Origin of the sequence: Enterobacter asburiae (assembly GCF_007035645.1) — a bacterium.
In the GTDB taxonomy this organism is placed as follows: Bacteria; Pseudomonadota; Gammaproteobacteria; order Enterobacterales; family Enterobacteriaceae; genus Enterobacter; species Enterobacter asburiae_B.
Genome location: NZ_AP019632.1, coordinates 4,237,147 through 4,294,817, shown reverse-complemented (window position 1 = coordinate 4,294,817; position 57,671 = coordinate 4,237,147). Strand labels below are relative to the sequence as shown.

Annotated in this window: 51 protein-coding genes (2 of these 51 only partly in view); 17 read left to right on the top strand and 34 right to left on the bottom strand. The window is 58.0% G+C overall.

Annotated elements, in window-relative coordinates:
* The 16 genes from FOY96_RS20625 to FOY96_RS20550 all read right to left on the bottom strand — a co-directional run.
* On the bottom strand, positions 1 to 906 hold the 5' portion of the coding sequence (locus FOY96_RS20625; protein ID WP_143347666.1) for a beta-ketoacyl-[acyl-carrier-protein] synthase family protein. It extends 264 nt beyond the left edge of the window; the window shows 906 of its 1,170 coding nt (coding positions 1-906); it begins with the start codon at positions 904 to 906; its stop codon lies off the left edge, out of view.
* 1 nt (position 907) lies between these two features.
* A complete protein-coding gene (locus FOY96_RS20620) occupies positions 908 to 1,486 on the bottom strand; it encodes a DUF3261 domain-containing protein (protein WP_047059874.1) in 579 nt (192 codons plus the stop codon).
* Positions 1,483 to 3,807, bottom strand: coding sequence for an MMPL family transporter (locus FOY96_RS20615; protein WP_143347665.1), 2,325 nt, complete (start codon positions 3,805 to 3,807; stop codon positions 1,483 to 1,485). The genes FOY96_RS20620 and FOY96_RS20615 overlap by 4 nt, the downstream gene beginning before the upstream one ends.
* The gene (locus FOY96_RS20610; RefSeq protein ID WP_143347664.1) at positions 3,776 to 4,381 is read right to left on the bottom strand and encodes an outer membrane lipoprotein carrier protein LolA; all 606 of its coding nucleotides are present in this window, start codon (positions 4,379 to 4,381) and stop codon (positions 3,776 to 3,778) included. Before FOY96_RS20610 ends, FOY96_RS20615 begins: the two co-directional genes overlap by 32 nt.
* Complete coding sequence (locus FOY96_RS20605; RefSeq protein ID WP_023309526.1) at positions 4,378 to 4,800, bottom strand: acyl-CoA thioesterase; 423 nt, start codon at positions 4,798 to 4,800, stop codon at positions 4,378 to 4,380. The genes FOY96_RS20610 and FOY96_RS20605 overlap by 4 nt, the downstream gene beginning before the upstream one ends.
* Positions 4,801 to 4,803: 3 nt before the next feature.
* Entirely contained in the window at positions 4,804 to 6,495 is a 1,692-nt protein-coding gene (locus FOY96_RS20600; protein WP_143347663.1) for a glycosyltransferase family 2 protein, read from the bottom strand.
* Positions 6,486 to 6,839, bottom strand: coding sequence for an ApeI family dehydratase (locus tag FOY96_RS20595; protein WP_033146841.1), 354 nt, complete (start codon positions 6,837 to 6,839; stop codon positions 6,486 to 6,488). Before FOY96_RS20595 ends, FOY96_RS20600 begins: the two co-directional genes overlap by 10 nt.
* Positions 6,826 to 8,187 carry an AMP-binding protein gene (locus FOY96_RS20590; protein WP_143347662.1) on the bottom strand — a complete coding sequence of 454 codons (1,362 nt, stop codon included), beginning with the start codon at positions 8,185 to 8,187 and terminating at the stop codon, positions 6,826 to 6,828. Before FOY96_RS20590 ends, FOY96_RS20595 begins: the two co-directional genes overlap by 14 nt.
* Entirely contained in the window at positions 8,180 to 8,767 is a 588-nt protein-coding gene (locus FOY96_RS20585; RefSeq protein WP_143347661.1) for a COG4648 family protein, read from the bottom strand. Before FOY96_RS20585 ends, FOY96_RS20590 begins: the two co-directional genes overlap by 8 nt.
* 6 nt (positions 8,768 to 8,773) lie before the next feature.
* Positions 8,774 to 9,025 (bottom strand): acyl carrier protein, encoded by a 252-nt coding sequence (locus FOY96_RS20580; RefSeq protein WP_024908875.1) that lies wholly within the window; start codon positions 9,023 to 9,025, stop codon positions 8,774 to 8,776.
* A gap of 10 nt (positions 9,026 to 9,035) precedes the next feature.
* Positions 9,036 to 9,293 (bottom strand): phosphopantetheine-binding protein, encoded by a 258-nt coding sequence (locus FOY96_RS20575; protein ID WP_008503081.1) that lies wholly within the window; start codon positions 9,291 to 9,293, stop codon positions 9,036 to 9,038.
* On the bottom strand, positions 9,274 to 10,089 hold the full coding sequence (locus FOY96_RS20570; protein ID WP_033146839.1) for a lysophospholipid acyltransferase family protein: 816 nt from the start codon (positions 10,087 to 10,089) through the stop codon (positions 9,274 to 9,276). The genes FOY96_RS20575 and FOY96_RS20570 overlap by 20 nt, the downstream gene beginning before the upstream one ends.
* Complete coding sequence (locus FOY96_RS20565) at positions 10,086 to 10,808, bottom strand: beta-ketoacyl synthase chain length factor (RefSeq protein WP_143347660.1); 723 nt, start codon at positions 10,806 to 10,808, stop codon at positions 10,086 to 10,088. Before FOY96_RS20565 ends, FOY96_RS20570 begins: the two co-directional genes overlap by 4 nt.
* Before the next feature lie 66 nt (positions 10,809 to 10,874).
* The gene (locus tag FOY96_RS20560; RefSeq protein WP_143347659.1) at positions 10,875 to 11,939 is read right to left on the bottom strand and encodes a methyltransferase; all 1,065 of its coding nucleotides are present in this window, start codon (positions 11,937 to 11,939) and stop codon (positions 10,875 to 10,877) included.
* Between the two features lie 69 nt (positions 11,940 to 12,008).
* Complete coding sequence (locus FOY96_RS20555; RefSeq protein WP_023309518.1) at positions 12,009 to 12,398, bottom strand: lipoprotein; 390 nt, start codon at positions 12,396 to 12,398, stop codon at positions 12,009 to 12,011.
* A gap of 337 nt (positions 12,399 to 12,735) precedes the next feature.
* Positions 12,736 to 13,785 (bottom strand): AI-2E family transporter, encoded by a 1,050-nt coding sequence (locus FOY96_RS20550; protein ID WP_032662225.1) that lies wholly within the window; start codon positions 13,783 to 13,785, stop codon positions 12,736 to 12,738.
* Positions 13,786 to 13,930: 145 nt separating this feature from the next.
* On the opposite strand from FOY96_RS20550, the gene FOY96_RS20545 reads away from it, so the two are divergent.
* The gene (locus FOY96_RS20545) at positions 13,931 to 15,148 is read left to right on the top strand and encodes an MFS transporter (protein WP_143347658.1); all 1,218 of its coding nucleotides are present in this window, start codon (positions 13,931 to 13,933) and stop codon (positions 15,146 to 15,148) included.
* 4 nt (positions 15,149 to 15,152) lie between these two features.
* Here the strand turns inward: FOY96_RS20545 and FOY96_RS20540 are convergent, their stop codons facing one another.
* Both FOY96_RS20540 and FOY96_RS20535 read right to left on the bottom strand, forming a co-directional pair.
* Entirely contained in the window at positions 15,153 to 15,710 is a 558-nt protein-coding gene (locus tag FOY96_RS20540) for a DcrB family lipoprotein (protein WP_023309515.1), read from the bottom strand.
* A gap of 72 nt (positions 15,711 to 15,782) precedes the next feature.
* A complete protein-coding gene (locus tag FOY96_RS20535; protein WP_143347657.1) occupies positions 15,783 to 16,448 on the bottom strand; it encodes a 7-cyano-7-deazaguanine/7-aminomethyl-7-deazaguanine transporter in 666 nt (221 codons plus the stop codon).
* Between the two features lie 167 nt (positions 16,449 to 16,615).
* Between FOY96_RS20535 and tusA the strand changes: the two genes are divergently transcribed.
* The gene (gene tusA, locus FOY96_RS20530) at positions 16,616 to 16,858 is read left to right on the top strand and encodes a sulfurtransferase TusA (RefSeq protein ID WP_008503071.1); all 243 of its coding nucleotides are present in this window, start codon (positions 16,616 to 16,618) and stop codon (positions 16,856 to 16,858) included.
* 153 nt (positions 16,859 to 17,011) lie between these two features.
* Here tusA and yhgN read toward each other — a convergent pair whose 3' ends face one another.
* Positions 17,012 to 17,605, bottom strand: a complete 594-nt coding sequence (yhgN, locus tag FOY96_RS20525) for an NAAT family transporter YhgN (RefSeq protein WP_003861574.1) — start codon at positions 17,603 to 17,605, stop codon at positions 17,012 to 17,014.
* 179 nt (positions 17,606 to 17,784) lie between these two features.
* On the opposite strand from yhgN, the gene asd reads away from it, so the two are divergent.
* From asd to glgP, 6 genes are all read left to right on the top strand, one after another.
* On the top strand, positions 17,785 to 18,888 hold the full coding sequence (gene asd, locus FOY96_RS20520) for an aspartate-semialdehyde dehydrogenase (RefSeq protein ID WP_032662235.1): 1,104 nt from the start codon (positions 17,785 to 17,787) through the stop codon (positions 18,886 to 18,888).
* Positions 18,889 to 19,137: 249 nt separating this feature from the next.
* Positions 19,138 to 21,324 (top strand): 1,4-alpha-glucan branching enzyme, encoded by a 2,187-nt coding sequence (glgB, locus tag FOY96_RS20515; protein WP_045403403.1) that lies wholly within the window; start codon positions 19,138 to 19,140, stop codon positions 21,322 to 21,324.
* The gene (glgX, locus tag FOY96_RS20510; RefSeq protein WP_143347656.1) at positions 21,321 to 23,294 is read left to right on the top strand and encodes a glycogen debranching protein GlgX; all 1,974 of its coding nucleotides are present in this window, start codon (positions 21,321 to 21,323) and stop codon (positions 23,292 to 23,294) included. The genes glgB and glgX overlap by 4 nt, the downstream gene beginning before the upstream one ends.
* A gap of 17 nt (positions 23,295 to 23,311) precedes the next feature.
* On the top strand, positions 23,312 to 24,607 hold the full coding sequence (gene glgC, locus FOY96_RS20505; protein ID WP_023337914.1) for a glucose-1-phosphate adenylyltransferase: 1,296 nt from the start codon (positions 23,312 to 23,314) through the stop codon (positions 24,605 to 24,607).
* Positions 24,607 to 26,040: a glycogen synthase GlgA gene (gene glgA, locus FOY96_RS20500; RefSeq protein WP_023309509.1), complete on the top strand. Its 1,434-nt coding sequence runs from the start codon at positions 24,607 to 24,609 to the stop codon at positions 26,038 to 26,040. Before glgC ends, glgA begins: the two co-directional genes overlap by 1 nt.
* Before the next feature lie 18 nt (positions 26,041 to 26,058).
* Complete coding sequence (gene glgP / locus FOY96_RS20495; protein ID WP_045355952.1) at positions 26,059 to 28,506, top strand: glycogen phosphorylase; 2,448 nt, start codon at positions 26,059 to 26,061, stop codon at positions 28,504 to 28,506.
* 95 nt (positions 28,507 to 28,601) lie between these two features.
* On the opposite strand, the gene glpD is transcribed toward glgP, so the two are convergent.
* Entirely contained in the window at positions 28,602 to 30,110 is a 1,509-nt protein-coding gene (glpD, locus tag FOY96_RS20490) for a glycerol-3-phosphate dehydrogenase (RefSeq protein WP_047059847.1), read from the bottom strand.
* A gap of 250 nt (positions 30,111 to 30,360) precedes the next feature.
* Between glpD and glpE the strand changes: the two genes are divergently transcribed.
* The 3 genes from glpE to FOY96_RS20475 are packed head-to-tail and all read left to right on the top strand — an operon-like array spanning position 30,361 to position 32,346.
* Positions 30,361 to 30,693 (top strand): thiosulfate sulfurtransferase GlpE, encoded by a 333-nt coding sequence (gene glpE, locus FOY96_RS20485; protein WP_006177908.1) that lies wholly within the window; start codon positions 30,361 to 30,363, stop codon positions 30,691 to 30,693.
* Positions 30,694 to 30,740: 47 nt separating this feature from the next.
* Entirely contained in the window at positions 30,741 to 31,571 is an 831-nt protein-coding gene (glpG, locus tag FOY96_RS20480; protein ID WP_045888427.1) for a rhomboid family intramembrane serine protease GlpG, read from the top strand.
* A gap of 16 nt (positions 31,572 to 31,587) precedes the next feature.
* Positions 31,588 to 32,346, top strand: a complete 759-nt coding sequence (locus tag FOY96_RS20475) for a DeoR/GlpR family transcriptional regulator (RefSeq protein ID WP_008503060.1) — start codon at positions 31,588 to 31,590, stop codon at positions 32,344 to 32,346.
* A gap of 62 nt (positions 32,347 to 32,408) precedes the next feature.
* Here the strand turns inward: FOY96_RS20475 and malT are convergent, their stop codons facing one another.
* Positions 32,409 to 35,114, bottom strand: coding sequence for an HTH-type transcriptional regulator MalT (gene malT / locus FOY96_RS20470; protein WP_029742188.1), 2,706 nt, complete (start codon positions 35,112 to 35,114; stop codon positions 32,409 to 32,411).
* Between the two features lie 586 nt (positions 35,115 to 35,700).
* On the opposite strand from malT, the gene malP reads away from it, so the two are divergent.
* Complete coding sequence (gene malP / locus FOY96_RS20465) at positions 35,701 to 38,094, top strand: maltodextrin phosphorylase (RefSeq protein ID WP_039263068.1); 2,394 nt, start codon at positions 35,701 to 35,703, stop codon at positions 38,092 to 38,094.
* Between the two features lie 9 nt (positions 38,095 to 38,103).
* Positions 38,104 to 40,185 carry a 4-alpha-glucanotransferase gene (malQ, locus tag FOY96_RS20460; RefSeq protein ID WP_143347655.1) on the top strand — a complete coding sequence of 694 codons (2,082 nt, stop codon included), beginning with the start codon at positions 38,104 to 38,106 and terminating at the stop codon, positions 40,183 to 40,185.
* An 80-nt stretch (positions 40,186 to 40,265) separates the two neighbouring features.
* Here the strand turns inward: malQ and gntT are convergent, their stop codons facing one another.
* The 3 genes from gntT to gntX all read right to left on the bottom strand — a co-directional run bounded on the left by gntT (position 40,266) and on the right by gntX (position 43,294).
* A complete protein-coding gene (gntT, locus tag FOY96_RS20455; RefSeq protein ID WP_039263070.1) occupies positions 40,266 to 41,582 on the bottom strand; it encodes a gluconate transporter in 1,317 nt (438 codons plus the stop codon).
* Between the two features lie 391 nt (positions 41,583 to 41,973).
* Positions 41,974 to 42,549, bottom strand: coding sequence for a Fe-S biogenesis protein NfuA (nfuA, locus tag FOY96_RS20450; protein ID WP_008503055.1), 576 nt, complete (start codon positions 42,547 to 42,549; stop codon positions 41,974 to 41,976).
* A 61-nt stretch (positions 42,550 to 42,610) separates the two neighbouring features.
* Positions 42,611 to 43,294 carry a DNA utilization protein GntX gene (gene gntX, locus FOY96_RS20445; protein ID WP_064673699.1) on the bottom strand — a complete coding sequence of 228 codons (684 nt, stop codon included), beginning with the start codon at positions 43,292 to 43,294 and terminating at the stop codon, positions 42,611 to 42,613.
* Positions 43,295 to 43,330: 36 nt separating this feature from the next.
* Here gntX and bioH point away from each other — a divergent pair, with 36 nt between their 5' ends.
* Positions 43,331 to 44,104, top strand: coding sequence for a pimeloyl-ACP methyl ester esterase BioH (gene bioH, locus FOY96_RS20440; protein WP_045888430.1), 774 nt, complete (start codon positions 43,331 to 43,333; stop codon positions 44,102 to 44,104).
* A gap of 111 nt (positions 44,105 to 44,215) precedes the next feature.
* Positions 44,216 to 44,485, top strand: a complete 270-nt coding sequence (locus tag FOY96_RS20435) for a YdgH/BhsA/McbA-like domain containing protein (RefSeq protein ID WP_033146824.1) — start codon at positions 44,216 to 44,218, stop codon at positions 44,483 to 44,485.
* A gap of 33 nt (positions 44,486 to 44,518) precedes the next feature.
* Here the strand turns inward: FOY96_RS20435 and feoC are convergent, their stop codons facing one another.
* The 5 genes from feoC to greB form a co-directional block, all read right to left on the bottom strand.
* On the bottom strand, positions 44,519 to 44,755 hold the full coding sequence (gene feoC, locus FOY96_RS20430; protein WP_143347654.1) for a [Fe-S]-dependent transcriptional repressor FeoC: 237 nt from the start codon (positions 44,753 to 44,755) through the stop codon (positions 44,519 to 44,521).
* Positions 44,756 to 44,765: 10 nt separating this feature from the next.
* Positions 44,766 to 47,084 (bottom strand): Fe(2+) transporter permease subunit FeoB, encoded by a 2,319-nt coding sequence (gene feoB, locus FOY96_RS20425; RefSeq protein WP_143347653.1) that lies wholly within the window; start codon positions 47,082 to 47,084, stop codon positions 44,766 to 44,768.
* A 30-nt stretch (positions 47,085 to 47,114) separates the two neighbouring features.
* The gene (gene feoA / locus FOY96_RS20420) at positions 47,115 to 47,342 is read right to left on the bottom strand and encodes a ferrous iron transporter A (protein WP_008503050.1); all 228 of its coding nucleotides are present in this window, start codon (positions 47,340 to 47,342) and stop codon (positions 47,115 to 47,117) included.
* Between the two features lie 335 nt (positions 47,343 to 47,677).
* A complete protein-coding gene (locus FOY96_RS20415; protein ID WP_143347652.1) occupies positions 47,678 to 50,008 on the bottom strand; it encodes a Tex family protein in 2,331 nt (776 codons plus the stop codon).
* Positions 50,009 to 50,095: 87 nt separating this feature from the next.
* Positions 50,096 to 50,569 carry a transcription elongation factor GreB gene (gene greB / locus FOY96_RS20410; RefSeq protein ID WP_014885539.1) on the bottom strand — a complete coding sequence of 158 codons (474 nt, stop codon included), beginning with the start codon at positions 50,567 to 50,569 and terminating at the stop codon, positions 50,096 to 50,098.
* Between the two features lie 232 nt (positions 50,570 to 50,801).
* On the opposite strand from greB, the gene ompR reads away from it, so the two are divergent.
* Together ompR and envZ are read left to right on the top strand one after the other, a co-directional pair.
* Positions 50,802 to 51,521: an osmolarity response regulator transcription factor OmpR gene (gene ompR / locus FOY96_RS20405; RefSeq protein ID WP_001157751.1), complete on the top strand. Its 720-nt coding sequence runs from the start codon at positions 50,802 to 50,804 to the stop codon at positions 51,519 to 51,521.
* A complete protein-coding gene (gene envZ / locus FOY96_RS20400) occupies positions 51,518 to 52,864 on the top strand; it encodes a two-component system sensor histidine kinase EnvZ (protein ID WP_010436407.1) in 1,347 nt (448 codons plus the stop codon). The genes ompR and envZ overlap by 4 nt, the downstream gene beginning before the upstream one ends.
* A 125-nt stretch (positions 52,865 to 52,989) precedes the next feature.
* On the opposite strand, the gene pckA is transcribed toward envZ, so the two are convergent.
* The 5 genes from pckA to FOY96_RS20375 all read right to left on the bottom strand — a co-directional run.
* On the bottom strand, positions 52,990 to 54,609 hold the full coding sequence (gene pckA, locus FOY96_RS20395; protein ID WP_023309493.1) for a phosphoenolpyruvate carboxykinase (ATP): 1,620 nt from the start codon (positions 54,607 to 54,609) through the stop codon (positions 52,990 to 52,992).
* Positions 54,610 to 55,001: 392 nt separating this feature from the next.
* Positions 55,002 to 55,886: an Hsp33 family molecular chaperone HslO gene (hslO, locus tag FOY96_RS20390; RefSeq protein WP_172620529.1), complete on the bottom strand. Its 885-nt coding sequence runs from the start codon at positions 55,884 to 55,886 to the stop codon at positions 55,002 to 55,004.
* Positions 55,887 to 55,903: 17 nt separating this feature from the next.
* Positions 55,904 to 56,305, bottom strand: a complete 402-nt coding sequence (gene hslR, locus FOY96_RS20385; RefSeq protein ID WP_029740483.1) for a ribosome-associated heat shock protein Hsp15 — start codon at positions 56,303 to 56,305, stop codon at positions 55,904 to 55,906.
* A complete protein-coding gene (gene yrfG, locus FOY96_RS20380) occupies positions 56,302 to 56,985 on the bottom strand; it encodes a GMP/IMP nucleotidase (RefSeq protein WP_143347650.1) in 684 nt (227 codons plus the stop codon). The genes hslR and yrfG overlap by 4 nt, the downstream gene beginning before the upstream one ends.
* A 67-nt stretch (positions 56,986 to 57,052) precedes the next feature.
* A protein-coding gene (locus tag FOY96_RS20375; protein ID WP_033146817.1) for an intracellular growth attenuator family protein crosses the window boundary here: on the bottom strand, positions 57,053 to 57,671 show its final stretch. Its footprint extends 1,517 nt past the window's final position; the window shows 619 of its 2,136 coding nt (coding positions 1,518-2,136); its start codon lies off the right edge, out of view — the gene reads right to left on this strand; it ends in the stop codon at positions 57,053 to 57,055.

The following is a 57,671-nucleotide window of genomic DNA, read 5'->3' as shown; positions in this document are numbered from 1 at the left end:
TTCCCCGAAGAGATCGTGAATCACCTGCGATTCAATCTGATCGTTGAGCGGCGTGGCCGTGCCGTGCAGGTTGATGTAGCCGATATCCTGCGGCTGTATACCCGCTTCGTTAAGCGCCTGCGCGATAGCCCTTATCGCCCCTTCACCCTGCGGATGCGGGGCGGAAATATGGTACGCATCGCTGGATTCGCCCGTTCCGAGCAGCGCCACGTCCGCGGGCTCCCGGCTCAATACCATCAGCGCGGCGGCTTCACCAATGGTGATCCCCCGGCGGTCGCGACCAAACGGCTCGCAGAGCGTAGGGGAGAAAGATTCAAGGCTGTTAAAGCCGTTGACGGGCATCCGGCTCAGGGTATCGGCCCCGCCGACAATGGCGATGTCCACCAGCCCGGCTTCAATCAGACGTTTACCGCCGATCATCGCCCGCGCGCTGGAAGAGCAGGCCGTGGAGATCGTATAGGCCGGGCCTTCGAGCTGAAGCCAGTTGGCGAGGAAGCGGGACGGATCGCCAAGCTCCTGCTGCGGATACTGCCAGCGCGTACTGCTCTCGCCGTCGGTCATGTGGCGCACGTGCTCATCGCCTTCGTCCAGCCCGGAGGTGCTGGTTCCCAGCACCACGGCTACGCGGTCGCGACCGACGCGGGCGATGGCCTCGTCAACGGCGGGCTGAATCTGCGCCAGCGCGGCCAGCAGCAGCTGGTTATTGCGGGTGCGGTGTGCGGCGAAGGCGTCCGGGATGGGCGGAAGCTCGCCTTCCACGCCGCCCAGTACGGCTTCGGGTAAACCCTGCAACCAGCCGGTCCGGGCGTGCATCCCCGGCGCCACGCCTGCCGTCAGGTTCGCGGCAATCTCGTCAGGCGAGTTGCCCAGCGCGTTGACCATGCCAACAGCGGATATATAAATCATCTCAGTCACCCAGATATTGAATGGTGATGTGGTATTTAAAGACGTGTTGCTCGATGCTGATCGGCTCGCGCTTGCCTTTGCGCTGCAGGTAGACAATCTCCGTCACCAGCTTGCCGCTGGCGTTACGCAGCTCGCGCCGATCGCCATTGTCCGTTAACGTCCAGCCCTTCGGCAACTGCGGCTGCCAGACGCTAATCGGCCAGTGGCTGAGCATCACGTCGGCCAGCACCTGGCTGGCGGGCGGCAACTGCGGCACGACGATCGACTGCTCGGTATGAATACCGGTCTCATCGTACGTCGCCAGGAACAGGCGAATGCCCACGGAAGAGAGCCCGGCCAGCGTGACCTTATGCGCATCCGCGTTGAGCATCACCAGCAGGGACTGCGTTTGTCCGTTAAAGCTGCCGGTCAGCAGCTGCTGGGAGCTTACCGCCGGGCTGATGCCGGGCGGCGGCAGCGTCACTCTGGTGCCCGGCTGGAGCCAGGCCTGAGGCCGCGTCTCTTTGGTATCGGTCGAATGGCTGCAGCCTGCCAGCAGCAGCGCCGCGGCCAGCGCAACGGCGCGGTAAAAAGCGTTCATTTACGTTTTCTCTCTTTCTTATCCGGCATCGCCAGCGGAGCCAGCAGGAAGGCGGTAAAAATACCGCTCACCAGCACGATGCCAAAGCTGCTGATGGCCTGGGTGGCGCTGAAGACGAGCATGCCCAGCGTCAGCAGCGTGGTCATCATGGCCAGCGTAATCGCCAGCATCGAGGTCAGTGGCGTACCGCGCGGGTTGCTGAAAAACAGCGTGTAGTTAATGCCAATGCCGAGCACCAGTACCAGCGCCAGCAGTGAGAACAGATTCACCGGGTGGCCCGTTACGGCCAGCACCGCCAGGCCGCAGCTCAGCGACAGCACGGACGGCACCAGGCTTATCAGCCCTTTACGCAAGCCGAGGCGCAGCATCGCCCCGCAGGCAATCACTGCCAGCGCGGCAAACAGTAGCCCCGTCAGCAGCGTGCGGTAGAGGGCAAACAGGCTGTCAAAGCTGGCTTTGCGATCGACCCAGACGACGCCGTCATGGCGCGCGGCCAGTTCACCGAGGTAAGCGCTGTTTTTCGCGCCGTCCACCGGCACCAGCACGCCGCTTTCCCCGTTGGGCAGGGTCAGCCAGAGCAGACGCCAGCCTTCGCTGGCCGGGCTTTCAAGCCACGCGTCCACGCTGACCGGCATGGCGTCGAGATTCGGGGATACGGCGTTGAGCCCGGCGCTTTTCAGCACGTTAGTTACCGCAGGGGCAGCCTCGCGCAGCAGCTTCAGATCGCTTTTCTGGCGCGCCAGCGAGTTCAGCGGCAGCGTACGCCAGCGGGCGATCTCTCCGACTTTCTGCGCCTGTGCCAGCGCCGGGGTAAAGGCTTCCAGCCGTTCCAGCGTTTGCTGAGGCGAGGCGCCATGAACCACAAACCATTTCTGATCGACGCTCTGTCCGGTCAGGGCGGTAATGGCCTTCTCCTGCGCCAGAATATTTTTCGGCAGCGCCTGCAGCTGTGCGATGTCGTCGTCCACCCTCAGGGTGCTCATCCCCACGGCGGAGAGCAGCGCCAGCGCGACGGGCAAACCCACGGACAATTTTTTATTGCGTCGCCACGCGGCCAGCCAGCGCAGCATGATAACCATCAGCGGAACCGGGCGCACCGGTAAACCCCGGCACAGCCACGGATGCCAGAAAATCACCGTCAGGCAGGAGGCGCTCAGCCCCACGGCGGCGAACACCGCCATCTGGCGGATCCCGGGGAAGGGGGCCAGCATCATAATCAGGTAGGCGGCGACGGTCGTCAGCAGCGCCAGCAGCAGCGCATTGCGTACCTTGGCCAGGCTTTGCCAGGGGGAATATTCCGCGCCGTGCACCATCCGTTCGGTCAGGTAGTAGAGCGTGTAGTCGGCTGAAATACCGATGATGCTCATGCTCATCACCAGCGTCATCAGGTGCAGTTCGCCAAAGAGCAGCAGCGTCACCACCGTGCCCGCCAGCGCGCCGATGGCAATCGAGAGCACGCTCAGCAGCAGCGGGCGCAGAGAGCGGAACACCGCGACGATGAGCAGGAACACGCCAAGCAGGGTGGCGATGCCCAGCGTCGAGACGTCGCGTTTGGCCTGCTGGCTGGCGTAATCGCTGTAGAACACGGTCCCGCGCGAAAGCAGCTGCGCCTGGGGGTAACGCGCTTTTAGCCTCTCCTGCAGCGCGTTAAGCGTCGTCACCAGCCGGTGGGTCTGCTGCATATCAAATGACGAGCCCGCCAGCTCGCCGTGCAGCAGATACCAGTAGTTTCCCGCCTCATCCTGTGTGACCAGCCAGCCGTCCATCAGCCGCAGCTTCTGGCCGTTTTGCGCCAGAGCGAGCTGCGAGCCGCGCATCAGCATCAGGGGATCGTTTTGCAGCTCTTTGCCGCTGACGCCGGAAAAGGCCGAATAGAGCTGAGATAAAATCCACTGCGCCTGCGCTTCTCCGCCGTTTTGCAGGCGGGCGCGGGTGGCGGGATCGATCAGGCCATTTCGGTGCTGCCAGAAGAACTCTCCCCAGGCCTTTTGCCCGGCGGCGTCCATCGGGCCTTTGACCTCGCTGAGCGAATCGCTGCTTTGCAGCAGCGCCAGCCACTGCTGCGCCACGCGCGGATCGGGCTCTTTGCCGGGGCTGACCAGCCAGACCAGCTGGCGGTCGAGACGCTGCATAAACCCGTCGTTGAGCGCCGGCGGGATCGCCCCCAGCGTCTGCTTCGGCAGCATGGCCAGCACGCTGCTGTTCAGACGCGCGCCGGGCAGCAGCGACAGCAGCACGCCCAGCAGAATCAGGCATAGCGTGGCCCACAGCAGCGCCGGGCGCAGGGATTTACGGTGCGGCAAAGCGTTGGCGTTCGTCATCGGTCAGGCTGGCGGGCGTCAGTTGGTGGCGTGAAAGGGCGATATCGGTAAGGTCGCCCTGTTTATCGTTGAGGCGAATCGTCTCCAGATAGGTCGCGCCGCCCAGATCGAGGGTGGCGAAAATCTTGTCCAGCGGCGTCGTTTTTGGCGTAAGCACCAGCGACCAGCGGCCCGCGCCCAGGTCTTTAAAATCGATGCGGAAGTTCTCTTCAAGCACCCTGCGGTCGGCCTGGAACAGGGCCCGCAGAAGATGGTTGAACTGGAACATCTGCGGATTATTGTCGGCGGTGACGGTCTGCGGCGGCTGGCCGTTAATGGCCTGAACCATCCGCTTGTCATCGAGCAGGAGCGTCATCGGAAACGGCGCTTTTTGGTCCCACAGCAGGCCGCTGTCGCGGGCGATCAGCATCTCGCCCTGCGAGCGCAGCGGCTGCGGCATATCTTTTATGGTGCGAACCTGTTCGAAGTGCGCGCGCACGACGGGCTGCCCGGTGAAGCGCTGCTGCAGTTCATCCAGCGTCACGGCGCTGACCAGCGGGCTGACGATCAGCGCCAGCAAAGGCCACCATTTCATGGCGTCACTCCCATTCGTTCAAACAGTATTGCCGGGCTCACAAAGCACATCTCGCGGGTGGCTTCTTCCACCGCTACCTGGATGGTGTAACCGGTGGTGGTGCGTTTGCCGGTCTGCGCATCGAAAATTTGATAGGCAATGCGCAGGCGGTTTTCATACTCTTCAACGTGCGCGCGGACGCGAATACGTTGCTCAAAGGTCACCGCATCGCGGTATTTCACCCGGGTATCGACGACGGGCCAGACGTAGCCGGAGGCCTTCATCTGGCGATAGCCATAGTCAAACTGATTGAGCAGCGCCTCGCGGGCGATCTCAAAGTAGCGGAAATAGTTACCGTGCCAGACCACGCCCATCATATCGACGTCGTGGAACGGAACGGTGATCTCAACTTCAGTCGTAAAGCGGGGATCGGTCAGCACCCTTTACTCCTTCTCTCTGGACTCTGGCAGATGCCAGAAATCGAAAAAATTAAACCAGTCGAGCGGCGACATGAGGGCGTAATGCTCCAGCCGCTGCGCGTAGCGATCGACGGTCTCCTGCAACGCCTGCTGGCGTTCGCCGCGCGGCAGGCGCAGCGGGTCGGCAAACGGTTCGCTGTGCAGGACGAGCTTACCCTGCTGGCGCAGGGCAAAAATCAGCACCACCGGGCAGCGCAGGATGGAGGCCAGGATAAACGGCCCCTGTGGGAATGGCGCTGGCTGGCCCATGAACGGGCTCCAGATCACCCGCCACTCGCCGCCACGCTGCGGATTCACCGCGATGCGGTCGCCCACAATCGCGACCCATTCTCCCCGCTCAAGCTTCTCTTTGATGGCAATCGCGGTGTCCGGGCCGATGTCGGTAACCGACATCAAATTCACGCCCGCCTGGGGCGCCATTTCGCTCATGATTTGCTTAAAGCGCCGGGCGTTTTCGCTGAAGACCAGGGCGGTGATAGTTTTGCTGCCGTCCAGCTGGGCCAGCGCCCGGCAGGCCTCTACGTCGCCAAGATGCGAGGCCAGCAGCAGCTTGCCCTGCGGCGCCGCGATATTAAGCGTTTCGCTCGCGCCGGGGGCAAAGACCACGTCGCGATCAAACTGCAGCTCACCGCGCCAGCTGGCGACTTTATCCAGCATCGCGTTGCCGAAGCGCATGAAATGGAAAAAGCTGTTGAGCCGCGGGGGAACGGGTATGTTCCGCTGACGCAGTTCTTGCTTCACTCTCCCAATCCACTGCCGCGAGGCCTGCCGCGCCGGACGTGCGATAAGCCAGTACACGCCGATGACCGGCCACAGCAGCACGGTAAAGGCCCGCCGCCCCATCAGCTTCCAGACGCGCAGCATCAGGCGCATGCCCCACAGGCCTTTGACCTCGTCCTGCTGCGCCCAGTGCTGGCGGCGTCGACGGAAAAGCAGGCCGGGCATGCGGGGCAGCATGCCGAAGAACAGCCGGGTATGCATTAGGGAGATCCGCACGTTATCTTTTAACGCGTCGAAGTGGGACAACCCGTCCTGCGGGTAGGTGACGCGGGTCGGCAGAAAGACGCTGGTGTTACCCTGCCAGTAAAGACGGACCATCACTTCGGTGTCAAAGTCCATCCGTTTGCCGAGCGTTTCACGCGCTGCCAGGCGCAGCGTGGGCGAGACCGGGTAGACCCGAAAGCCGCACATGCTGTCTTTAAGCTGCAGGGATAAGGTCTCAATCCACACCCAGACGTGGGTTACCCAGCGTCCGTAGAGTCGCGAGCGCGGAATGGAATCATCGTAAATGGGCTGGCCGGAAATCAGCGCGTCCGGGTGGCGCTCCGCCAGCGCCAGCAGTTTGGGGATATCTTCGATGGCGTGTTGACCGTCCGCGTCCACCTGCACGGCATGGGTATAGCCCGCGCGCGCGCACTCCTCCAGCCCCCTGATGACCGCGGCACCTTTTCCGGCGTTTTGCGCCAGGCGGACCAGCGTTACCTGCGGCTGCTCCGCCGCCAGGCGCTCGAGCTCCTGACGGGTGCTCGCTTCGCTGCCGTCATCCACCACTAGGCACGGCAGGCCGAACGGTGCCAGACGCGACAGCACGCGGGCGATCATGGCGCCGTGGTTGTAGCACGGGATCAGCACGCAGGGGCGGAAGATTACTGACATAGCCGAATTTTCCCGCTGCTGGCGGTATGGCGCTCCGCCCCGGCGTGACGCTGGTAGCTGAAGGTCAGCATCTGACGTTCGGCATGCCACTCAAGCACCAGCGTCACCGTGGTTTCCGGCAGCAGAGGCGCCTGGAACTTCACGTTTTGTATGCTGTGAAAGCGGTAGCCCGGCGCCAGTAACGTCGTGGCGTAGTGCATCACCCAGTCAAGCTGCGCAACGCCGGGCAGCAGCGGTTGTACGGCAAAATGGCCCTGAAACCAGAACAGCGCCGCGTCGAGATGCAAAATGATTTCCAGCTTCTCCGGCTGTGTCTGGTGGCGCTCAATTTCATGAATTTTCATGAAATAACTCCTCTAGCTGCGCATAGACACGCTTGTTCATACTGTTTACCGGCATTTCATCGACAATGCGCCAGTAGCGCGGAACGGCGACCGGCTCAAGCCACGGCAGCAGGGCGCGACGCCAGGCGAACTCCTGCGCTTTTTTATCCTGCATATAGCCGCGCTGGCGAACCGCTTCATCCAGGACCAGCAGTGCGCCAATCCCCTGACGGCCTCCGCGCGTGACCGGTAGCGCAGCCGCTTCGCAAATGCCGTCGAGCTCCAGCAGGCGACGTTCGATCTCGTTAAGCGAGATGCGCTTTTCTTCAATTTTGACCACCCGCCCGCGACGACCGGCGATGCTGAATAGCCCCTCGCTGTCGAAGTGCAGGATATCGTCCAGCTGGAGTCCTTCAGCCTCGTGGATCAGTGGCGACGTGACGCGACAGGCGTCATCTTCCTGATGGAAGATAACGCCGGGGAAGGCCAGCCACGGGACGTTATCCTGCTGGCGATGGCGCCAGGCGAGGATGCCGGTTTCGGTGCTGCCATAAATTTCATCCGGGCAGATGTTAAGCCAGCCCGCGGTGGTGGAAACGTCACACCACGGCAGCATTCCGCCTGCTGAAATCAGCATTCTGACGGGCGGCGCGGGCAGCTCCGTATCCAGGCGCTTCAGGAACGCCGGGCTGCTGATGAACAGGTAATGCCGGTCATGAGGAAGGGCGGCCAGCTGCTCGGCGTAGTAGAGCATCGCGGCATGCAGCGGCAGGCCCAGCGCCATCGGCAAGACGATGCGGAATGTCAGGCCGTACAGATGTTGCGGTACGACCGAGGCGACAATGCTACAGCCGGTCAGCCGCTCGCCGAAGCGGTCAGCCAGCAGACGGGCTTCGCGATCCAGGCTGACGATGTGCTTAATCACCCGGCGCGGGGTACCCGTTGAGCCGGAGGTGAACAGTTCAACGAAGCGGCTTTCGTCAATGGCCGGCAGGGGCGCCCAGCGGCGAGCGGTCTGATGGCTGGAGGCCACCACAATCAGCTTGCCATGGAAATCGAGAGAGCGATCGCTCAGAACGCCGCTAAACAACGCCTGCTGTTCTTCAAGCTGCGAGACGCGGCTATGGCCGGGGATGACCGGCGTTTTACCGGCGTGCAGCGAGGCCAGCAGCGCAACGATAAACAGGTAGCTGTTTTCAAAGCACAGCGCCCAGCGCTCGCCTTCCTGCTGATGCAGAGTGTCGACCAGCAAGGTCACGTCGTGGCGCAGCTGGCCCAGCGTCCAGGTACGATCGTCAAGCCAGGCAACGGGCATGTCATCAGGGCGGGGCGCGTTTAACCACTGGCCCAGCGGAAGGGGATTAGTCATTGTGCATCTCTTTTTTTATCACCCGCTGGCGCACCAGCCACTCGGTCGCCATCAGCGTTCCCATCAGGATGTAGGCCACCATACCGTTCCACAGCGTCCACAGATGCATGTCGCCGTGGAGCACGGTGAACAGCGCCATCGCGCCGTTTCCGATGAAAAAGCCGCACCAGACGAGGGTCACCTTGCGGGTATAGCGCACGCCCTCCGGGGGCAGGTTTGGCTCGCGCAAGCGCGCCAGCCGTTCGACCAGCGGCATCGCGGTCCACAGTGAACCGCCGAACACGGCCAGCATCACAAGGTTGACGACCACCGGGTAGAACAGCAGCCACTGGTGGGTTTTCAGCAGGTAGCTTGCCGCGCAGAGCACGATGCCCGCGAGCGCGACGCACTGCACCACATACCGCATCGGGCCAGCGTTCCGCCGCGCCTGGCGCAGCCGCAGCAGCAATACCAGCGCCATCACCGGCAACAGCCACTGCAGGCTGTTGTGCGTCAGCCCAAATCCAATCAGGAAGGGCCACGCCAGCAGCATCAGCCCCGTCAGCAGTGGGATGACCGGGAACGTCCGTCCACCACGCACGACGTCTTACTCTTCGCGCAGAAGCTGTTCGACGGCGTCTACCACATCCTGAACGGTACGAACCGACTTGAAGGTTTCCGGCTTGATTTTCTTGCCCGTTTTCTTCTGCAGATGAACAATCATGTCCACCGCATCAATGCTGTCCAGCTCCAGGTCTTCGTAAAGACGGGCTTCGGGCGTAATGTCCTGCGGGTCGATTTCAAAGAGCTTGGTCAGAAGGCCGCAGACTTCCTGATAAATGGTTTCTTGTTCAGTCATCGTTTACATCTCAGGCGCGTTGAGCGTTGATAAAGGACGCCAGCGTGGCGACGGAAAAGAAGTGCTGGCGCATCTCTTCGCTTTCGGCAGAAAGCACCACGCCATACTGGTTTTTTACCGCCAGACCCAGTTCCAGCGCGTCAATGGAGTCCAGACCCAGCCCATCGCCAAACAGCGCGGCATCGGTATCAATATCCTCTGCGGTAAGCTCGTCCAGATTCAGCGTGGTGATAATGAGATTCTTAATTTCAAGATAAAGCGCTTGCATCATTAATTCCTGACAAAGATTGAAGGCCTGATGTTAATCGATGCTGCAGATGCCGGTTTAACTGCCTTGCCGCCAGCGCCGGTTCTTGTTCATTTGCATCGTAAAATTCGTCGATGTTCACGCGGTCGCGGACATCCACGGTGAAAACAGGTTTTTCTGGCGGTACATCATACCAGTGACTTTTTTTATCCAGCAGGTGTTCGCTACAGTGGATCAGCACCACCCGCAGATCGCTGTTACAGCGCACGGCGATATTTGCCGCGCCGCGCTGGAGGGAGATAGCCTCGCCAAACCGGGTACGCGTGCCTTCCGGGAAGATTAACAGCGTGTCGCCCTGAGCCAGACGCTGCTGGCTGGCCGCGAGCAGGGGCTCGGCTTCGCTGTTAATCAGATAATCCGCCGCGCGGATAACGCCGCTGACAAAGGGATTGCGCAGCAGCGCGCTTTTCACCAGACAGTCGGTTTCGGGCATCACCGACGCCAGAATCACGTAGTCAATTAACGTGGGGTGGTTAGCCACCACCAGACAACCCCGATCGCTGCGCAGCGCGTCAAGATTGTGAATGCGATAGTCCAGTACGCCGAGGCCGCGCGCAACGGTCAGGAAGAAGCGGAAGCTGGCCGCAATGCTGCGACGCGCCAGGCGGCGACGGCTGGCGCGGTCGCGCTGGACGATCAGCAGCAGGTTGAACCAGACCAGCGACAGCAGCAGCCCGCCCACGCCAAACAGCGCGAAGCAGAAGCCGGTCATCACCAGACGCCATAACCAGTTGATACGGGCAGCCAGGCGGTTCATGCGCGCGTCCATTGCCACAGCAAACGTTCGCCGGGCACCGCAAACTGACGTTCCTCGCTGAGATAGCGCTGCAGGAACATCAGGCTTTGCGGCAGGGCGGGTTCTTCACCCGTGCTGCCGCTGCGGGTTTCACACTGCATTCCGTTGCCGGATTCAATCACCAGCGCCAGCGCGTAGGGCCAGGTGGGCATCTGCGGCGGTAGCGCCGGATGGTAAAATTCCGGCAGCGCGCCGTCAAAATCGACCAGCAGGACGCGGGAATAGCCCGCATGCAGCAGGCTCAGCACTTCACATAGGGCCTGCTGGAAGGTGTCCAGCCCGGCAGAAATGGATGACGAGACGATGGCCTGGCGTGCGGTGATCGTGAGATTACCGACCGCGGAATTGTGCACGGACATCGCGAAGTCGGTGGGTGAAACGGACTGCCCGGTCGCCAGAGCATGCAGAATACGGTAGTTGCGCTCCAGCTCGCCGTGGCGGCTGGAATAGACGACGGCATCAATGGCGTGGTTTTGCAGCATGGCCAGACCAATATCCACCGCCAGCTTACTGCCTGAATTGAGGCGGCGCGCGGTCATCATGGGTAAAGCGGTCAGGCGGGGAAGCGGGGCCGCTGGGTCAACGGCCAGCTGCAGGCGCGACCATGCCTGCCAATCTGTGGCATCGCTGAGTCCTGGCGCTCTCGCCTGCCAGTCGATAATGTTCAGTGAAAATTTCATCTACGCGCGTCCGCGAAAAAAACCGTATTCAAAGGGCAGACTGGTCCACCCGGCAGCTAAGCTGCTCTATTGTTCACGTTTGGTGCATATCAGCAGGGTATGACCGACCCCAAGGTTGTCCAGCCGCTGTTCAACGCTGAAACCTGCGCTCTCCAGGTAGCGATAGAACTTCTCTACGCTGTAAAACCGGCTATTGCCATTCGCCATACAGGTGAAATAGAGCGAGGTGGCATTCAGGCTGAAAGAGGCTGCTTCAAATTTCTGAGCATCCCAGAAAAGCTCCATGATGCACAAACGTGCGCCTGGCTTCATGGCCTGTGCGACGCGCGTCAGCATGGCGACAATCTGATCCGGAGAGAAACAATCCAGGAACTGGCTCATCCACCAGACGTCGGCGTCACCCGGCAATGTTGCTGGGCTAAGCATATCGACAGCATGGAATGCAATACGATGAGAAAAACCTGCTTTTGCGATGTTTTCCTGCGCCAGCGCTATCTGCTGCGGCAGATCGAGGATCGTCACGGCAACATTTTTGTCATAGCGGCAGCAGCGTAACGACCATTTACCCGTATTTCCGCCCACATCGTACAATTTTGTCGGCGAGCTTGCGAATATATATGGCAACGCAGCGTCAAAAGCGGCGTCAGAATAGTAATGATCGAAGGCGAACCAGCTCTCTTTCGCCGGAGCAGGTAATTGGGATAACGCCGGGTAGATGGTTGGCCAGTTGCCAAACACGGCTAATCCGGCAGGTTTTTCCTCCTGCAGGGCGTCCGCCAGGTGAAATAGCCCCTGATAACAAACGTCCTGGGTGAAATCCATATTTACGCGGGTCATTTCGTCGTGCAGTAAAAAATGGCCCACTTTCGCCAGGAAATAACGTCCATTCTGTTGGGTAACAATTCGACCGCTTAATCCCATATCCAGCAGTACGCTGACGCCATAGCTGCCGAGCGTGCTGTGTTCGGTTATTTCGTCGAGGCTTGCCCCCGCTTTACCTTGTTTATCGAGCCAGGCGAGAACGCCTGAGTTACGCAGACAAAGCGCAGTCTGGAATAACATCGGGGCAAAGGCGATGCGTTGCGCTTCGGTAATGGCATCCAGTGCGCTGAGTGTGTCCTTTTCGTACATTCCTGCGTAACCTTTGAGGCTAATAAAAAGAGGTTATCGGGCCATACGCGGCCCGACTTTAGAAAAATATTACAGCGCGGCGCCAGCGGAGAGGTTCAGCTGAATATCGTGGTCGAGGTTATTTACCCAACGGTTATAATTTTTGTGAATTTTACCGTCTGCCGCTTTCAGGTTAAGGCTGTTTTCATAGTTGATTGAATAGCTTGTGGCCGTGTACGGAATACTTACCTGGACGGAGTGATCGCGTGACTGCAGACGCCCCTTAATCATTCCCGGGCCGGTTTCCGTCATGATCCAGTCGCGTTTTTGGCCTGCTTTCAAAATTGCCGTTTTTACCTGATCGGCAGTATGGCCCGCGCTTACAATAGAGTGAACCTGAGCAATTGGGGCGGTACGCGCACAGCCTGCCAGTGCGCCAACGAATACGGCAGCAGCACACCATTTAACGATCTTTTTCATCAACAACTCCATATCAATAATAACAATTAAAGGTAGTGTTTTTTACAAATAATATTCATCCGGCTTTTTGTTATCGCTGGGTGTATTTTTTAATCAATATTAATGTTTACATTACGTTGACGCGAAGACGGGCATAATAACATGGAAAATAAATAAGAATTTCATTTTTTATAATTTGCGTTAAATCATGAGTTGCGTTTCAACGTAATGCGCGCGGCGTAATTAAAAACAGAATGAGTATCGCCTTAACGCAAATAAAAATACCGCGACGGATTAGGGACGCGGTAATTTACGGTGTATTACTGACGGTTTAAACCTACCTGTACAGGTAGGTCGGTTAGCCGGGTAACCGGCTTTTCGGCCTCCCCGGCCCGAGCAGGATCGCCAGCTTGCTGCCGCCTTTGGTGGTTTCCATCCAGATTTTACATACGCTGGTCAGGGGGACCGACAGCAGCATACCGACCGGGCCCAGCAGCCATCCCCAAACCAGTAAGGATAAAAACACCACCAGCGTCGACATGCCCAGACGGTGTCCCATCATGCGCGGTTCAAGAATATTGCCCAGCACCATATGCACGACGAGGAACAGCGCGCCGACCAGCATGCATTCGTAGAAACCGTTAAACAGAAACGCCTGAATCATCGGCGGCACGGCGGAAAGCACCGCGCCAATATTGGGCACGTAGTTCAGCAGAAAGGCCAGCACGCCCCACATCAGCGCGAACTGCACGTCCATCAGCATCAGCCCCAGCCAGACAATCACCCCGGTCCAGACGCTCAGGAGCGTTTTCAGCGCCAGATATTTGGAGACGCCCTTCAGGGCCCGGTGTAACCCGGCAATGTGAATTTGCGGATTGTTCAGCGCAAAGCGCAGCTTATAGGGGACGTGGCGGACTTCGAACAGCATAAACACAACGGTCATGACCAGCAGCAGAATGCTGGCCATCGCGCCGGAAAGCCCCGTCATCAAGGTGGTGGCGTAGGTCATGACCTTCTCGGAGTCCATCCTGCGCAGCATCCGTTCGGGTGAGATATGCAGATTGAGGAATGGCACCATCTCCTGCAGCGCGACAATTTTACGCGTCAGCTCTTTGTTGTACTGCGGCAGCATGGTGGAGAATTCGCTCAGCGATGCCGCCAGCACGCCGAAGAGCGCCGTCAGTCCAATCAGCATGACAATAACCACGATGGTGATGGCTACCGGACGGCTGACGCCCCGGCGTAAAAACCAGGTGACCAGAGGATTAAGCACGATGGCAAAAAAGAGCGCCAGCAGGAGCTGAACAATAATGTCAGCGGCAGCATGGATACCCGCAAGGATAACCACCAGACAGGCGAGTTTTAATAAGATGTGGAGTCCTGCTTTGTCGGACGGGTTAGCGATCATGCGTGTTCCTTAATATGATGACCCGATAAGTGTAGTGCCCGGGCTTCGCTTCGTCTGGCACCGTTAATCTGAAAGTCGGGGCTGATTTTCTTATTGCGCCGTGGTAATAGTGAAACACTGTTGTAAAAAATCCAGGTAGAACCCCATGCCCGAACCTGCCGCTGAACCGGCACTGAGCGGACTGCGCCTCAATCTGCGCATCGTTTCCGTTGTTATTTTCAACTTTGCCAGCTATCTGACCATTGGCCTGCCGCTGGCGGTCCTGCCGGGCTATGTCCATGACGTGATGGGCTTCAGCGCCTTCTGGGCGGGGCTGGTGATTAGCCTGCAATATTTCGCCACGCTCCTCAGCCGCCCGCATGCCGGGCGCTACGCGGACGCGTTCGGTCCAAAAAGCATCGTGGTGGTGGGACTGTGCGGCTGTTTCCTCAGTGGCCTGAGCTACCTGCTGGCTGCCACCACCAGCCACTGGCCGCTGGTCAGCCTGGCGCTGCTCTGCCTGGGCCGCGTTATTCTTGGCATCGGGCAAAGTCTGGCGGGAACCGGCTCGACGCTGTGGGGCGTGGGTGTGGTAGGCGCGCCGCACATTGGCCGGGTGATCTCCTGGAACGGGATTGTCACCTACGGTGCGATGGCGCTCGGAGCGCCGCTCGGCGTGGCCTGCTATGCGCTTGGCGGGCTGTATGGGCTTTCCATCACCATTATGGCGGTCGCGCTGCTGGCAATCCTCTTTGCGCTGCCGCGTCCGAAAGTGAAGGCCAGCAAAGGCAAGCCGCTGCCGTTTCGGGCGGTGCTGGGGCGCGTCTGGCCGTACGGTATGGCCCTGGCGCTGGCGACCACCGGCTTCGGCGTGATTGCGACCTTCATTACCCTGTTCTACGACGCCAAAGGCTGGGACGGCGCAGCCTTTGCGTTAACCCTGTTCAGCTGTGCGTTTGTTGGCGCCCGCCTGCTTTTCCCTAACGGCATCAACCGTCTTGGCGGGCTGAATGTGGCGATGATCTGCTTTGCGATAGAGATTGTCGGGCTGCTGCTGACCGGAATTGCGATGGTGCCCTGGGTCGCGAAAGTGGGCGTGTTCCTCGCGGGGGCAGGCTTTTCCCTGGTCTTCCCGGCGCTGGGCGTGGTGGCGGTAAAAGCCGTGCCACAGCAGAATCAGGGGGCGGCGCTGGCGACCTATACGGTGTTTATGGATATGTCTTTAGGCATTACCGGCCCGCTGGCGGGGCTGGTGATGTCCTGGGCAGGGGTTCCGGTGATCTATCTCGCCGCGGCGGGTCTGGTGGTGATTGCCCTGCTGCTGACGTGGCGGCTAAAAAAATGGCCCCCGGTGCAGGCACCGGAGGCCACGTCATCGTCGTGAAGCGTTACTGGATCACGATGGTGTTAATGATGTTTTCAGCAGCCGTCTGCGCTTTCTGCTGATCTTCTGCTGGCAGGGTGATCTGCAGGGTCAGCAGTTTGTTATCAACCTTGCCCAGCACCACAGAAGAGTAGGCGGTCTGGCCTTTTGCGGAGATGATGCTGTCGAGCTGTTGCAGCGTGTGGCCTTTCAGCTCGATGGATTTATTGGTCACGACCTGCAGCTGCGGATCGCGGCCGCGCTGCTGATCTTCCAGACGTTTGGACAGGACGGCCAGGTCTTCGCTGGTGTCGTCGCCCACAATCACAATGACCGCTTTCTGCCCGGTTGCATCGGAGTAAACGTGCATGTTATTTGCCTGGGTGCCCAGCTTGCCGCTCTGATCGGTCATATCGGCTGGCAGAGAGAAGCTGAGTTTGCCATCCATCAGATTCACCGGCTGGCCGGTCGCGTTGCTCTCTGCGGATGCGCCCTGAGCAGGCGTTTTCGTGTCGCTGTTATCACAGGCTGCAAGACCCACAACCAGCAGGCCAATCCCGACATATTTAACCAGATTGCGCATTGACTTCTTCCTTTCGATAAACGGCCATAACGGCTCATTCGCTCATCTTATCACAACTGATAAAGCGAACCCTTAACCAGCCTGCAATGCCGTGATTTCAGATTTATCTGCCAGCCTTTTCAGCAGCATATTGAGCAGCACGCCGTACATCGGCAGGAAGAACACAATGCTGATAAGGACCTTGAAGCAGTAGTCCACCAGCGCGATTTCCATCCAGTGTTCGGCCATGAACGCATCCGGGCTGCACCAGAAGGCAATGAAGAAGAAGGCCAGCGTATCGCTCACGTTACCAAACAGCGTGGAGGCGGTTGGCGCCATCCACCAGCGATGATTCTGACGCAGGCGGTTAAACACATGCACGTCGAGGATCTGCCCCAGCGCGTAGGCCATAAAGCTTGCCGCGGCGATACGGGCAACAAACAGGTTGAAGTGGGTTAACGCCTCAAAGCCCTGCCAGCTTCCCATATAAAACAGTGACGAAACCACGTACGAGATGAACAGCGCCGGGAGCATGACCGAAAAAATAATACGGCGAGCCAGCGGTGCGCCAAAGATACGCACGGTCAAATCCGTCGCGAGGAAAATAAACGGGAAGCTGAATGCGCCCCAGGTGGTATGAAAACCAAAGATGGAGATCGGGAGCTGCACCAGATAGTTGCTGGAGGTGATCACCAGCAAATGGAAAAGCGAAAGCCAGAACAACGCTTTTACGCGCTGTGATTCAGAAAACGACGTCATATTGTGACCTTTTTATACGTTGGGGTGAGGGAACCCAATAAAAACCGCAGCATGATACTGCTTTGGCAGGACATTGCAATGGTTAGTTTTTACGCAATCGTTAACCTGGTTTGCATTGATCGCAACCGGGCGTAAACTACAGCCGTTTTTACCAGACCGAGAAGACCATGACCGACCTGTTTTCCAGCCCAGACCACACTCTTGATGCCCAGGGCCTTCGCTGCCCGGAACCGGTAATGATGGTACGTAAGACCGTGCGCAACATGCAGACCGGTGAAACGCTGCTGATTATTGCCGACGACCCGGCCACGACCCGCGATATTCCCGGCTTTTGTACCTTTATGGAGCATGAGCTGGTGGCACAGCAGACCGAGGCGCTGCCGTACCGGTATTTGATTCGTAAGGGTTAGATGGGCTGGCGTTGCTGTAGGTCGGGTAAGGCGAAGCCGCTACCCGACGAATATGTGTCCTCTGCGGCCTGATGCCCTCACCCCGCCCCTCTCCCACGGGGAGAGGGTGCAAACACTAAAAACGGCAATCTTTGATTGCCGTTTTGCATTTACCTAGCCTTTCATCCACGCGCGGATCCCGTCCAGGAACATCTGCGTTGCCATCATCACCAGAATCAGCCCCATCAGGCGTTCCAGCGCGTTCACCCCTTTCTCACCCAGCAGGCGCAGGAACAGCGACGACTGCAGCAGGATAATAAACGTCCCGCCCCAGGCGATCAGCAGGGCAATCACCAGATGGCTCATCTGGTTCGGATACTGATGCGACAGCAGCATCAGCGTGGCCAGAATGGTCGGCCCGGCGACGAGTGGAATCGCCAGCGGCACGATAAACGGCTCTTCACCCGCGGGCAGGCCGCTGCTGCTGCCTTCCGCGCTCGGGAAAATCATCTTAATGGCAATCAGGAACAGAATAATCCCGCCGGAAATCGAAACGGTTTCGGCGCGCAGGTTCAGGAACGCGAGAATTTTTTCACCGGCAAACAGGAAGATAAACATCACCAGCAGGGCGATGAGCAGCTCGCGGATCATGATCGCCCGGCGGCGCTTCGGCTCGGTGTGCTTCAGCACCGACATGAAGATAGGCAGGTTTCCCAGTGGATCCATAATCAGGATCAATAAAACCGCCGCGGAAATGATTTCACTCATCTTTAAATTATCCCTGATACTTAGTAGTGTTATTCCGATGATTAGCGCTTTTTCTGATTGCCGGGCAATCATCGATTAATTTCGCTTGCGACTTTGGCAGCATTTTGTAATGTGAAGCATATCCCAGTTCAATACTGGCTTGCACAATCAGCACACACCCTCAGCAGGAAAAAAATGCTATGAAAAACGTTGGTTTTATCGGCTGGCGCGGTATGGTCGGCTCTGTACTCATGCAACGCATGGTTGAAGAGCGCGATTTCGACGCTATCCGCCCGGTCTTCTTCTCCACTTCCCAGCTCGGCCAGGCTGCTCCGTCCTTTGGTGGTACCACAGGCACGTTGCAGGATGCTTACGATCTGGAAGCGCTGAAGGCACTCGACATTATTGTGACGTGCCAGGGCGGCGATTATACCAACGAAATCTATCCAAAGCTGCGTGAAAGCGGCTGGCAGGGCTACTGGATTGACGCGGCCTCTTCGCTGCGCATGAAAGACGATGCCATCATCATTCTCGACCCGGTGAACCAGGGCGTCATCACCGACGGCCTGAACAACGGCGTGAAAACCTTTGTCGGCGGTAACTGCACCGTCAGCCTGATGCTGATGTCCCTCGGCGGCCTGTTCGCGCAGGATCTGGTGGAGTGGGTCTCCGTGGCGACCTACCAGGCGGCGTCCGGCGGCGGCGCGCGTCATATGCGCGAGCTGCTGACCCAGATGGGCCAGCTGCACCACAGTGTCGCAACCGAGCTGGCAAACCCGGCGTCCGCGATCCTTGATATCGAACGTAAGGTCACTCAGCTGACCCGCAGCGGCGAGCTGCCGGTGGACAACTTCGGCGTACCGCTGGCCGGTGGTCTGATCCCATGGATCGACAAACAGCTGGATAACGGCCAGACCCGCGAAGAGTGGAAGGGCCAGGCTGAGACCAATAAAATCCTCGCGACCGCGAACACCATTCCGGTTGACGGTCTGTGCGTGCGTATCGGCGCGCTGCGCTGCCACAGCCAGGCCTTCACCATTAAACTGAAAAAAGATGTGTCTATTCCGACCGTGGAAGAGCTGCTGGCCGCGCACAACCCGTGGGCGAAAGTGGTGCCAAACGATCGCGATATCACCATGCGCGAGCTGACCCCGGCTGCCGTTACCGGCACGCTGACCACGCCGGTTGGCCGTCTGCGCAAGCTGAACATGGGGCCGGAGTACCTCTCCGCGTTCACCGTCGGCGACCAGCTCCTGTGGGGCGCCGCCGAGCCGCTGCGCCGCATGCTGCGCCAGCTGGCGTAATAATTTGTTAACTACCGGGGGTGATTTTCACCCCTTTTTTTTGCGTACTACATGGAGTAACACGCGTATGTCTTATTTTTTATCAGGAGTCATCTAGAGCGTTGGCTATGCTTTAAGGAAGAGTCATTTCTTACCTGAGGTTCGAACGGAGCAGAATGGATGCACATTTTTGTGCTGTCCCGTTCAGGTCACATTAAAAGTCGTCCCGGAGCGCTTAAAAAGGACGACATAAAAAACAGGATGAATACCATGTCCGATCGTGTGGATAGAGACGTGATTAATGCGCTTATTGCGGGTCATTTTGCTGACCCCTTTTCTGTGCTTGGGATGCATCAAACTGAGGATGGCCTTGAAGTTCGGGCATTGTTACCGGATGCCACAGAAGTCTGGGTGATTGAACCCAAAACCGGCCGCAAGGTCGGTAATCTTGAATGCCTCGATTCCCGTGGCTTTTTCTCGGGCGTGATGCCCCGCCGTAAAAACCCTTTTCGCTATCAGCTCGCCGTTCTCTGGCACGGTCAGCAAAACCTGATTGACGATCCTTACAGCTTTGGCCCTCTGCTTAAAGAGATGGACGCCTGGCTGCTCTCCGAAGGAACGCATCTTCGCCCTTATGAAACGCTGGGTGCCCATGCCGATACCATGGACGGCATTACCGGCACGCGGTTCTCCGTGTGGGCACCTAACGCCCAGCGCGTCTCCGTTGTCGGCCAGTTCAACTATTGGGACGGTCGCCGCCACCCGATGCGCCTGCGCCGGGAAAGCGGCATCTGGGAGCTGTTTATCCCGGGGGCGCACCCCGGGCAGCTTTATAAATTCGAGATGATCGACGCCAACGGCAAGCTGCGCATTAAAGCCGACCCGTATGCCTTCGAAGCGCAGATGCGCCCGGATACCGCGTCGCTGATTTGTGGCCTGCCGGAGAAGGTCGTCCAGACGGAGGAGCGTAAACAGGCCAACCGTTTTGACGCGCCCATCTCCGTCTATGAGGTACACCTTGGCTCCTGGCGTCGCCACACCGATAACAACTTCTGGCTCAGCTATCGTGAGCTTGCCGACCAGCTGGTGCCCTATGCCAAATGGATGGGCTTTACCCACCTTGAGCTGCTGCCGGTCAACGAGCACCCGTTCGACGGCAGCTGGGGCTATCAGCCTACCGGGCTGTATGCGCCAACGCGCCGCTTTGGCACCCGCGATGACTTCCGCTATTTCATTGATGCCGCGCACGCCGCCGGGCTGAACGTCATTCTCGACTGGGTGCCGGGCCATTTCCCGTCTGATGACTTTGCGCTGGCAGAGTTTGACGGCACGAAGCTGTACGAGCACAGCGACCCGCGCGAAGGCTATCACCAGGACTGGAACACGCTGATCTACAACTACGGTCGCCGTGAGGTCGCAAACTACCTGGTCGGGAATGCCCTGTACTGGATCGAGCGGTTTGGCATTGATGCCCTGCGCGTCGATGCGGTGGCGTCGATGATCTACCGCGACTACAGCCGCAAAGAGGGCGAGTGGATCCCGAACGAGTTTGGCGGCCGTGAAAATCTGGAAGCGATTGAATTCCTGCGCAATACCAACCGCATTATCGGCGAACAGGTGGACGGTGCCGTGACTATGGCGGAAGAGTCGACCGACTTTGCGGGCGTCTCCCGTCCGCCGTCATCAGGCGGCCTGGGGTTCTGGTATAAGTGGAACCTGGGCTGGATGCACGACACGCTCGACTACATGAAGCTGGATCCGGTTCACCGTAAGTATCATCACGATAAGCTGACGTTCGGGATGCTCTACAACTACACCGAAAACTTCATGCTGCCGCTGTCGCACGATGAAGTGGTGCACGGCAAAAAATCCATTCTCGACCGCATGCCGGGCGACGCGTGGCAGAAGTTTGCCAACCTGCGCGCCTACTACGGCTGGATGTTTGCCTTCCCGGGCAAGAAACTGCTGTTTATGGGCAATGAGTTCGCCCAGGGACGCGAGTGGAACCACGACGCCAGCCTCGACTGGCACCTGCTTGAAGGCGGCGACAACTGGCACCACGGGGTGCAGCGTCTGGTGCGCGACCTGAACCTGACCTATCGCCACCACAAAGCGCTGCACGAGCTCGACTTCGATCCGTACGGCTTTGAGTGGCTGGTGGTGGACGACCACGAGCGCTCGGTGTTTGTCTTTGTGCGTCGTGACAAAGCGGGTAACGAAATCATCGTCGCCAGCAACTTCACGCCGGTGCCGCGCGAACACTACCGCTTCGGCATTAACCAGCCGGGCAAATGGCGCGAGATCCTGAATACCGACTCCATGCACTATCACGGCAGCAACGCCGGTAACGGCGGGCTGGTCCAGAGCGATGCCATCGAAAGCCACGGGCGACCCAACTCCCTGAGCCTGACGCTGCCGCCGCTTGGCACCATCTGGCTGATGCGGGAGGGCGAATGACGCAGCTTACGGCAGGTAAACCCGAACCGCTCGGCGCGCGTTTTGACGGAAAGGGTGTCAATTTCACCCTCTTTTCCGCTCACGCTGAGCGGGTAGAACTGTGCGTGTTTGATGGGGAAGGTAACGAGCACCGTTACGATTTACCCGCGCGCACGGGGGATACCTGGCACGGCTACCTGGCCGGAGGACGGCCAGGCATGCACTATGGCTTTCGCGTACACGGTCCGTGGGTTCCGGCGCAGGGGCACTGGTTTAACCCGGCGAAGCTGCTGATCGACCCGTGCGCGCACCGCGTGGACGGCGAGTTTAAAGACGACCCGCTCTTCCACGTGGGCTACGGCGAGCCCGACCACCGCGACAGCGCGCCCGTCGCGCCAAAAAGCGTGGTGGTGAACGATCTTTATGACTGGGAAGACGATGCCCCGCCGCAGACGCCGTGGGGCAATACCGTCATTTATGAAGCCCACGTCAAAGGGCTGACGTACCTGCACCCGTCGATCCCCAAAGAGATGCGCGGCACCTATAAGGCGCTCGGGCATCCAACCATGATCGCCTACCTGAAACACCTCGGCATCACCGCGCTGGAACTGTTGCCCGTCGCCCACTTTGCCAGCGAGCCGCGCCTGCAGCGGCTGGGGCTAAGCAACTACTGGGGCTATAACCCGCTGGCGATGTTCGCGCTTGAGCCACGCTATGCCGCCCATCCGGAAAAGGCGCGTGACGAGTTTCGCGATGCGGTGAGGGCGCTTCATACGGCGGGCATTGAGGTCATTCTGGACGTCGTGCTGAACCACAGTGCCGAAAGCGATCTCGACGGTCCGACGCTCTCCATGCGCGGAATTGATAACCGTAGCTATTATTGGATCAGGCAGGATGGCGATTATGAGAACTGGACCGGCTGCGGTAACACGCTCAACCTCAGCCATCCGGCGGTCACGCATTTTGCTTATGAATGCCTGAAATACTGGGTGGAGACGTTCCACGTCGACGGTTTTCGTTTCGATCTGGCGCCCGTGATGGGGCGCACGCCAGCGTTCAGCCAGCAGGCTCCGCTGTTTGAGGCGATAAAAAACTGTCCGGTGCTCTCGCAGGTGAAGCTCATTGCCGAGCCGTGGGACATCGGGGAAGGCGGTTATCAGGTCGGGAATTTCCCGCCGCTGTTTGCCGAGTGGAACGATCACTACCGCGATGCCGCGCGCCGCTTCTGGCTGGAACGGAATCTGTCGCTGGGGGAGTTCGCCGGACGCTTTTCCGCTTCAAGCGATCTCTTTAAGCGCGACGGCAAACGCCCGTCGGCCACCGTCAATCTGTTGACGGCACACGACGGTTTTACGCTCAGGGACTGCGTTTGTTTCAATCAGAAACACAATGAGGCAAACGGCGAAGAGAATCGCGATGGCACTAACAATAACCATAGCTTTAATCATGGTATAGAAGGGTTAGGCGGTAGCCTGGACGTCATCGAGCGGCGACGCGCCAGCGTTCACGCTTTGCTGACAACGCTTTTATTGTCGCAGGGCACGCCGATGCTGCTGGCAGGCGATGAACACGGCCACAGCCAGCACGGTAACAACAATGCGTATTGCCAGGACAACACGTTAACCTGGCTCGACTGGGGTGAAGCCAACAGCGGGCTGATTCATTTTACCGCTGCGCTGATCCATCTTCGCCAGCAGATCCCCGCGCTGACCGCCGACCGCTGGTGGGAAGAGGGTGACGGCAACGTTCGCTGGTTGAATCAAGACGCGCAACCGTTAAGCGCGCAAGAGTGGCAACACGGCGTACCACGCCTGCAAATCCTGCTGTCGGATAAATGGCTGGTCACGCTGAACGCGACGGATGACGTCGCAGAGATTGTTTTACCTGAAGGGGAATGGCGAGCTGTTCCCCCCTTTGCCGGAGCGGATAATCCGGTAGTAATGGCTGTCTGGCACGGGCCTGCGCACGGAGTGTGCGTATTCCAAAGATGATAAAAAAGGAGTTAGTCATGGTTAGATTAGAGAAGAACGATCCCTTAATGTTGGCACGCCAGCTACCATTAAAAACGGTTGCCCTGATACTTGCGGGTGGACGTGGTACCCGTCTGAAAGATTTGACCATCAAGCGCGCGAAACCGGCCGTTCACTTTGGTGGTAAGTTCCGTATCATCGACTTTGCGCTCTCCAACTGCCTGAACTCGGGCATTCGCCGTATTGGCGTCATTACGCAGTATCAGTCGCACACGCTGGTTCAGCATATCCAGCGCGGCTGGTCATTCTTCAGCGAAGAGATGAACGAGTTTGTCGATCTCCTTCCCGCTCAGCAACGCGTCCACGGTGAGAACTGGTACCGCGGAACGGCGGATGCAGTGACGCAGAACCTCGACATCATTCGCCGCTATAACGCGGAATACATCGTGATCCTCGCCGGGGACCATATCTACAAGCAAGATTACTCCCACATGCTCATCGACCACGTCGAAAAAGGGGCGCGCTGCACCGTAGCGTGTCTGCCTGTGCCCGTTGCTGAAGCGACGGCGTTTGGCGTGATGCACGTGGATGCCGACGACAAAATTATCGACTTTGTTGAAAAGCCGGCGAACCCGCCAACCATGCCCGGCGATGACACCAAATCGCTCGCCAGCATGGGGATTTATGTCTTTGATGCAGATTATCTTTATGAGCTGCTGGAAGACGATGACAAAGACGAAAACTCCAGCCACGACTTCGGTAAAGACATCATTCCGAAAATCACTAAAGCTGGCATGGCCTATGCACATCCTTTCCCGCTGTCCTGCGTGCAGTCCGACCCCAATGCGGAACCTTACTGGCGCGATGTGGGAACTCTGGAAGCGTACTGGAAAGCGAACCTCGACCTGGCGTCGGTCACGCCTGAGCTGGATATGTACGACCAGAACTGGCCGATTCGTACCCATATGGAATCGCTGCCGCCGGCCAAATTCGTGCAGGACCGCTCCGGCAGCCACGGTATGACGCTGAACTCGCTGGTGTCCGGCGGGTGCATTATTTCAGGCTCGGTGGTGGTGCAGTCGGTGCTGTTCCCCCGCGTGCGAATAAATTCATTCTGTAATATCGATTCGGCAGTCTTGCTGCCTGATGTCTGGGTAGGGCGCTCGTGCCGTCTGCGTCGCTGCGTTATCGATCGTGCCTGCGTCATTCCAGAAGGGATGGTGATTGGTGAGAACGCGGAAGAAGACGCGCGTCGTTTCTATCGTTCGGAAGAGGGGATCGTGTTAGTCACACGGGAAATGTTGCGGAAGCTGCAGATCAAACAGGAGCGATGATGCAGGTTTTACATGTATGTTCTGAGATGTTCCCGTTGTTAAAAACGGGCGGTCTGGCAGATGTTCTGGGTGCATTACCGGCAGCGCAAATCGCCGGAGGCGTGGATACCCGAGTCCTGCTGCCCGCCTTTCCGGATATCCGGCGTGGAATTCCCGATGCAAAAGTGGTGACCCGCCGTGAGACCTTCGCCGGACGCATCACCCTGCTGTTTGGACATTACAATGGCGTAGGGATTTACCTGATCGACGCGCCGCACTTATACGATCGACCGGGCAGCCCGTATCACGATACGAACCTGTTCGCCTACACCGATAACGTGCTGCGCTTTGCGCTGCTCGGCTGGGTCGGGGCAGAAATGGCGACGGGGCTGGATCCGTTCTGGCGCCCGGATGTGGTGCACGCGCACGACTGGCACGCCGGGCTTGCCCCGGCGTATCTCGCGGCGCGCGGCCACCCGGCGAAATCGGTCTTTACCGTGCATAACCTGGCGTATCAGGGGATGTACTATGCCCATCACATGAGTGAAATCGATCTGCCATTATCGTTCTATAACATGCACGGGCTGGAATTTAACGGGCAGATCTCGTTCCTGAAAGCCGGGCTGTATTACGCCGATCATATTACCGCCGTGAGCCCAACCTACGCGCGTGAGATCACCCAGCCGGAGTTTGGCTACGGCATGGAAGGGTTGCTGCAACAGCGCCACCGCGAAGGCCGCCTGTCAGGCATTCTGAACGGCGTGGATGAACAGATCTGGAGCCCGGAAACCGATCTCCTGCTGGCGGCGCGCTATGGCCGTGATTCCGTGGAGGACAAAGCGGAAAACAAACGCCAGCTGCAGATTGCGATGGGCCTGAAGGTTAACGACAAAGTGCCGCTGTTCGCGGTGGTCAGCCGCCTGACCAGCCAGAAAGGGCTGGATCTGGTGCTGGAGGCGCTGCCCGGTTTACTGGAGCAGGGCGGACAGCTGGCGCTGCTCGGCGCGGGCGACCCGGTGCTGCAGGAAGGTTTCCTTGCCGCCGCGGCGGAACATCCGGGGCAGGTGGGCGTGCAGATTGGCTACCACGAAGCGTTCTCGCACCGCATCATGGGCGGCGCGGACGTCATCCTGGTGCCGAGCCGTTTCGAACCCTGCGGCCTGACGCAGCTTTACGGCCTGAAATACGGCACGCTGCCGCTGGTGCGCCGCACGGGCGGACTGGCGGATACCGTATCCGATAGCTCTCTGGAAAACCTGGCGGACGGTATCGCCAGCGGGTTTGTCTTTGAGGACAGTAATGCCTGGTCGCTGCTTCGGGCGATTCGGCGTGCTTTCGTCTTGTGGTCCCGTCCATCACTCTGGCGTTACGTTCAGCGTCAGGCGATGTCCATGGACTTTAGCTGGCATGTCGCGGCGCAGTCATACCGCGATCTCTATCAACGCTTGATGTAACGAGGCGAAGTTACTGATATGAACGCTCCATTTAGCTACTCTTCACCCACGCTCAGCGTTGAGGCGTTAAAGCACTCCATCGCCTACAAGCTGATGTTCACCATCGGGAAAGATCCGGTTATCGCCAACAAGCACGAGTGGCTGAACGCCACCCTGTTTGCGGTGCGTGACCGTTTAGTGGAACGCTGGCTGCGCTCAAACCGCGCCCAGCTCTCGCAGGAAACGCGTCAGGTTTACTACCTGTCGATGGAATTTTTGATTGGCCGCACGCTGTCCAACGCGCTGTTATCGCTCGGTATTTATGACGACGTCAAAACCGCCCTGGAAGAGATGGGGTTAGATTTAGAAGAGCTGATCGACGAAGAGAACGACCCGGGCCTCGGCAACGGCGGCCTGGGGCGTCTCGCCGCCTGCTTCCTCGACTCGCTGGCAACGCTGGCGCTGCCGGGCCGCGGCTACGGTATTCGCTACGACTACGGTATGTTCAAACAGAACATCGTCGACGGACGCCAGAAAGAGTCGCCGGACTACTGGCTGGAGTACGGCAACCCGTGGGAGTTTAAGCGCCACAATACGCGCTACAAGGTGCGCTTTGGCGGACGTATCCAGCAGGAAGGCAAAAAATCCCGCTGGGTAGAAACGGAAGAGATCCTGGCCGTGGCCTACGACCAGATTATCCCCGGCTATGACACCGATGCCACCAACACGCTGCGCCTGTGGAGCGCCCAGGCCAGTAGCGAAATTAACCTCGGTAAATTCAACCAGGGGGACTACTTTGCGGCGGTGGAAGACAAAAACCACTCCGAGAACGTGTCCCGCGTGCTGTACCCGGATGACTCGACCTACTCCGGCCGCGAGCTGCGCCTGCGTCAGGAGTATTTCCTCGTTTCGGCGACCATTCAGGACATCCTCAGCCGCCACCATCAGCTGCACAAAACCTACGCCAACCTGGCGGAGAAAACCGCGATCCACCTTAACGACACCCACCCGGTGCTCTCCATTCCGGAGCTGATGCGCCTGCTGATCGACGAACACAAGTTCAGCTGGGATGACGCGTTTGAAGTGACCTGTCAGGTATTCTCCTACACCAACCACACGCTGATGAGCGAAGCGCTGGAAACGTGGCCGGTAGACATGCTCGGCAAAATCCTGCCGCGCCATCTGCAGATTATCTTTGAGATTAACGACTACTTCCTCAAGACCCTGCAGGAGCAATACCCGAACGATACCGGGCTGCTGAGCCGCGCTTCCATCATTGATGAATCGAACGGGCGCCGCGTGCGCATGGCCTGGCTGGCGGTCGTCATCAGCCACAAGGTCAACGGCGTGTCCGAGCTCCACTCGAACCTGATGGTGCAGTCGCTTTTTGCGGACTTCGCGAAAATCTTCCCGACGCGGTTCTGCAACGTGACCAACGGCGTCACGCCGCGCCGCTGGCTGGCGCTGGCCAACCAGCCGCTCTCTGAGGTGCTGGACGAGAATATCGGCCGTACCTGGCGTACCGATTTGAGCCAGCTGAGCGAGCTGGAACAGCATATTGATTTCCCGACGGTGAACAAAGCCGTGCGCGAAGCCAAGCTGCTAAATAAAAAGCGTCTGGCGGTCTGGCTGGCGATGCACCTCAACGTGGTGGCAAACCCGAAAGCGCTGTTTGACGTTCAGATCAAACGCATCCACGAATACAAGCGTCAGCTGATGAACGTGCTGCACGTGATCACCCATTACAACCGCATTAAGGCCGATCCAACGGCCGAATGGGTGCCGCGCGTGAAGATCTTCGCCGGTAAGGCGGCTTCCGCCTACTACATGGCGAAGCACATTATTCATCTCATCAACGATGTGGCGAAGGTGGTTAACCAGGATCCGGACATTGGCGACAAGCTGAAGGTGGTGTTCATTCCGAACTACAGCGTGAGCCTGGCGCAGATGATCATCCCGGCGGCGGATCTCTCTGAGCAGATTTCTACGGCGGGTACGGAAGCATCCGGCACCAGTAACATGAAGTTTGCCCTTAACGGCGCGCTGACCATTGGTACGCTTGACGGGGCGAACGTCGAGATGCTGGAGCACGTGGGCGAAGAAAATATCTTTATCTTCGGTAACACGACGGAAGAGGTGGAGGCGCTGCGCAGGAAAGGCTACTCGCCACGTCAATATTACGAAGAGGATGAAGAGTTACGCCAGGTGCTGACGCAGATCGCGACCGGCGTGTTTAGCCCGGATGAACCGAGCCGCTATCGCGATCTGGTGGATTCGCTGATTAACTTTGGCGATCACTACCAGGTGCTGGCGGACTATCGCAGCTACGTGGACTGTCAGGATAAGGTTGACGAGCTGTACCGTCAGCAGGAGAAGTGGACCAGCGCCGCGATGTATAACATCGCCAATATGGGCTATTTCTCGTCTGACAGGACCATCAAGGAGTATGCCGAGACGATCTGGCATATTGATCCGGTGAGGTTGTAAAAGCAAAACGGCAACCTCGGTTGCCGTTTTTAGTGTTTGTTCCCTCTCCCTGTGGGAGAGGGTCAGGGTGAGGGCATCAGCCCGCACCGATCGCATCAAGACGCCAGCGACAGCTCACGCTTCCCCGCATTCTGCTGTAACCACTGCGCCACGCGAGACTGCTGCTCGGCGTTGAGCCACATCCCTTCTTTGGTACGACGCCAGATAGCATCATCCAGACGACGAACCCACTCGTGCTCAACCAGGTAGCGCAGCTCGGCTTCGTACAGCTCGTGGCCGAAATGTTCGCCCAGATCCGCAATGTCCTTCGCGTCGGCCAGGAACAGCTCGGTATTGCTGCCGTAGGTGCGGGCATAGTGGCGCGCCATCCCTTCGGTGATGAACGGGAAGCGACGGCGCAGCTTCGCGGCGTAATCATCGCGATTGTCGCCGATATCACCGCCGGGCAGTACCGCGCCTTTGGTCCACGCCGGGCCAATGCCTTTATAGTACGGTGCCAGTTTTTCCAGCGCGTGCTCGGCCAGCTTGCGGTAGGTGGTCAGCTTGCCGCCAAACACGGAAAGCAGCGGCGCCTGACCGTCAACGTCGTGAATATCGAGCGTGTAGTCGCGGGTAATCGCCTGCGGTGAGTCAGACTCGTCATCGCACAGCGGACGCACGCCGGAGTAGGTCCAGACCACGTCATCGCGTGACAGCTGTTTCTTAAAGTGCGCGTTATACACTTTGAGCAGGTAGTTCACTTCGCTCTCGTCGATCTCGACGTTCTTCGGATCGCCTTTGTACTCCACGTCGGTGGTGCCGATGATTGAGAACTCGTCCATCCACGGGATCACAAACACGATGCGCTTGTCTTCGTTCTGTAGAATGTAGGCCTGCTTCTGCGTATGCACGCGCGGTACCACAATGTGGCTGCCCTTGATCAGGCGAATGCCGTACGGCGAAGGCAGATGCATGCCGTCGTCGAAGAACTGCTTCACCCACGGGCCGGTGGCGTTCACCAGACCGCGCGCTTTCCAGCTGAATTTCTCGCCGGTATCGATGTCTTCCGCTTCTACAATCCACAGGCCGTTTTCACGACGGGCAGAGGTCGCACGGGTACGGGTTTTCACCTCGCCACCTTTCTTCTCGACCATCTGGGCATTCGCCAGCACCAGACGCGCATCGTCCACCCAGCAGTCGGAATATTCGAAACCGCGCACGATTTCAGGCTTAAGGACCGATTCTGAGCCAAAACGCAAACCTGTCGAACCCGGGAGGCTGGTGCGTTTACCCAGATGATCGTACATAAACAGACCGATTCGAATCATCCACGCCGGACGCAGATGCGGGCGATGGGGCAGGCGGAAGCGCATCGGAATCGCCAGATGCGGGGCCATTTTCAACAGCACTTCACGTTCGGCCAGCGCTTCGCTGACCAGGCGGAATTCGTAGTGTTCCAGGTAGCGCAGGCCACCGTGAATCAGTTTGGAGCTGGCGGACGACGTCGCGCAGGCGAGGTCGTTAGCTTCCAGCATCAGTACGGATAAACCGCGTCCTGCGGCATCGACCGCAATACCGGCACCGTTGATGCCACCGCCTATCACAATCAGATCTTTGGTTTCCATAACACCCTCATGCACTTTCGTTAAAGCTCAGAAATGTTCGATATCGCTCATAATAGCAAAGGAACGCGCTTTTGGTAACATCAAAAAAACAATTTAGAGTGATATGGATAACATAATGGCGTTTACCCGCCGCCAGGACGTACACTACGGGGTAAAATAGTGCGACTAACTTTTCTCCCTCTCCCCGTGGGAGAGGGCTGGGGTGAGGGCATCAGCGCGCACCCAACCTGAACAACAGAAAGAGAACACCATGGATCAGTTTGAATGTATTAACGTAGAAGAAGCCCACCAGAAGATGCACCAGGGAAAAGCGGTGCTGGTGGACATCCGCGATCCGCAGAGTTTTGCGATGGGCCACACGCCGGGCGCGTTTCATCTCACTAACGACACGCTGGGCGCGTTTATGCGCGATAACGACTTCGAGACGCCGGTGATGGTCATGTGCTACCACGGCAACAGCAGCAAAGGCGCGGCGCAGTATCTGCTTCAGCAGGGCTACGACGCGGTATACAGCGTCGACGGCGGCTTCGATGCCTGGCATCGTCATTTCCCGGCAGAAGTGGAATACGCTTTTGAGCGCTGATCCCGCTATACTGTCCCCTTTTGTGTGGAAATAAGCGACCGCTGCCCATGTTGATGATCACCTCTTTTACCAACCCGCGCGTCGCCCAGGCGTTTGTCGACTATATGGCGACGCAGGGCGTTATTCTGACCATTCAGCAACATACGCAGACCGACGTCTGGCTGGCCGACGAGAGCCAGGCCGCGCGCGTAAACGAAGAGCTGGCGCGTTTTCTTGAGAACCCCGGCGACCCGCGCTATCTGGCGGCCAGCTGGCAGTCCGGGCAGACCGACAGCGGACTGCACTACAGCCGTTTTCCCTTCCTTGCCACCATCCGCGAGCGCGCCGGCCCGTTTACGCTGCTGCTGATGGCGGCCTGCATTATCGTCTTCATTATCATGAACGTGGTGGGCGACCAGAGCGTGATGATTGCCCTGGCCTGGCCCTATGACCCGTCTCTTGAGTTTGACGTCTGGCGCTACTTTAGCCACGCGCTGATGCACTTCTCGGTGATGCATATTCTCTTCAACCTGCTCTGGTGGTGGTATCTCGGCGGCGCTGTTGAAAAGCGTCTGGGCAGCGGCAAGCTGATCGTTATCACCCTTATCAGCGCCCTGCTGAGCGGCTATGTGCAGCACAAGTTCAGCGGGCCGTGGTTCGGCGGGCTGTCGGGCGTCGTGTATGCCCTGATGGGCTATGTCTGGCTTCGCGGGGAGCGCGATCCGGAAAGCGGCATCTATCTGCAGCGCGGATTAATAACCTTTGCGTTAATATGGCTTATTGCCGGATGGTTTGATCTGTTTGGTATGTCTATTGCCAACGGTGCGCACGTCGCCGGGCTGGCCGTGGGGCTGGCGATGGCCTTTGCCGACACGCTCCATGCGCGAAAACGAACATAATTCTCAGGGATAATTGATGAAACAAACACAACGTCATGACGCTATTATCGAACTGGTAAAAAAACAGGGATACGTTAGCACCGAAGAGCTGGTGGAGCAGTTTGCCGTCAGCCCACAAACCATCCGTCGTGACCTGAACGACCTGGCCGATCAGAACCGCATTCTTCGCCACCACGGCGGCGCGGCGCTGCCGTCCAGTTCGGTCAATACCTCCTGGCACGACCGTAAAGCCACGCAGACGGCAGAGAAAGAGCGCATTGCCCGCAAGGTCGCCAGCCAGATCCCGAACGGGGCGACGCTGTTTATTGATATCGGCACCACGCCGGAAGCGGTCGCCCATGCGCTGCTGGATCACGAGAACCTGCGCGTGGTCACGAACAACCTGAACGTGGCCAATACCCTGATGCAGAAAGACGACTTCCGCATCATCCTCGCGGGCGGCGAACTGCGCAGCCGCGACGGCGGCATTATCGGCGAAGCGACCCTCGATTTTATCTCTCAGTTCCGCCTCGACTTCGGCATTCTCGGGATCAGCGGCATCGACAGCGACGGCTCGCTGCTGGAGTTTGATTATCACGAGGTGCGCACCAAGCGCGCGATTATTGAGAACTCACGTCACGTGATGCTGGTGGTAGACCATTCGAAGTTTGGCCGAAATGCGATGGTAAACATGGGCAGCATCAGCATGGTGGATGCTGTTTATACCGACGTGATGCCGCCGGCGGGCGTGATGCAGGTGATTAAAGATAATAATTTGCAGTTAGAGTTGTGTTGAAAAGCCGTTCTCCCTCTCCCTGTGGGAGAGGGCCGGGGTGAGGGCATCAGACCGCAGAGGTCCTAAACGCCATACCCCATCATCTTCAACAGCTGCTGCGCATGTTGCACCGCATCCTGACGATGCGCCACGCCCAGCTTCTGATACAGATTGCGGATATGCGTTTTGATGGTGGTCGCCGCCACCGCAAGCTCACCGGCAATCTGCTCGTTGCTGTAGCCTGAATAGATCAGACCCAGAACCTGCCATTCGCGCTGGGTGAGCGGACTGGTACGGATAAGCTCCGGCACTTCCGGGTGGTTCAGCAGACGTTCAACGAAGTTCTCGTCAAAATGCGCGAACTTGTGTCGATGATGCTGGTTAATCTCGCGCAGAATGCGCTGGGCGCGATGCTGGTCCAGCTCCGGCAGCGTGTTGAGCTGAATAAGCTGACGCAGCTGCTGCGCCATCACTTCACCTTCAATCACAAAGTGGCTGATAAAGCCGGTGCGGTTAGCCAGCTGCAGCGCTTCCAGCAGCACGCGCTGGGCATCGTTTTTACGACCCGCCTGCCAGTAAAGCTGGTTCAGCAGCAGCAGGTTGCGGTTCAGGTCGCTCATCAGACGCAGGCTGCGCGCGTTCTCGTTCAGCTCTTCCAGCACAATCTCTGCGGGCTCTAATTCACCGAGCAGGATCTGCGCGCGGGCAATGTTCCGCCACTGGCTCTGCAGGAAGTGGTTGTTCGCAAATTCGGGTTTTGGCGTCTGACGCAGCCAGTTGGCGGCGGATTTTTTATCGCCGGTCATCTGCCAGTAAATCACCCGGACCTTATCGGCATTTGAGACCCAGTCGCTGTGATACTGACCGTTGCCGAGCAGGTTCTCCAGGCGGTTCAGATGGTTGCGGGCGTTATCGAGATCGCCGCGCGCCAGCGAGCACTGCACCAGCAGCGCCAGGCACTGCAGCTGCTGCTGAGGCTGGAAGCTGGAAAGGACATCCACACCCTGGCGGGCGCAGCTTTCGGCTTCATCCAGACGCGACCATGCCCACAGCAGCTGAGCGCGAATACGCAACAGGAACTCGTGCATCGGCAGCTGTTCCAGATGCTGTTCACGAATCAGCTGGAACGCTTTTTCCTGGTTTTCCCAGGCGGCCTGCAGGAACCCCTGCGCGAATAAAATCTCGCTCTGTTGGATCAGGCTCCACAGCGCGTAATGCCAGACATCATGACGACGCGCCATCTGTTCGGTTTGCTGCATCAGTGAAAGCGAACGGGTGAGGTCGCCTTTGCAGTGCAGCACTTCACCGTGCACCGAGGTCGCCACGATGCGGCTGTAGAAGTTAGCCAGCGGCAGTTCATCCAGCGCGACCATCGCCAGCCGTTCAGCTTCGTCCGGATCGCCGTCGTTAATGGCCACCTGAGCGCGCAGCGCGTTGAACTCGCCGTGCAGGGTGGTATCCATTTCGCTTTCCATCTCCTGCTCGGCGCGCGCCAGCAGGGTGTTCACTTCGCTGTAGCGGTGCTGGCTCTGCATCAGCCAGGCCTGCAGCAGCACCAGACGCGGGTTCTCCAGCAGGCTTTCCCACGGCAGGGCTTTGAGGGACTCTTCCAGCAGCGTTAGTTCGCTGTGGTTAAACAGGCCCCACGCATGGTTGAGGAGGATATCGCGCAGCATGCTGGCATCACCGGCGGCCAGCGCGTGGTGGATGGCCTCGCTCGGGAAGCCTTGCGCCATCCAGCTTTCGGCAGCGGCGCGGTGGATCTCCGGCAGTTCAACCGCCAGTTCCCACTGACAGCGCTGGCGCAGGAAGCTGCCAAACAGCGGGTGATAGCTAAACCACTCGCCGGGATCGTCCATGCGCGTCAGGAAAAGGCCCTGACGTTCAATCTCTTCGAGCTGCAGCTGACCGTTTTCACAGCCCGTCACGCGCACGATGAGCGCATCGTTCATGGAGCGCAGCAGAGAGCTTTTCAGCAGGAAATTACGCGTCGAGGGATCGACGCTGTCCAGTACCTCATCCACCAGGTAGTCGGAAAGGTGGCTGGCGTTGATGCCCGCCAGACGCCGCGCAGACTGATGCGCCGGACTGTTGTTTTGTCGGGCAGAGAGCGCGATAAGCTGCAGCGCCGTGGCCCAGCCGGCAACGTCATCACACAGACGGCTGCTCTCGGCGGCCTCAATCGGTGATGTCAGGCGGCAGTCAAAGAACTGTTTCGCTTCCTGGTGGGTAAAGGCCAGCTGCTGGCTGCCCACTTCCAGAAGCTGATCGCGCACGCGCAGGTTGGCAATACCCAACTGCGGCAGGTTGCGTGACAGCACCACTAAAGTCAGGTTTTCCGGCTGATGGCGCAGGAAGAAACGCATCGATTCATGAATCACCGGATTCGTGATGAGATGGTAATCATCGATCACCACGTAAAGCGGGCGATGCCATTCGGCCAGTTCGATAAACAGCTGAGAGAAAAGAGAGGACAGGCTGGCGTACTGGCGCTTTTGCACCATCACCTCACTGGCGACGCAGTGTCCATGGGTGGCTTGCTGTATGGCGGCAATCAGATAGCTGGCAAAACGCTCTTGCTGGTTATCGCCCTCGTCGAGGGAGTACCAGCCAAGATCGCTTTTACCCGCGGCCCATTGCGAAATGAGCGTTGTTTTTCCATAGCCTGCAGGGCTCGTAACCAGCGCCAGTCGGAAATTATGCGCGCCGGAAAGTTTAGCCAACAGACGCTCGCGGACCACTGTATGGTCAAGACGAACCGGGCGACTTAATTTAGACGGAATCAACATAGGTTTCACTTCACTGTGGGGAACGAGAGATTTTATTTTTTTTGCGCTTCGTAATTAATACGATATAAGGTCGAACAGAAAGAGAACTATTGCAAGTTATGTATGGGTTTTGTGGTTCTGAATTTGCACTCTGTCACAAAACATTCAGGCAAATGTTGGAACTTTCTCGAAAGGGCCGTAACGCCGCGTCACTGCTGGTTTGTCTGTATACATTGCCGCTGCGCTGAAACTGGTTTCAGAAAGGTATAGTGACGTCAAATTTAATAAAGTGCGGGTAAAGTTGAGTGAGAGTAATAGTCTTTTGAGATCTGTCCCGATGGCTAAATTATTATTCTACGTAAGTAATCATTTCAGAACGGATTAATTTCACCCGAAACTGCATTTCATTTCTTTGACATTCTCTCCGGTTACTTTTTTATCTTCCGGGCACACTCGAACTATGCTCTGAGAGTGGCCTCGATCACACTTTTATGCTCATCCCCGCTACTCCTCCCTGTCTAATCCCCCACAGGAGGAGGAAGAGGGGAAATGAGCCAGGCACACTAGCGCCAACTTGTGTTTTCTTTCTAAAGGATGCCGATCCCCTATGTCACAGCCTACCTTCAACAAAGCTCAATTCCAGGCTGCCCTGACGCGTCAGTGGCAGCGTTTTGGCCTTCATGCTGCAAACGAGATGACGCCTCACCAGTGGTGGCAGGCCGTGAGCGGTGCGCTCGCAGAACAGCTGGATGCTCAGCCTTTGGCAAAGCCGGTGAAGAACCAGCGCCATGTAAACTACATTTCAATGGAATTCCTGATTGGCCGCCTGACGGGCAACAACCTGTTGAACCTCGGCTGGTATCAGGACGTTGGTGACGTCCTTAAAGAACACGACATTAACCTGACCGACCTGCTGGAAGAAGAGATTGACCCGGCGCTGGGCAACGGCGGTCTGGGACGTCTGGCAGCCTGTTTCCTCGACTCCATGGCGACCGTCGGCCAGTCGGCAATTGGCTATGGCCTGAACTATCAGTATGGCTTGTTCCGTCAGTCGTTTGCCGATGGCCATCAGATGGAAGCGCCGGACGACTGGCATCGCAATACCTATCCGTGGTTCCGCCACAACGCGCAGCTGGATGTGCAGGTCGGTATTGGCGGGAAAGTGACAAAGCAGGGGCTCTGGGAACCGGCGTTCACCATTACCGGTGAAGCCTGGGATCTGCCGGTGCTCGGCTACCGTAACGGCGTGGCGCAGCCGCTGCGTCTGTGGCAGGCGAAGCACGCGCATCCGTTTAACCTGACCAAATTCAACGACGGCGATTTCCTGCGCGCCGAGCAGCAGGGCATCGACGCCGAGAAGCTGACCAAAGTCCTCTACCCGAACGACAACCACCTGGCCGGTAAAAAGCTGCGCCTGATGCAGCAGTACTTCCAGTGCGCCTGCTCCGTGGCAGACATTCTGCGTCGTCATCACCTGGCGGGCCGCAAGCTGGCGCAGCTGCCGGACTTCGAAGTGATTCAGCTCAACGACACGCACCCGACGATTGCGATCCCGGAACTGCTGCGCGTGCTGATCGACGAGCATCAGCTGAGCTGGGATGACGCCTGGGCCATCACCAGCCGTACCTTTGCCTACACCAACCACACCCTGATGCCAGAAGCGCTCGAGTGCTGGGATGAGAAGCTGGTGAAAACGCTGCTGCCGCGCCACATGCAGATCATCAACAAGATTAACGACCAGTTTAAAAACCTGGTGGATAAAACCTGGCCAGGCAACAAAGCGGTCTGGGCGAAGCTGGCGGTGGTTCACGATAAGCAGGTGCGCATGGCGAACATGTGCGTGGTCAGCGGCTTTGCGGTGAACGGCGTGGCGGCGCTGCACTCGGATCTGGTGGTCAAAGATCTCTTCCCGGAATACCACCAGCTTTGGCCGACCAAATTCCACAACGTGACCAACGGCATCACGCCGCGTCGCTGGATCAAGCAGTGCAACCCGCTGCTGGCCGGTCTGCTGGATAAGACCCTGAAGAAAGAGTGGGCCAACGATCTGGACCAGCTCATCAACCTGGAAAAATACGCTGACGACGCGAAATTCCGCGAGCAGTACCGCGCGATCAAGCTGGAGAACAAGGTTCGCCTGGCGGAGTTTGTGAAAGTGCGTACCGGCATTGAGATCAACCCGAATGCCATTTTCGATATCCAGATCAAACGTCTGCACGAGTACAAACGCCAGCACCTGAACCTGCTGCATATTCTGGCGCTGTACAAAGAGATCCGCGAGAACCCGCAGGCCGACCGCGTGCCGCGCGTGTTCCTGTTCGGTGCGAAAGCGGCACCGGGCTATTACCTGGCGAAAAACATTATCCTCGCCATCAATAAAGTGGCGGCGGCGATCAACAGCGATCCGAAAGTGGGCGACAAGCTGAAGGTGGTGTTCCTGCCGGATTACTGCGTCTCGGCGGCTGAAATGCTGATCCCGGCGGCGGATATTTCCGAGCAGATCTCGACGGCAGGTAAAGAAGCGTCCGGTACCGGCAACATGAAGCTGGCGCTGAACGGCGCGCTGACCGTCGGTACGCTCGACGGGGCAAACGTCGAAATCGCCGAGAAGGTCGGGGAAGAGAATATCTTTATCTTCGGCCATACCGTGGAAGAGGTGAAGGCCATCAAAGCCAAAGGCTATGACCCGGTGAAATGGCGTAAGAAAGACAAAGTGCTTGACGCGGTGCTGAAGGAGCTGGAAAGCGGTAAATACAGCGACGGCGACAAGCACGCGTTTGACCAGATGCTGCACAGCATGGACAAACACGGCGGTGACCCGTATCTGGTGATGGCGGACTTCACGGCCTATGTAGAAGCGCAAAAGCAGGTCGACGTGCTGTATCGTGACCAGGAGGCGTGGACCCGCGCGTGCATTCTGAACACCGCGCGCTGCGGTATGTTCAGCTCTGACCGTTCAATCCGTGATTATCAGGCCCGTATCTGGCAGGCAAAACGCTAAGGAAGCGCGATGGAGAGTAAACGTCTGGACAGCGCCGCGCAGGCGGCGGGGATCAGCCTCAGTTACATTAATGCGCACGGCAAACCGCAGTCTATTGGCGCCGACACCAAAAGACGTTTGCTGGATGCCATGCACAAAGCCGACGCGAAAGCGTCGGTTGCGCCGGTGCCGAACGTGAAGGTGTTCACCGCAGGCAAAAAGATGCCGCTGGCGGTGGAGGGGCGCGGCGAGTTTAGCTGGCTGCTTACCACCGAAGAGGGGCATCAGCACAAAGGCCACGCCACCGGCGGCAAAACGTTAAACCTTCCGGCGAAGCTGCCGGAGGGGTATCACACCTTAACGCTCACCCAGGACGATCGTCGTTTCCACTGCCGGGTGATCGTCGCGCCAAAACGCTGCTACGAGCCGCAGGCGTTGCTTGAGGGTAAAAAGCTGTGGGGCGCCTGCGTGCAGCTCTATACGCTGCGCTCCGACAGCAACTGGGGCATCGGTGATTTTGGCGATCTGAAAAAGATGCTGGTGGATGTGGGCGAGCGCGGCGGCGCGTTTATCGGGCTCAACCCGATCCACGCGCTCTATCCGGCCAACCCGGAGAGCGCCAGCCCGTACAGCCCGTCGTCCCGTCGCTGGCTGAACGTGATTTATATCGACGTTAACGCGTTAGATGACTTCAAAAACAGCAAAGAGGCGCAGGCGTGGTGGAAACTCAGCACCACGCAGCAGGCCCTGAAGCAGGCGCGCGACGCGGAGTGGGTGGACTATTCCACCGTCACGGCGCTGAAAATGGCCGCGCTGCGTCTGGCGTGGAAAGGCTTTTCGCAGCGCGATGACGAGCAGATGGCCGCGTTCCGCCAGTTTGTGACGCAGGAGGGCGAGAGCCTGTACTGGCAGGCGGCGTTTGATGCACTGCACGCGTATCAGGTGAAGGAGGACGAAATGCGCTGGGGCTGGCCGGTCTGGCCGGAAGCGTATCAGTCCGTCGACACGCCTGAAGTAAAAGCGTTCTGTAAAAAATATGCCGATGAAGTGGACTTCTACCTGTGGCTGCAGTGGCTGGCGTACAGCCAGTTTGCCGCCTGCTGGCAGGTGAGCCAGGGCTATAAGATGCCGATCGGCCTGTATCGCGATCTGGCCGTCGGCGTGGCAGAGGGCGGCGCGGAAACCTGGTGCGACCGTGAGCTTTACTGTCTGAAAGCTTCCGTCGGCGCGCCGCCGGATATTCTTGGTCCGCTCGGTCAGAACTGGGGATTACCGCCGATGGATCCGCACGTCATGGCGTCGCGCGCCTACGAGCCGTTCATCGACCTGCTGCGCGCGAACATGCAGAACTGCGGCGCGCTGCGTATCGACCACGTGATGTCCGTGCTGCGTCTGTGGTGGATCCCGTACGGTGAAACGGCCGATCACGGGGCGTACGTGCAGTATCCGGTTGACGATCTGCTGTCGATCCTGGCCCTGGAAAGTAAACGCCACCAGTGCATGGTGATCGGTGAAGATCTCGGTACCGTGCCGGTGGAAATTGTCAGCAAGCTCCGCGACAGCGGCGTCTACTCCTATAAAGTGCTCTATTTTGAAAACGACCATGAGAAAACCTTCCGCGCGCCGAAAGCGTACCCTGAACAGTCAATGGCAGTCGCGACGACGCATGACCTTCCTACGCTTCGTGGCTATTGGGAAAGCGGCGATCTGACGCTCGGCAAAACGCTGGGACTGTATCCAGATGAAGAGGTTTTGCGCGGCCTGTATCAGGATCGCGAGCTCTCCAAACAGGGGCTGCTGGATGCGCTGCACAAGCAGGGCTGTCTGCCGAAACGTGCCGGACATAAGGCGTCATTGATGTCGATGACCGCTACCCTCAATCGCGGCTTGCAGCGCTATATTGCCGACAGCAACAGCGCCCTGCTGGGCCTGCAGCCGGAAGACTGGATTGATATGGCGGAGCCGGTGAACATTCCGGGCACCAGCTATCAGTACAAGAACTGGCGTCGCAAGCTGTCCACATCGCTTGAGAAGATGTTTGCCGATGACGGGGTGAACAAGCTGATTAAGGATTTGGACAAGCGCAGAAGGGCGGTGGGCAAGAAGCGGTAGTTTCACCCTAACCCTCTCCCAGAGGGAGAGGAAATAGAATGTAGGCCGGGTAAGCGTCAGCGCTACCCGGCTTTTTTACATCAAACCACCATATTCAACAGCAGTACCCCGACCAGACCGCACACCGAAATAATGGTTTCCAGCGCGGACCAGGACTTGATGGTTTCACCGATCGTCAGGTTGAAGTACTCCTTGAACAGCCAGAAGCCAGGGTCGTTAACGTGAGAGAAAATCACGCTACCGGAACCGACGGCGATAACCATCAGCTCAGGGCTAACACCCGTGGTCGCAATCAGCGGGGCAACGATACCGCCCGCGGTGATCGCTGCAACGGTCGCAGAACCCAGCGCAATACGCAGAACCGCGGCAATAGACCAGGCCATCAGGAGCGGCGATACGTTGGTTTCATGCATCATGGCAGCGATGTATTTATCCACGCCGCTGTCGACCAGAACCTGCTTGAATGCACCGCCACCGCCGATGATCAGAAGCATCATGGCAATGATTTTGATGGAAGAGGTCAGCGTGTCGTTGATCTGATCCATAGAACGGCCGCGGTTCAGGCCGAAGGTGAACATCGCGATCAGCACCGCAATCAGCGTTGCCATGACCGGGTCACCGAGGAATTCCGCAACGGACAGGAACGGATGACCTTTCGGCAGAATCATCTCCGCCACGGCACGCATCGCCATCAGGATAACCGGTACCAGAGAGGTCCAGACGCTGACGCCAAAGCCCGGCATCTCTTCTTCGGTGAAGGTTTTGGCGCTGTACAGACCTTCTGGGATCGGCTTATCAATGCCTTTCAGGAAGCGGGCATAAACCGGGCCCGCCAGAATCACGGTTGGGATCGCCAGAATCGTACCGAACAGCAGGGTTTTACCCATATCCGCGTGGAAGATGGTTGCGATAGCGGTTGGACCCGGGTGCGGCGGCAGGAAGCCGTGAGTCACGGACAGCGCCGCAGCCATTGGCACACCGACATACAGCAGCGGAATGTTTGCCGCAGCCGCGATGGTGAACACCAGCGGCAGCATCAGCACGAAGCCCACTTCATAGAACAGCGCGAAGCCGACGGTAAAACCGGTTAATACCACCGCCCACTGGATGTTCTTCTTGCCAAATTTGGCAATCAGCGTGGTGGCGATACGCTGGGCGCCCCCGCAGTCTGCCAGCATTTTACCGAGCATGGCGCCGAAGCCCATGATCAGCGCCAGGCTGCCGAGCGTGCCGCCGACGCCGGCTTTGATGGAACTGATAACTTTAACCAGCGGCATACCCTGCATCAGACCGACTGCAAGTGCCACCAGAACCAGAGCGATAAATCCGTTCATTTTGAAACGGATCATCAAGAGCAGTAATAACACAACACCGATAGCAACGATGACTAATGGCATGATTTACCTGGCCTTTGAATTGTTATGGGTAACGTCATTGTTTCAACGACAAATTCCGATTGTCCCAACTGGGAACAGAGTGTTAACGGCACTCATACTGATGCCTTCGAAACCATTAAGTTTAGTCGGCTGTTATAAGGATGCTGAGTGCCCACGAGAATGATACGGGTAACATGGCTCGATTGAGAATCACCCTGGGAGGCTAAATTTGAATTATGAGACGCAGGTCAACATATGGGAGGTAAACGCAAAACGGTAACCATGAGGTTACCGTTTTTAATGTTTTCACCCTCTCCCGTGGGAGAGGGCCGGGGGTGAGGGCAATCAGACCTCACTATTTCTGTAGGCCCGGTAAGCGCAGCGCCACCGGGCGATACAGACGGATACTGAATTAGTAGTAAGAGTGCTCGCCGCGCTGGTGCTCGGTCAGGTCACGCACGCCTTTCAGTTCCGGGAACTCGTTCAGCAGCTGCTTCTCGATCCCTTCTTTCAGCGTTACATCGACCATTGAGCAGCCGTTACAGCCGCCGCCAAACTGCAGAATGGCAAAACCTTCGTCGGTGATTTCCATCAGGGAAACACGACCGCCGTGGCCCGCCAGCTGTGGGTTGATCTGGGATTGCAGCAGATACTCAACGCGCTCCATCAGCGGGGCATCGTCAGACACTTTACGCATTTTCGCGTTCGGCGCTTTCAGGGTCAGCTGAGAACCCAGCTGATCGGTGACGAAGTCGATCTCCGCATCTTCAAGATACGGTGCGCTCAGCTCATCAACGTAGGCTGTGAGCTGTTCAAATTTAAGGGCAGTGTCAGTCGCTTCCACAGCGTCCGGAGGACAATAAGAAACACCACATTCTGCATTCGGAGTGCCTGGATTAATCACAAACACGCGGATCTGCGTCCCTTCTTCCTGATTTGCCAGCAGTTTGGCAAAGTGCGCTTGTGCAGAATCGGAAATACGGATCATAGCTTTGGCCTAATAGTTGACTAAATTACCTGGGTATAATCATACGCCCATTGAAGAAGGGCTACAAGGTACGGCACAGACACCATACCTGAACCGACGCGGCGCCGCTTCGCAAAAGCAGTCGGGAAAGTTCAGCAACGGTACTGCCCGTGGTGACGACATCATCCACAATCGCGATATGGAGACCGTCGACCGGCAATTCAAGGCGAAAGGCATTTTTGAGGTTTCTTTTGCGAAGCCGTGCGCTGAGCTGATGCTGGATGGCGGTGGCATGAACGCGTGTCAGCGCGCGGGCCTCATACCGGCAGCCGAGCCACCGTGCGAGGGGACGGCAGAGCAGATCACTCTGGTTATAGCCGCGCCGCCAGTGCCGATGTCGGTATAAAGGGACATTCACCACCATGTCAATTTTCGGCAGTGCCCGGTGACGTCTCGCCTGCAAAACCGCCAGCAACAGCAGGCGGGCAAGGGGCTGTGCCAGCGAGCTCTGCCCGGAAAACTTCAGCGCGTGGATCAGCCTGTTCAGCGGCGGAACATAATCATCCACGGCCACCAGCGCGCTCCACGGCGGGGATTTTTTCAGGCAGCGGCCACAGGGCAACGAGGGGTTCGTGGCCGGTAAACCACATTGTGGACAGATCCCGATACGCCATTGCAGCGATCGCGTGCAGACGGAGCAGACGCCCCACCCGCTGAGCGCCAGCGGCATTTGGCATAGCCAGCACAAGCCGGGTACTGTTAGCATGTGCAACCTCCATGTGAAAAAAGAGAACAGTAACTGATGAAGACGCTGTGGTGGCAGACCGTAGGGACAGGAAATTGCCATCTTGTGCTGCTGCACGGATGGGGCCTGAATGCGGAGATATGGCATTGCATACGTGAGGAACTTGCCTCGCATTTCACGCTGCATCTGGTGGATTTACCCGGCTTTGGCCGCAGCCGCGGGTATGGCGCGTTGTCGCTTGATGAAATGGCGCAGCAGGTTCTGGACGCTGCGCCGCAAAACGCGGTCTGGCTGGGCTGGAGCCTGGGCGGGCTGGTGGCGAGCCAGATTGCGCTGTCGCGGCCTGAACGCGTAAAAGCGCTGGTGACGGTGGCGTCATCGCCCTGTTTTAGCGCGCAGGAAGAGTGGCCGGGGATCAAGCCTGACGTGCTGGCGGGCTTCCAGCAGCAGCTGAGCGAAGATTTCCAGCGGACCGTAGAGCGGTTCCTGGCATTGCAGACAATGGGCACTGACACCGCGCGTAAGGATGCCCGAACGCTGAAGCAGACCGTGCTTTCGCTGCCGATGCCGGAGGTTGAGGTGCTAAACGGCGGACTTGAGCTCCTGAAAACGGTTGACCTGCGCGAGCCGCTGGCCGCGCTGACGGTGCCGCACCTGCGTATCTACGGTTATCTCGACGGGATTGTGCCGCGCAAAGTGGTTCCGCTGCTGGATTCGCTCTGGCCGGAGAGTGAATCGCAGATCATTGCCAAAGCCGCACATGCCCCGTTTATCTCTCATCCGACGGAATTTTGTTCAGCGCTGATTGCGTTAAGTCAACGTTTCGACTGATTATTTTCTATCCTGCCTGGAAAAAGTAACACACCGCAACCATACTCCAGATGTCGTTGCGGTTGTTCTGCCTACGATAATCAAAACAACAATCCTATGGAGAGTCAGGCTATGAAACTTGTTACAGGTATTGTCACTTCTCTGGTTATTGGGTCACTGTCATTTGGCGTCTTTGCGGCAAAAGAGCTGGAAAAAGATAAAGTTGCCGGCATGAATCTGACGAAAATTGGTGAGATTTCTACGTCTGACACCACCGCGCCGATGGATGCTCGCAGAGAGCTGTCGAAGAAAGCGGATGAGCTGGGCGGAACGTACTATGTCGTCACCAGTGCAGAAAAACAGACCAAAAACGTACGCGCAACGGCGGACGTCTACAAGTAATACGATAAAGCCGGGCAGCGATGCCCGGCTTTGTTAACGCAGCGTCCACCACTCCCTGAGGCAGGACTTTCCTTCCGGACAGCTTTTACAACTGCCGGAGAGACAACCGTCCGCTTCTTCCTGAATCCGCACGGCTTTCCCCATGGCTTCCAGTCTTTCCAGCATGGCATCGATCATCGGCTGCGGCGTATGCAGGCTGAGGCTCAGCTGTTTCGCCTCCATTCGCCCTTGCAGTGCCAGCAGGTCACGAACCTGAATCAACGATGCCATGGTTTACTCCTTAGTGACAGTCGCCCGCCGGGCTGCTGCAGCAGGTCGCGGCGGTTTTACGGTTTGCCAGCAGGTCGATGTCGACGCGGCTGCGCGCACGCCGCAGCAAACCGAGCACTATCACGTTAAACAGCACAACCGCGAGAATGCAGACCAGGCTGTAGCGCGGATGTTGGCTGAAATTAACGGTTTGATAAAAGAGCGTCGACAGCGAGTACGCAATGTTTAACCCCCACAGGATGGAGAAGCCCATCCAGCCGCGGCTGGACTCGCGGGCAATCGCCCCCATCACGGAGATGCATGGAATGTAGAGCAGAACAAAGATGAGGTAGCTGTAGGCCGCGGACGCGCTGCCAAATTTCTCGCCCATCACGCCCATGGCACCTGTTGCCATTTCGCCGTCGCCTTTGCTGGCCTCAATAGGGTTCGCCAGCACGCTCAGGCTGAAGGTGTCTTTCAGGCTCTGCCAGGTTTCCTCTACGGCACCCAGCAGTTCATGACCGAGATGAAACTCTGCCGGATTAAATTCCTGTTCCTGAATGTTCTCTGCGGTGTAAAGCGTGTTCAGGGTGCCGACAACCACCTCTTTCGCCATCGCGCCGGTGAACAGCCCGACGGTCGCCTGCCAGTTATCCTCATGCACGCCAATCGGTTTGAAGACCGGCGTGATGACGCGGCTGACGGAGGCGAGGGCAGAGTCGTTGATGTTTTCTGCCGCCTGCCCGCTGAGGGTGAAGCTGTTCAGCGCGCTCAGGAAAATGCTGACGATGACAATCACCTTACCGGCGCGCAGCACAAAGCCCTTCAGGCGCTGCCAGGTCTGGATCGCCAGGCTTTTCAGATGCGGCACGTGATACACCGGCAGCTCCATCACAAACGGCGACGCTTCACCGCGCATAATGGTGTGCTTCAGCATCAGACCGGTGAGGATCGCCATCACGATGCCCAGCACGTACAGCGAAAAGACCGCCAGCGCGCCCTGCTGACCAAAGAAGGCTGCGGCAAAGACCGCAAAGATGGCCAGACGGGCACCGCAGGACATAAACGGCGCCATCATGATGGTCATCAGACGTTCACGCGGCGCATCCAGGGTGCGTGCGCCCATCACCGACGGTACGTTACAGCCGAAGCCGACAATCAGCGGGACGAAGGATTTACCTGGCAGACCTAGCGCCTGCATCAGACGATCCATCACGAACGCGGCGCGCGCCATGTAGCCGGAATCTTCCAGGAACGAGAGGAACAGATACATCATGCCGATCTGCGGCACCAGAGGCAGAACGGTGTTGATACCGCCGCCGATCCCCTGTGCGAGGAAGATGGTTAACCATTCCGGGAAGTGCAGAGTGTAACCCACCCACTGAATTCCGTGAACGAAGACCGCGACGGAACCGGCGTCGAAAATAGGCTGGAGGGCGCCGCCGATGTTAATGGCGAGCAGGAACATCACGTACATCACCAGCAGGAAGATGGGCAAACCGAGGAAGCGGTTAAGCACGACCTTATCCACCGCTGCCGTAAAGCGGCTGGGCTCTGCCGTCAGCGCGTTACTGACAACGTCGCAAATCGAGGCGATGGCCTGGTAACGCGCGTCGGCGATGTGCAGCGCCGGGTCGTCCAGCTCGTCGCTAAGACGGGCCACCGTCGCGTCCAGCTTATCAGCCGCATGCCCGGCGTAAGCGCGGCTGTAGATATCCCCTTCCAGCATCTGCAGGCCGAGCCACAGGCGCTGTTTCGCAGGCATGCTTTGGTCCATCTCCTGCGCCAGCACATTGGCTTCGCGCAGGAGAGGCTTCGCGTAATGCACCAGCTCAATGTCATGATTTCCCTGGTGACGGTCAATGGCCAGCTTCAGCGCATCAATACCGCGAGCGCGCGTCGAGACCAGCGGAACGACCGGGCAACCCAGGCGCGCGGAGAGGGCATCGACGTCGATGCGCAGCTTTTGTTTCTCCGCAATGTCGAGCATGTTGAGCGCCACAATGCAGGGGATGCCCAGCTCCAGCAGCTGCAGCGTCAGATAAAGGTTACGTTCGAGATTGGAAGCGTCGACCACGTTGATCAGCAGGTCCGCGTCGCCGCCAAGAATATAGTGGCAGGCAATCTGCTCATCGAGCGAGGTTTGCGACGAAATGGTGGTTAAGGAGTAGGTGCCGGGAAGGTCAACCAGCGTCACCTGGTTGTCCGTTGTCGTGAACTGGCCCTCTTTACGCTCAACCGTCACGCCCGCCCAGTTGCCCACGCGCTGGCGGGCTCCGGTTAGCTGGTTAAAAAGCGTCGTCTTGCCGGAATTAGGATTGCCAATTAAGCCAATAGTTAACTTTTTCATTTTTTTAGACTCACTGAAACCGCTGGCTTGTTATCGGGATAAGGCTTCGACTTCTATTAACGCGAGGTCTTTCTTACGCAGCACCAGATTCACGCGGCGGGTTTCGATATGAACCGGATCGCCCAGCGGCGCCACGCGCACGACCTGGAATGACGAGCCGGGCAGCATGCCCAGCGACAGCAGCTTTTGCCGATAGGCTGGGCTAATTTCGCGGGTAAAACCGGTAATCTTCCATGCACTGTCTGGAGTGAATTGCATAACGCCTGATTCCACGAAAGGTTAAATTATCTACTATGGGATGATAATGAGAATAGTTTTTATCAGCAATATTAAAACTGTGACGGAATGTTGTTTACGGTATTAATTTACGGCCTGTTTGACCTGGCTCAATATTTGCTGAATTGCCAGGAAAACGAAAAGGGGAGTATTTGTTAACGGGGTGATAATTCGTGGTTTAAATATGGCTATGCAATCGGTTTCATATATTTCGATATGATTTTATTCCCCCACCCATGAGGACGAGGGGGAAAGACCGCACCGTGCGATCCCCTCTCCCCTTTGAGGAGAGGGTTAGGGTGAGGGGCATTGTAACCTTAGCGTTTCTTACCCATCGCTGCCGCCAGCGCATCCATCATCGCGCTGTTGCCTGCAGGCTGAGCATCACGTCCGCGCGGTTTTGCCGCTTTTGCGGCCGGGCGCTGCTGCTCGCGGCCACCGCCATTGCCGCCGCGGCGCGCGCTGGTGTCGCCCGGCTGCTCGTCCAGACGCATGGTCAGCGCGATACGCTTGCGCTGCAGATCGACTTCCAGCACTTTCACCTTCACGATGTCGCCCGCTTTGACCACGGTGTGCGGGTCTTCAACGAACTTGTCGGCAAGGGAAGAGATATGCACCAGACCGTCCTGATGCACGCCGATATCCACAAACGCGCCAAAGTTAGTGACGTTGGTCACCGCGCCTTCCAGCACCATGCCGGGCAGCAGGTCGTTCATGGTTTCCACGCCGTCAGCAAAGGTCGCCGTCTTGAACTCAGGACGCGGATCGCGGCCCGGCTTTTCCAGCTCTTTGATGATGTCGGTGACGGTGGGGACACCAAATTTGTCATCGGTGAAATCAACGGCTTTCAGGTTGCGCAGGGCGCTGCTGTCACCCATAAGATCTTTCAGTGCCTGCTGGGTGGCGGCCAGAATGCGCTCCACAACCGGGTACGCTTCCGGGTGAACGGTGGAGGCATCCAGCGGGTTATCGCCGTGGTTGATGCGCAGGAAGCCCGCACACTGCTCAAAGGCTTTTGGCCCCAGACGGCTCACCTTCAGCAGCTGCTGACGGTTCTGGAACTGGCCGTTCTCATCACGCCAGGCGACGATGTTCTGCGCCATCATGCGGGTTAAGCCCGCCACGCGGGTCAGCAGGGGAACGGAAGCGGTGTTCAGGTCAACGCCGACGGCGTTTACGCAGTCTTCCACCACCGCATCCAGCTTGCGCGCCAGCTGAGTCTGGCTCACGTCGTGCTGATACTGGCCCACGCCGATGGATTTCGGGTCGATCTTCACCAGCTCCGCCAGCGGATCCTGCAGGCGGCGTGCGATAGAGACCGCACCGCGCAGGGAAACGTCCAGGTCCGGGAACTCCTGGGCCGCCAGCTCGGACGCGGAATAGACGGATGCTCCCGCTTCGCTGACGATTACTTTCTGCGCCGTCACTTTCGGGAACTGCTTCTGCACGTCGAGGTAGAAACGCTCGGTTTCGCGTGAGGCCGTACCGTTGCCGATAGCAACCAGCTCCACGTTGTATTTTTCGCACAGCGCCGCTACCACGACGGCCGCTTTCGCTGCCTGGCCGGTGTGCGGATAGATGGTATCGGTCGCCACCAGCTTGCCGGTGCCGTCAACCACAGCGACCTTCACGCCGGTACGCAGGCCCGGATCGAGACCCATAGTCGCGCGCAGGCCGGCAGGGGCGGCCATCAGCAGGTCGTGCAGGTTACGGGCGAAGACGTTAATCGCTTCGTCTTCGGCGCGCTCGCGCACGGTGCCCATCAGCTCGGTTTCGAGGTGCATCAGCACCTTGATGCGCCAGGTCCAGCTCACCACGCCTTTGCGCCAGCTGTCCGCCGGGGCGTTGTTCAGGCGCAGGCCGAGATGGTCGATAATGATCTGCTCGCAGTGGCTCTCTTTCGGCGGCTCGTCAAACTGCGGGTCGGCGTTCAGGGAGAGCTGGAGCACGCCTTCGTTGCGGCCGCGGAACATCGCCAGCGCGCGGTGTGAAGGGGCGGTAGAGATCGGTTCGTGGTGATCGAAGTAGTCGCGGAATTTCGCGCCTTCTTCCTCTTTACCCGCGACGACGGTAGAGACGATGTGGGCATTCTTCCACAGGTAATCACGCACTTTAGCGAGCAGGGCGGCGTCTTCGGCGAAGCGCTCCATCAGAATGTAGCGCGCGCCGTCAAGGGCGGCCTTGGTGTCCGCTACGCCTTTGTCGGCGTCGATAAATTTGGCGGCTTCGGTTTCCGGATCGTGGGACGGCTCGTTCCACAGCAGAGCGGCAAGCGGCTCAAGACCCGCTTCAATCGCAATCTGCCCGCGCGTGCGGCGCTTCGGTTTATACGGCAGATAGAGATCTTCGAGTTCGGTTTTGCTCAGGGTGCCGTTGATGGCGCTTTCAAGCTCGCTGGTCAGCTTGCCCTGTTCGCCTATGGATTTGAGGATCGCCTGACGACGTTCTTCCAGCTCGCGCAGATAGCCCAGACGGGTCTCCAGGTTACGCAGCTGCGTGTCATCCAGACCGCCGGTGACTTCCTTACGATAGCGTGCAATAAACGGCACGGTGTTCCCTTCATCAAGCAGGCGAACGGCAGCTTCTACCTGTTCGGCTCTGGCCTGAATATCACCCGCAATAATGCGGCAGAGCGAATCTTTCATCATGGCTTTATCATCTGTTGAGTCGAAAAATCAGGGGATAGTTATACGGGCTGACACGGCAAAATGCCAGCCGGGGAGGGCGCTCTCGGACTATTTTACGTAGACGATCTCATTGACGTACCAGCTGGCTTCACCGGCTGGAGTCTGAACGACGGCCAGATCGCCCACTTCCTTTTTCAGCAGCGCGCGGGCCATCGGGGAGTCGATGGAGATGTAATCCTTACGACCAAAAATTTCATCGTAGCCGACAATGCGAAAACGCAGGGTGTCACCGTCGTCGTTTTCAATCTCCACCCACGCGCCGAAGAACACTTTGCCCTCCTGCTGCGGGGAGTAATCGACAATTTTGAGATTCTCGAGGCACTTTGTCAGATAGCGAACCCGGCGGTCAATTTCGCGCAGCCGCTTTTTGTTGTACTGGTAGTCAGCGTTTTCGCTGCGATCGCCCAGGCTTGCCGCCCAGGTCACCTTTTTGGTTACTTCAGGACGCTCTTCGCGCCAGAGGTAATCCATCTCTTTTTTGAGCTTTTCGTACCCTTCGCGGGTGATCAGGGGCGTTTTCATGGTAAAGCCTTTGCTGCCTGCCGGTTAACTGTCTTGCGCACAATACGTACCACACAGTGTAACAGACAGGATTAATAATGATTTATGTGATGAAATGAGCAGATAAGCTGCTGTTAAATATGCTTTGTAACAATTTCGACTAGAATTTATACCAGAATTAACTGGTCGAATACGTGCACTTTTTTAGAATACGCTGTTACAAAGACTATCCGAACCTTTGGGAGTACACACAATGCAAGAGAACTACAAAATTCTGGTCGTGGATGACGACATGCGCCTGCGTGCGCTGCTGGAACGTTATCTGACCGAGCAGGGCTTCCAGGTTCGTAGCGTCGCGAACGCTGAGCAGATGGACCGTCTGCTGACCCGTGAATCTTTCCACCTGATGGTTCTCGACCTGATGCTGCCTGGCGAAGACGGGCTTTCTATTTGCCGCCGTCTGCGCAGCCAGAGCAACCCGATGCCAATCATCATGGTGACGGCGAAGGGTGAGGAAGTTGACCGTATCGTCGGCCTCGAAATCGGCGCGGATGACTACATTCCAAAACCGTTTAACCCGCGTGAACTGCTGGCGCGTATTCGCGCTGTTCTCCGCCGTCAGGCGAACGAACTGCCTGGCGCACCGTCTCAGGAAGAAGCCGTCATTGCCTTCGGCAAGTTCAAGCTGAACCTCGGCACGCGCGAGATGTTCCGTGAAGATGAGCCAATGCCGCTCACCAGCGGCGAGTTTGCGGTTCTGAAAGCGCTGGTCAGCCACCCGCGTGAACCGCTTTCCCGCGACAAGCTGATGAACCTGGCGCGCGGTCGCGAATACTCCGCAATGGAACGCTCCATTGACGTGCAGATCTCCCGCCTGCGCCGCATGGTGGAAGAAGATCCTGCGCATCCTCGTTATATTCAGACCGTATGGGGTCTGGGCTACGTGTTCGTCCCGGACGGCTCTAAAGCATGAGGCGAATGCGCTTCTCGCCGCGTAGCTCGTTTGCCCGCACCCTGTTGCTGATCGTCACCCTGCTGTTCGTCAGCCTGGTGACGACCTATCTGGTGGTGCTGAACTTTGCGATCCTGCCGAGCCTCCAGCAGTTTAATAAGGTCCTGGCCTACGAAGTCCGTATGCTGATGACCGACAAACTGCAGCTGGAGGACGGCACGCAGCTCGTCGTTCCCCCGGCGTTTCGCCGTGAAATCTACCGTGAGCTGGGCATTTCGCTCTACTCCAACGAAGCGGCGGAAGACGCTGGCCTGCGCTGGGCTCAGCACTATGAATTCCTCAGCCAGCAGATGGCGCAGCAGCTGGGCGGCCCAACGGAAGTGCGCGTTGAGGTCAACAAAAGTTCGCCCGTCGTCTGGCTGAAAACCTGGCTGTCACCCAATATCTGGGTGCGCGTCCCGCTGACCGAAATCCATCAGGGCGACTTCTCGCCGCTGTTCCGCTACACCCTGGCGATTATGCTGCTGGCGATAGGCGGCGCGTGGCTATTTATCCGTATACAGAACCGACCGCTGGTCGACCTGGAGCACGCTGCGCTGCAGGTCGGTAAAGGGATTATTCCACCTCCGCTGCGCGAGTATGGCGCCTCGGAAGTCCGTTCGGTGACGCGCGCGTTTAACCATATGGCGGCAGGCGTGAAGCAGCTGGCGGACGATCGTACGCTGCTGATGGCGGGCGTAAGCCATGACCTGCGCACGCCGCTAACGCGTATTCGTCTGGCGACGGAGATGATGGGGGAAGAGGACGGTTATCTCGCCGAGTCCATTAACAAGGATATCGAAGAGTGTAATGCCATCATCGAGCAGTTCATCGACTACCTGCGCACCGGGCAGGAGATGCCGATGGAGATGGCGGATCTGAACGCGGTGCTGGGCGAGGTGGTGGCGGCGGAAAGCGGCTACGAGCGGGAGATTGATACCGACCTGCAGGCGGGTGAAATTCAGGTACGCATGCACCCGCTCTCCATTAAGCGCGCGGTGGCGAACATGGTGGTCAACGCGGCGCGCTACGGCAATGGCTGGATCAAAGTCAGCAGCGGGTCTGAACTCAACCGCGCCTGGTTCCAGGTGGAAGACGACGGTCCGGGCATCAAGCCCGAGCAGCGTAAGCATCTGTTCCAGCCGTTTGTGCGCGGCGACAGCGCGCGCAGCACCAGCGGCACGGGCTTAGGCCTGGCGATTGTTCAGCGTATTATCGATAACCACAACGGACTGCTGGAGATTGGCACCAGCGAGCGTGGTGGACTGAGCATTCGCGCCTGGCTGCCGGTACCGGTGACGCGGGGGCAGGTGAAAGAGGGTTAAAAAAAGGGTGGCAATTGCCACCCTTTTTGTAGGTCGGGTAAGGTGAAGCCGCCACCCGACAAAATGCGGTCTCTGCGGTCTGATGCCCTCACCCCGGCCCTCTACCACGGGGAGAGGGAGAATGACTACAGCTTCGGACCCGCGCTCACCAGCGCAGCACCCGCCGGGGTATCGGTATACTTCTCGAAGTTCTCGATAAACAGCTTCGCCAGCGATTCCGCCTTCTCGCGCCACTGCTCCGGAGAACCGTACGTGTTGCGCGGGTCGAGGATATGCGTATCCACACCCGGCAGCGACGTTGGGATCGCCAGGTCAAACATCGGCAGCGTAAAGGTTTCGGCGTCGTCCAGAGAACCATCCAGAATGGCGTCGATAATCGCGCGGGTATCTTTGATGGAGATACGTTTGCCGGTACCGTTCCAGCCGGTGTTCACCAGGTATGCCTGCGCGCCGGATGCCTGCATGCGTTTCACCAGCACTTCAGCGTACTGCGTCGGGTGCAGCGACAGGAAGGCCGCGCCGAAGCAGGCGGAGAAGGTTGGGGTTGGCTCCGTCACGCCACGCTCGGTACCCGCCAGCTTGGCGGTAAAACCGGAGAGGAAGTGGTACTGCGTCTGGCTGGCCGTCAGGCGAGACACCGGAGGCAGCACGCCGAACGCATCCGCGGTCAGGAAAATGACCTTCGTGGCATGACCCGCTTTTGACACCGGCTTCACGATATTGTCGATGTGGTAGATCGGGTAAGAGACGCGGGTGTTTTCCGTTTTCGACGCATCGTCGAAGTCGATGGAGCCGTCGGCACGCACGGTGACGTTTTCCAGCAGCGCATCGCGACGGATCGCGTGGAAGATATCCGGCTCGGCCTCTTCAGACAGGCGAATGGTCTTCGCGTAGCAGCCGCCTTCAAAGTTGAATACGCCGTCGTCATCCCAGCCGTGTTCGTCATCGCCAATCAGGCGACGTTTTGGATCGGTGGACAGGGTGGTTTTCCCGGTGCCGGACAGGCCGAAGAATACCGCCACGTCGCCTTTTTCACCGACGTTAGCCGAGCAGTGCATGGAGGCGATGCCCCGCAGCGGCAGCAGGTAGTTCATGACCGAGAACATCCCTTTCTTCATTTCGCCGCCGTACCAGGTACCGCCGATCAGCTGGATACGCTCGGTCAGGTTGAAGGCCACAAAGTTTTCGGAGTTCAGACCCTGCTCTTTCCACTGTGGGTTCGTGCATTTCGCACCGTTCATCACGATGAAATCCGGGGTGAAATCCTGCAGCTCTTCGTCGGTTGGACGAATAAACATGTTTTTCACGAAATGTGCCTGCCAGGCCACTTCAGTGATAAAACGCACGGAGAGACGGGTATCGGCGTTAGCGCCGCAGAAAGCGTCGACAATGAACAGACGCTTGCCGGAAAGTTGATGGGTGACGAGCCCTTTCAGGTGCTGCCAGGTTTCCGGGGAGAGCGGTTTGTTGTCGTTCTTCCCTTTGCCCTTGTCAGCCCACCACAGCGTATCGCGGGTGGTTTCGTCTCGGACGATATACTTATCTTTCGGCGAACGACCGGTAAAAATACCGGTATCGACGGCGATAGCACCAAGATTCGTCAACACACCACGCTCGTATCCTTCCAGTGCTGGATTGAGCTCTTCCTGATACAGCGTATCGTAGTCGGGGTTGTAGACGATTTCCTGGACGTCGTGAATACCATAAGCCTTGAGATCTTGCGGGGTTAAACCAGTAACACGCATATCACTGCTCCTTAGCCAATATGTACTGCCTGAAATTGTAGGGTTTTTCTGAGGTTGTTAACCGCGACGGGGCTCATAGATTTACGCATCTGGACAAAACCCTTACTAACGGAAAACGCTGCGACTCCAGTCACAGCGCAGGCGGATTATCGCAGGAATCGCTTTTTGGTTGGGGAAAATGTTCCGAAAAGGTTAAAGAGTGGTGATTTTATCGGAAAGAATGTGAATGTAATCGCATACACGTAAGAAAATTACGTAAGAGTTACATAAGGAAAACGATTCAGCTTGGGGGGAGTTTTTTACCCCTCACCCCAGCCCTCTCCCCAAAGGGGAGAGGGGGTTCAAGTTCCCTCTCCTCTTTGGGGAGAGGGTTAGGGTGAGGGGAAAGAGGTTTAGTGAACCTGCGGATCCGCCGGGGAGGCGTTATTGCGGATCTCAGCGATATCCATCGAATTGAACACGTAGTGCGTACCGCAGTAGTCACAGTGCATATCGATTTCGCCGTCTTCCGCCATGATGCTGTCGATCTCTTCATCCGGCAGGGTTTTCAGCGCGCCAGCACAGCGCTCGCGTGAGCAGGTGCACTTAAATTCCACGGACTGCGGATCGTAAACCGTCACTTCTTCTTCGTGGTACAGACGCCACAGTACGTCGGTCGCCGACAGGTTGAACAGCTCTTCCGCTTTGATGGTTTCGGTCAGCGTCGCCAGGTGCTCAAAGTCATTGGTCTGTGCGTCCTGCGCAGGCAGAACCTGCAGCAGCATACCGCCCGCAGCAGGCTGACCGTCCACTTCACCGGTGCGGATGAAGAGACGCGTCGGCAGCTGTTCAGAACGCATGAAGTAATCTTCCAGGCAGGCTGCCAGGGTATCGCCTTCCAGACTCACCACACCCTGATAGCGCTCACCTTCCTCAGGGGAGATGGTGATCACCAGGTAGCCATTACCCACCAGCGTTTTGAGGTCTGCATTTTCAGGCACGTCGCCCTGAACGCGCGCCACGCCGCGCATCTGCTGCTGGTTATTGCCGTTGATCACCGCCAGCGTCATCGGGCCGTCGCCCTGCAGCTGCACGGTGATATCACCGGCAAACTTCAGCGTCGCCGTCAGCAGGCTGGTGGCAACCAGCAGTTCGCCCAACAGGGTCTTCACCGGCAGCGGGTAATTGTGGTTTTCCAGAATCTGTTTCCAGGTTTCGGATACGGTGACCAGCTCGCCGCGCACGGCGAATTGTTCAAACAGATAGCGGTGTAATTGGTCGTGTTGGGCCATTTTCATCTCTCGTGCGGGTGAGGTTAATCAGTCTCACCGTGTTTAAATTTCATCAGATCGCGACGCTCTTTTTTATCCGGTCGCCGGTCCGGGTGGGGCATCGTCAGCGCGTTCATTTTGCGCGCCAGCGCGGTCTTCTCGCGCTTTTCAATGCTCTCCGCCGTCTCTTCATAAAGCAGTACGGCTTCCGCTGCAGGTCGACGCTGTTCGGTAATGGCTTTAATCACCACCGTACGTTCATCGTTGCCCTGACGCAGCGTTAAGGTGGCATTCAGCTCAACCAGCTTGCTCGGTTTGCTGCGCTGGCCGTTGTAATGCACTTTTCCGCCGTCAACCATCTCGCGGGCAAGGGCGCGTGTTTTATAAAAACGCGCTGCCCACAGCCATTTATCCAGTCTTACCCCGTCAGAGGGTTTTTCTTTCATGGCGTCTCCTTCACGATCAGTGAGGGGATCATCTGGCGATAGTCGTTCAGTCCAGGGTGGCGCAGATAGCTTTTTTCAGCCAGGCCAGAGTCAGGATTGGTCACGCCCAGACAGTAGCGAATGCCAAACCTTGCCGCGGAATCCAGAATGGGCTCGCTGTCATCAATGAACAACGTACGTTCTGGCTGCAAACCCGTCTCTTCCTTCACCGCATGCCACAACCGCTGATCCTCTTTCGGATAACCAAATGTGTGGGTGGAAAGTAATAAATCAAGGTGCGACGCCAGACCTGTATGCTCCAGCTTCACCGCCAGATTATGTGGATGCGCGTTGGTCAACAAAATACGGCGCTTGCCGCTCGCTTTCAGCGCATCCAGAAAGGGCACGGTATCCTCGCGCAGAACGGCGCGCGGGCCCTGGGCGGTGGTCATGGCACAAATATCCAGACCGAGGCGCTCGCTCCAGTAGTCAAGACAGTACCAGTTTAGCGTATGTTGCACCGCACTATATTGCGAACGAATGAATGCCTGCGCTTCTGCCGGGGAGATCCCCTGCTGCTCGCCATAGGTTTCAGGAACCAGCGTTTGCCAGAAATAGTTATCAAAGGCGAGATCGAGCAGCGTGCCGTCCATATCCAGCAGAACGGTATCTACCTCCTGCCAGGCGATATCAAGATGCATAAGGGGGAACTCCAGCCAGAAGAAACGTGCGCGACAGGGTAGCACAACTTGCCGCGCAACGACGTTATCAGATCAGGCTCTCAGACGAGGGGATCAGCTTTGGATTGAGGCAGTTTTCATAATACTGCTGAATGTCTGCAAGCCGGGTGCGCGAGCGCTGGTAGCGGCGCAGGGCCATAAAGCCGTTCCAGAAAATGGCGATCAGCATCGCGGTCATCAGCAAAGAGGTGCCGATGTAACGCCACAAGCCTGCGCTATCCGGCATCCGGTGCAGGCCGATATGGCGAGTGCCGTTGGCGTCGGTATAAATACTCGTGACAATCCCTTCGGCGCTGAACGGCGTTTGCATCAGCATCTGCGCCAGGCGCTGGAACTGGCTCCACTGCTCCTGCGCCGGGTAGTCATAAAGCGCAACCTGCGGGTAGGGCTGATCGACCAGATCGCTGCCTTCATCGCTTGCTATCACAAAGCCACCCGGCGCCGGGCTGTTCAGCGCCTGAGCCGCACGGGTGGTCTCGCGCATCATGAACGGCGACGTCGAGGTGGCGACCAGGTTATCCAGCGATTCCGCGCTCACCGGACGCAGCAGCACGTTAACGCCATCCAGTCGTCCCGCTTCGGCGCGTTTTACCAGCGAGTCCCAGTCTTTGCTGTTCCCCAGGTTTACCAGGGCGTTTTTAAGGCGT

Coding starts and splice junctions, on each gene's coding strand:
- FOY96_RS20565 (WP_143347660.1), bottom strand. CDS start 10,808: ATGAAATTTTCACTGAACATTATCGACTGGCAGGCGAGAGCGCCAGGA.
- nfuA (WP_008503055.1), bottom strand. CDS start 42,549: ATGATCCGTATTTCCGATTCTGCACAAGCGCACTTTGCCAAACTGCTG.
- malP (WP_039263068.1), top strand. CDS start 35,701: ATGTCACAGCCTACCTTCAACAAAGCTCAATTCCAGGCTGCCCTGACG.
- FOY96_RS20555 (WP_023309518.1), bottom strand. CDS start 12,398: ATGAAAAAGATCGTTAAATGGTGTGCTGCTGCCGTATTCGTTGGCGCA.
- FOY96_RS20595 (WP_033146841.1), bottom strand. CDS start 6,839: ATGAAAATTCATGAAATTGAGCGCCACCAGACACAGCCGGAGAAGCTG.
- glgP (WP_045355952.1), top strand. CDS start 26,059: ATGAACGCTCCATTTAGCTACTCTTCACCCACGCTCAGCGTTGAGGCG.
- FOY96_RS20610 (WP_143347664.1), bottom strand. CDS start 4,381: ATGAAATGGTGGCCTTTGCTGGCGCTGATCGTCAGCCCGCTGGTCAGC.
- malQ (WP_143347655.1), top strand. CDS start 38,104: ATGGAGAGTAAACGTCTGGACAGCGCCGCGCAGGCGGCGGGGATCAGC.
- gntX (WP_064673699.1), bottom strand. CDS start 43,294: ATGCTAACAGTACCCGGCTTGTGCTGGCTATGCCAAATGCCGCTGGCG.
- glpE (WP_006177908.1), top strand. CDS start 30,361: ATGGATCAGTTTGAATGTATTAACGTAGAAGAAGCCCACCAGAAGATG.
- FOY96_RS20415 (WP_143347652.1), bottom strand. CDS start 50,008: ATGATGAAAGATTCGCTCTGCCGCATTATTGCGGGTGATATTCAGGCC.
- FOY96_RS20600 (WP_143347663.1), bottom strand. CDS start 6,495: ATGTCAGTAATCTTCCGCCCCTGCGTGCTGATCCCGTGCTACAACCAC.
- FOY96_RS20545 (WP_143347658.1), top strand. CDS start 13,931: ATGCCCGAACCTGCCGCTGAACCGGCACTGAGCGGACTGCGCCTCAAT.
- FOY96_RS20615 (WP_143347665.1), bottom strand. CDS start 3,807: ATGACGAACGCCAACGCTTTGCCGCACCGTAAATCCCTGCGCCCGGCG.
- FOY96_RS20540 (WP_023309515.1), bottom strand. CDS start 15,710: ATGCGCAATCTGGTTAAATATGTCGGGATTGGCCTGCTGGTTGTGGGT.
- FOY96_RS20550 (WP_032662225.1), bottom strand. CDS start 13,785: ATGATCGCTAACCCGTCCGACAAAGCAGGACTCCACATCTTATTAAAA.
- greB (WP_014885539.1), bottom strand. CDS start 50,569: ATGAAAACGCCCCTGATCACCCGCGAAGGGTACGAAAAGCTCAAAAAA.
- FOY96_RS20475 (WP_008503060.1), top strand. CDS start 31,588: ATGAAACAAACACAACGTCATGACGCTATTATCGAACTGGTAAAAAAA.
- glgX (WP_143347656.1), top strand. CDS start 21,321: ATGACGCAGCTTACGGCAGGTAAACCCGAACCGCTCGGCGCGCGTTTT.
- malT (WP_029742188.1), bottom strand. CDS start 35,114: ATGTTGATTCCGTCTAAATTAAGTCGCCCGGTTCGTCTTGACCATACA.
- pckA (WP_023309493.1), bottom strand. CDS start 54,609: ATGCGTGTTACTGGTTTAACCCCGCAAGATCTCAAGGCTTATGGTATT.
- envZ (WP_010436407.1), top strand. CDS start 51,518: ATGAGGCGAATGCGCTTCTCGCCGCGTAGCTCGTTTGCCCGCACCCTG.
- FOY96_RS20560 (WP_143347659.1), bottom strand. CDS start 11,939: ATGTACGAAAAGGACACACTCAGCGCACTGGATGCCATTACCGAAGCG.
- ompR (WP_001157751.1), top strand. CDS start 50,802: ATGCAAGAGAACTACAAAATTCTGGTCGTGGATGACGACATGCGCCTG.
- FOY96_RS20590 (WP_143347662.1), bottom strand. CDS start 8,187: ATGACTAATCCCCTTCCGCTGGGCCAGTGGTTAAACGCGCCCCGCCCT.
- FOY96_RS20535 (WP_143347657.1), bottom strand. CDS start 16,448: ATGACGTCGTTTTCTGAATCACAGCGCGTAAAAGCGTTGTTCTGGCTT.
- glgB (WP_045403403.1), top strand. CDS start 19,138: ATGTCCGATCGTGTGGATAGAGACGTGATTAATGCGCTTATTGCGGGT.
- yrfG (WP_143347650.1), bottom strand. CDS start 56,985: ATGCATCTTGATATCGCCTGGCAGGAGGTAGATACCGTTCTGCTGGAT.
- bioH (WP_045888430.1), top strand. CDS start 43,331: ATGAAGACGCTGTGGTGGCAGACCGTAGGGACAGGAAATTGCCATCTT.
- FOY96_RS20435 (WP_033146824.1), top strand. CDS start 44,216: ATGAAACTTGTTACAGGTATTGTCACTTCTCTGGTTATTGGGTCACTG.
- feoC (WP_143347654.1), bottom strand. CDS start 44,755: ATGGCATCGTTGATTCAGGTTCGTGACCTGCTGGCACTGCAAGGGCGA.
- tusA (WP_008503071.1), top strand. CDS start 16,616: ATGACCGACCTGTTTTCCAGCCCAGACCACACTCTTGATGCCCAGGGC.
- FOY96_RS20580 (WP_024908875.1), bottom strand. CDS start 9,025: ATGACTGAACAAGAAACCATTTATCAGGAAGTCTGCGGCCTTCTGACC.
- hslO (WP_172620529.1), bottom strand. CDS start 55,886: ATGAAAATGGCCCAACACGACCAATTACACCGCTATCTGTTTGAACAA.
- yhgN (WP_003861574.1), bottom strand. CDS start 17,605: ATGAGTGAAATCATTTCCGCGGCGGTTTTATTGATCCTGATTATGGAT.
- glgA (WP_023309509.1), top strand. CDS start 24,607: ATGCAGGTTTTACATGTATGTTCTGAGATGTTCCCGTTGTTAAAAACG.
- feoB (WP_143347653.1), bottom strand. CDS start 47,084: ATGAAAAAGTTAACTATTGGCTTAATTGGCAATCCTAATTCCGGCAAG.
- hslR (WP_029740483.1), bottom strand. CDS start 56,305: ATGAAAGAAAAACCCTCTGACGGGGTAAGACTGGATAAATGGCTGTGG.
- FOY96_RS20575 (WP_008503081.1), bottom strand. CDS start 9,293: ATGCAAGCGCTTTATCTTGAAATTAAGAATCTCATTATCACCACGCTG.
- FOY96_RS20570 (WP_033146839.1), bottom strand. CDS start 10,089: ATGAACCGCCTGGCTGCCCGTATCAACTGGTTATGGCGTCTGGTGATG.
- glpG (WP_045888427.1), top strand. CDS start 30,741: ATGTTGATGATCACCTCTTTTACCAACCCGCGCGTCGCCCAGGCGTTT.
- asd (WP_032662235.1), top strand. CDS start 17,785: ATGAAAAACGTTGGTTTTATCGGCTGGCGCGGTATGGTCGGCTCTGTA.
- FOY96_RS20620 (WP_047059874.1), bottom strand. CDS start 1,486: ATGAACGCTTTTTACCGCGCCGTTGCGCTGGCCGCGGCGCTGCTGCTG.
- glpD (WP_047059847.1), bottom strand. CDS start 30,110: ATGGAAACCAAAGATCTGATTGTGATAGGCGGTGGCATCAACGGTGCC.
- glgC (WP_023337914.1), top strand. CDS start 23,312: ATGGTTAGATTAGAGAAGAACGATCCCTTAATGTTGGCACGCCAGCTA.
- feoA (WP_008503050.1), bottom strand. CDS start 47,342: ATGCAATTCACTCCAGACAGTGCATGGAAGATTACCGGTTTTACCCGC.
- gntT (WP_039263070.1), bottom strand. CDS start 41,582: ATGCCATTAGTCATCGTTGCTATCGGTGTTGTGTTATTACTGCTCTTG.